The organism is Cupriavidus sp. GW821-FHT07C08, assembly GCF_059419025.1.
The window spans coordinates 226494-280805 of record NZ_JBWKQZ010000007.1 but is presented as its reverse complement, the minus strand read 5'-3'; the positions used below and the strand labels follow the sequence as shown (position 1 = coordinate 280805).

50 protein-coding genes, 1 tRNA gene and 2 pseudogenes (1 of these 53 cut by a window edge) are annotated in these 54312 nt (G+C 62.7%); 22 read left to right on the top strand and 31 right to left on the bottom strand.

Annotated elements, in window-relative coordinates; genetic code table 11:
* Positions 1-600 precede the first annotated feature (600 nt).
* The 3 genes from AC07UK_RS12360 (at position 601) to AC07UK_RS12350 (ending at position 3231) form a co-directional block, all read left to right on the top strand.
* A complete protein-coding gene (locus AC07UK_RS12360; protein ID WP_494686713.1) occupies positions 601-978 on the top strand; it encodes a hypothetical protein in 378 nt (125 codons plus the stop codon).
* A gap of 361 nt (positions 979-1339) precedes the next feature.
* Positions 1340-2155: an NAD-dependent epimerase/dehydratase family protein gene (locus AC07UK_RS12355; RefSeq protein WP_494686714.1), complete on the top strand. Its 816-nt coding sequence runs from the start codon at positions 1340-1342 to the stop codon at positions 2153-2155.
* A gap of 5 nt (positions 2156-2160) precedes the next feature.
* Complete coding sequence (locus tag AC07UK_RS12350; RefSeq protein WP_494686715.1) at positions 2161-3231, top strand: class I SAM-dependent methyltransferase; 1071 nt, start codon at positions 2161-2163, stop codon at positions 3229-3231.
* Here AC07UK_RS12350 and AC07UK_RS12345 read toward each other — a convergent pair.
* The 6 genes and pseudogenes from AC07UK_RS12345 to AC07UK_RS12320 all read right to left on the bottom strand — a co-directional run bounded on the left by AC07UK_RS12345 (position 3145) and on the right by AC07UK_RS12320 (position 6264).
* A complete protein-coding gene (locus AC07UK_RS12345; protein WP_494693873.1) occupies positions 3145-3363 on the bottom strand; it encodes a hypothetical protein in 219 nt (72 codons plus the stop codon). The two genes, AC07UK_RS12350 and AC07UK_RS12345, sit on opposite strands and share 87 nt — an antisense overlap.
* Positions 3314-3460 (bottom strand): annotated as a pseudogene (locus AC07UK_RS12340) (DUF2514 family protein); the annotation flags it as partial. The pseudogene AC07UK_RS12340 and the gene AC07UK_RS12345, both read right to left, overlap by 50 nt.
* 485 nt (positions 3461-3945) lie before the next feature.
* Positions 3946-4248: a hypothetical protein gene (locus AC07UK_RS12335; protein ID WP_494686717.1), complete on the bottom strand. Its 303-nt coding sequence runs from the start codon at positions 4246-4248 to the stop codon at positions 3946-3948.
* A 3-nt stretch (positions 4249-4251) separates the two neighbouring features.
* Positions 4252-4716: a glycoside hydrolase family 24 protein gene (locus tag AC07UK_RS12330; protein ID WP_494686718.1), complete on the bottom strand. Its 465-nt coding sequence runs from the start codon at positions 4714-4716 to the stop codon at positions 4252-4254.
* 119 nt (positions 4717-4835) lie between these two features.
* Complete coding sequence (locus tag AC07UK_RS12325; protein ID WP_494686719.1) at positions 4836-5978, bottom strand: acyltransferase family protein; 1143 nt, start codon at positions 5976-5978, stop codon at positions 4836-4838.
* Positions 5979-6126: 148 nt separating this feature from the next.
* Positions 6127-6264 (bottom strand): hypothetical protein, encoded by a 138-nt coding sequence (locus AC07UK_RS12320; protein ID WP_494686720.1) that lies wholly within the window; start codon positions 6262-6264, stop codon positions 6127-6129.
* A 410-nt stretch (positions 6265-6674) separates the two neighbouring features.
* On the opposite strand from AC07UK_RS12320, the gene AC07UK_RS12315 reads away from it, so the two are divergent.
* Both AC07UK_RS12315 and trmB read left to right on the top strand, forming a co-directional pair.
* Positions 6675-6749, top strand: a tRNA-Gly gene (locus AC07UK_RS12315).
* A 66-nt stretch (positions 6750-6815) separates the two neighbouring features.
* On the top strand, positions 6816-7604 hold the full coding sequence (gene trmB, locus AC07UK_RS12310) for a tRNA (guanosine(46)-N7)-methyltransferase TrmB (RefSeq protein WP_211980112.1): 789 nt from the start codon (positions 6816-6818) through the stop codon (positions 7602-7604).
* A 65-nt stretch (positions 7605-7669) separates the two neighbouring features.
* On the opposite strand, the gene AC07UK_RS12305 is transcribed toward trmB, so the two are convergent.
* The 3 genes from AC07UK_RS12305 to AC07UK_RS12295 all read right to left on the bottom strand — a co-directional run bounded on the left by AC07UK_RS12305 (position 7670) and on the right by AC07UK_RS12295 (position 9537).
* Positions 7670-8551, bottom strand: coding sequence for an undecaprenyl-diphosphate phosphatase (locus AC07UK_RS12305; protein ID WP_436223101.1), 882 nt, complete (start codon positions 8549-8551; stop codon positions 7670-7672).
* A 78-nt stretch (positions 8552-8629) separates the two neighbouring features.
* Positions 8630-9190: a DUF1439 domain-containing protein gene (locus AC07UK_RS12300; protein ID WP_494686721.1), complete on the bottom strand. Its 561-nt coding sequence runs from the start codon at positions 9188-9190 to the stop codon at positions 8630-8632.
* A gap of 41 nt (positions 9191-9231) precedes the next feature.
* Positions 9232-9537, bottom strand: coding sequence for a YkgJ family cysteine cluster protein (locus AC07UK_RS12295; RefSeq protein ID WP_494686722.1), 306 nt, complete (start codon positions 9535-9537; stop codon positions 9232-9234).
* A 269-nt stretch (positions 9538-9806) separates the two neighbouring features.
* Here AC07UK_RS12295 and AC07UK_RS12290 point away from each other — a divergent pair, with 269 nt between their 5' ends.
* The 6 genes from AC07UK_RS12290 (at position 9807) to AC07UK_RS12265 (ending at position 17679) form a co-directional block, all read left to right on the top strand.
* Positions 9807-10622, top strand: coding sequence for a TetR/AcrR family transcriptional regulator (locus AC07UK_RS12290; RefSeq protein ID WP_494686723.1), 816 nt, complete (start codon positions 9807-9809; stop codon positions 10620-10622).
* A 2-nt stretch (positions 10623-10624) separates the two neighbouring features.
* Positions 10625-11734, top strand: a complete 1110-nt coding sequence (locus tag AC07UK_RS12285; RefSeq protein ID WP_494686724.1) for an efflux RND transporter periplasmic adaptor subunit — start codon at positions 10625-10627, stop codon at positions 11732-11734.
* Positions 11735-11745: 11 nt separating this feature from the next.
* Complete coding sequence (locus AC07UK_RS12280) at positions 11746-14982, top strand: efflux RND transporter permease subunit (protein WP_494686725.1); 3237 nt, start codon at positions 11746-11748, stop codon at positions 14980-14982.
* 113 nt (positions 14983-15095) lie between these two features.
* Positions 15096-15749 (top strand): protein-L-isoaspartate O-methyltransferase family protein, encoded by a 654-nt coding sequence (locus tag AC07UK_RS12275; protein ID WP_018311229.1) that lies wholly within the window; start codon positions 15096-15098, stop codon positions 15747-15749.
* 13 nt (positions 15750-15762) lie between these two features.
* On the top strand, positions 15763-16086 hold the full coding sequence (locus AC07UK_RS12270; RefSeq protein ID WP_013957704.1) for a rhodanese-like domain-containing protein: 324 nt from the start codon (positions 15763-15765) through the stop codon (positions 16084-16086).
* Between the two features lie 75 nt (positions 16087-16161).
* Positions 16162-17679: a TolC family outer membrane protein gene (locus AC07UK_RS12265; protein WP_436222411.1), complete on the top strand. Its 1518-nt coding sequence runs from the start codon at positions 16162-16164 to the stop codon at positions 17677-17679.
* A 68-nt stretch (positions 17680-17747) separates the two neighbouring features.
* Here the strand turns inward: AC07UK_RS12265 and AC07UK_RS12260 are convergent, their stop codons facing one another.
* Positions 17748-18572 (bottom strand): META and DUF4377 domain-containing protein, encoded by an 825-nt coding sequence (locus AC07UK_RS12260; RefSeq protein WP_436222412.1) that lies wholly within the window; start codon positions 18570-18572, stop codon positions 17748-17750.
* 355 nt (positions 18573-18927) lie between these two features.
* Here AC07UK_RS12260 and AC07UK_RS12255 point away from each other — a divergent pair, with 355 nt between their 5' ends.
* Together AC07UK_RS12255 and AC07UK_RS12250 are read left to right on the top strand one after the other, a co-directional pair.
* The gene (locus tag AC07UK_RS12255; RefSeq protein ID WP_436222413.1) at positions 18928-20217 is read left to right on the top strand and encodes an O-antigen ligase family protein; all 1290 of its coding nucleotides are present in this window, start codon (positions 18928-18930) and stop codon (positions 20215-20217) included.
* Positions 20214-21305 carry a glycosyltransferase family 4 protein gene (locus AC07UK_RS12250; RefSeq protein ID WP_436222414.1) on the top strand — a complete coding sequence of 364 codons (1092 nt, stop codon included), beginning with the start codon at positions 20214-20216 and terminating at the stop codon, positions 21303-21305. Before AC07UK_RS12255 ends, AC07UK_RS12250 begins: the two co-directional genes overlap by 4 nt.
* Positions 21306-21313: 8 nt before the next feature.
* On the opposite strand, the gene waaA is transcribed toward AC07UK_RS12250, so the two are convergent.
* The 3 genes from waaA to AC07UK_RS12235 are packed head-to-tail and all read right to left on the bottom strand — an operon-like array spanning position 21314 to position 25075.
* Positions 21314-22603, bottom strand: a complete 1290-nt coding sequence (gene waaA / locus AC07UK_RS12245) for a lipid IV(A) 3-deoxy-D-manno-octulosonic acid transferase (protein ID WP_436222415.1) — start codon at positions 22601-22603, stop codon at positions 21314-21316.
* Positions 22603-23709, bottom strand: a complete 1107-nt coding sequence (gene waaC / locus AC07UK_RS12240; RefSeq protein ID WP_436222416.1) for a lipopolysaccharide heptosyltransferase I — start codon at positions 23707-23709, stop codon at positions 22603-22605. Before waaC ends, waaA begins: the two co-directional genes overlap by 1 nt.
* Positions 23690-25075, bottom strand: a complete 1386-nt coding sequence (locus AC07UK_RS12235; protein WP_436222417.1) for a phosphomannomutase/phosphoglucomutase — start codon at positions 25073-25075, stop codon at positions 23690-23692. Before AC07UK_RS12235 ends, waaC begins: the two co-directional genes overlap by 20 nt.
* 412 nt (positions 25076-25487) lie before the next feature.
* Between AC07UK_RS12235 and AC07UK_RS12230 the strand changes: the two genes are divergently transcribed.
* The 3 genes from AC07UK_RS12230 to AC07UK_RS12220 are packed head-to-tail and all read left to right on the top strand — an operon-like array spanning position 25488 to position 29190.
* Positions 25488-26804, top strand: coding sequence for a sugar transferase (locus tag AC07UK_RS12230; RefSeq protein WP_494686726.1), 1317 nt, complete (start codon positions 25488-25490; stop codon positions 26802-26804).
* A gap of 32 nt (positions 26805-26836) precedes the next feature.
* Entirely contained in the window at positions 26837-27970 is a 1134-nt protein-coding gene (locus AC07UK_RS12225; RefSeq protein ID WP_494686727.1) for a glycosyltransferase, read from the top strand.
* The gene (locus AC07UK_RS12220; RefSeq protein ID WP_436222420.1) at positions 27955-29190 is read left to right on the top strand and encodes a lipopolysaccharide biosynthesis protein; all 1236 of its coding nucleotides are present in this window, start codon (positions 27955-27957) and stop codon (positions 29188-29190) included. The genes AC07UK_RS12225 and AC07UK_RS12220 overlap by 16 nt, the downstream gene beginning before the upstream one ends.
* 170 nt (positions 29191-29360) lie before the next feature.
* Here AC07UK_RS12220 and AC07UK_RS12215 read toward each other — a convergent pair whose 3' ends face one another.
* Positions 29361-30425, bottom strand: a complete 1065-nt coding sequence (locus tag AC07UK_RS12215; RefSeq protein ID WP_211980128.1) for an undecaprenyl/decaprenyl-phosphate alpha-N-acetylglucosaminyl 1-phosphate transferase — start codon at positions 30423-30425, stop codon at positions 29361-29363.
* A gap of 197 nt (positions 30426-30622) precedes the next feature.
* Between AC07UK_RS12215 and AC07UK_RS12210 the strand changes: the two genes are divergently transcribed.
* The 6 genes from AC07UK_RS12210 to AC07UK_RS12185 are packed head-to-tail and all read left to right on the top strand — an operon-like array spanning position 30623 to position 37101.
* A complete protein-coding gene (locus tag AC07UK_RS12210; protein WP_436222421.1) occupies positions 30623-31672 on the top strand; it encodes a glycosyltransferase family 4 protein in 1050 nt (349 codons plus the stop codon).
* Positions 31669-32829 (top strand): glycosyltransferase, encoded by a 1161-nt coding sequence (locus AC07UK_RS12205; protein ID WP_436222422.1) that lies wholly within the window; start codon positions 31669-31671, stop codon positions 32827-32829. Before AC07UK_RS12210 ends, AC07UK_RS12205 begins: the two co-directional genes overlap by 4 nt.
* Entirely contained in the window at positions 32826-33650 is an 825-nt protein-coding gene (locus tag AC07UK_RS12200; protein ID WP_436222423.1) for a glycosyltransferase family 2 protein, read from the top strand. The genes AC07UK_RS12205 and AC07UK_RS12200 overlap by 4 nt, the downstream gene beginning before the upstream one ends.
* Entirely contained in the window at positions 33641-34876 is a 1236-nt protein-coding gene (locus AC07UK_RS12195) for an MATE family efflux transporter (protein WP_436222424.1), read from the top strand. Before AC07UK_RS12200 ends, AC07UK_RS12195 begins: the two co-directional genes overlap by 10 nt.
* Positions 34869-36221, top strand: coding sequence for an O-antigen polysaccharide polymerase Wzy (gene wzy / locus AC07UK_RS12190; RefSeq protein WP_494686728.1), 1353 nt, complete (start codon positions 34869-34871; stop codon positions 36219-36221). The genes AC07UK_RS12195 and wzy overlap by 8 nt, the downstream gene beginning before the upstream one ends.
* Positions 36202-37101 carry a glycosyltransferase family 2 protein gene (locus AC07UK_RS12185; protein WP_494686729.1) on the top strand — a complete coding sequence of 300 codons (900 nt, stop codon included), beginning with the start codon at positions 36202-36204 and terminating at the stop codon, positions 37099-37101. Before wzy ends, AC07UK_RS12185 begins: the two co-directional genes overlap by 20 nt.
* A gap of 56 nt (positions 37102-37157) precedes the next feature.
* On the opposite strand, the gene AC07UK_RS12180 is transcribed toward AC07UK_RS12185, so the two are convergent.
* From AC07UK_RS12180 to gmd, 17 genes and pseudogenes are all read right to left on the bottom strand, one after another.
* Positions 37158-38033 (bottom strand): glycosyltransferase family 2 protein, encoded by an 876-nt coding sequence (locus AC07UK_RS12180; RefSeq protein ID WP_494686730.1) that lies wholly within the window; start codon positions 38031-38033, stop codon positions 37158-37160.
* 12 nt (positions 38034-38045) lie between these two features.
* Positions 38046-38975, bottom strand: coding sequence for an NAD-dependent epimerase/dehydratase family protein (locus tag AC07UK_RS12175; protein ID WP_494686731.1), 930 nt, complete (start codon positions 38973-38975; stop codon positions 38046-38048).
* A 60-nt stretch (positions 38976-39035) separates the two neighbouring features.
* Positions 39036-40427 (bottom strand): glycosyltransferase family 4 protein, encoded by a 1392-nt coding sequence (locus AC07UK_RS12170; RefSeq protein ID WP_494686732.1) that lies wholly within the window; start codon positions 40425-40427, stop codon positions 39036-39038.
* 82 nt (positions 40428-40509) lie between these two features.
* Complete coding sequence (locus AC07UK_RS12165) at positions 40510-41502, bottom strand: glycosyltransferase family 2 protein (RefSeq protein WP_494686733.1); 993 nt, start codon at positions 41500-41502, stop codon at positions 40510-40512.
* The gene (locus tag AC07UK_RS12160) at positions 41499-42377 is read right to left on the bottom strand and encodes an alpha-1,2-fucosyltransferase (RefSeq protein ID WP_494686734.1); all 879 of its coding nucleotides are present in this window, start codon (positions 42375-42377) and stop codon (positions 41499-41501) included. Before AC07UK_RS12160 ends, AC07UK_RS12165 begins: the two co-directional genes overlap by 4 nt.
* Before the next feature lie 38 nt (positions 42378-42415).
* The gene (locus AC07UK_RS12155; protein ID WP_494686735.1) at positions 42416-43342 is read right to left on the bottom strand and encodes a class I SAM-dependent methyltransferase; all 927 of its coding nucleotides are present in this window, start codon (positions 43340-43342) and stop codon (positions 42416-42418) included.
* Between the two features lie 141 nt (positions 43343-43483).
* Positions 43484-45616, bottom strand: a complete 2133-nt coding sequence (locus AC07UK_RS12150; protein WP_494686736.1) for a DUF268 domain-containing protein — start codon at positions 45614-45616, stop codon at positions 43484-43486.
* 83 nt (positions 45617-45699) lie between these two features.
* Positions 45700-46518: a cephalosporin hydroxylase family protein gene (locus tag AC07UK_RS12145; protein WP_494686737.1), complete on the bottom strand. Its 819-nt coding sequence runs from the start codon at positions 46516-46518 to the stop codon at positions 45700-45702.
* A gap of 41 nt (positions 46519-46559) precedes the next feature.
* Complete coding sequence (locus AC07UK_RS12140) at positions 46560-47528, bottom strand: methyltransferase domain-containing protein (protein WP_494686779.1); 969 nt, start codon at positions 47526-47528, stop codon at positions 46560-46562.
* 129 nt (positions 47529-47657) lie between these two features.
* Positions 47658-47789: pseudogene (locus AC07UK_RS12135) on the bottom strand (class I SAM-dependent methyltransferase); the annotation flags it as partial.
* Positions 47786-48337 (bottom strand): dTDP-4-dehydrorhamnose 3,5-epimerase, encoded by a 552-nt coding sequence (gene rfbC, locus AC07UK_RS12130; RefSeq protein WP_494686738.1) that lies wholly within the window; start codon positions 48335-48337, stop codon positions 47786-47788. The gene rfbC and the pseudogene AC07UK_RS12135, both read right to left, overlap by 4 nt.
* Entirely contained in the window at positions 48334-49413 is a 1080-nt protein-coding gene (gene rfbG, locus AC07UK_RS12125) for a CDP-glucose 4,6-dehydratase (RefSeq protein ID WP_494686739.1), read from the bottom strand. The genes rfbC and rfbG overlap by 4 nt, the downstream gene beginning before the upstream one ends.
* Positions 49410-50177 carry a glucose-1-phosphate cytidylyltransferase gene (gene rfbF / locus AC07UK_RS12120; protein WP_494686740.1) on the bottom strand — a complete coding sequence of 256 codons (768 nt, stop codon included), beginning with the start codon at positions 50175-50177 and terminating at the stop codon, positions 49410-49412. The genes rfbG and rfbF overlap by 4 nt, the downstream gene beginning before the upstream one ends.
* Complete coding sequence (locus AC07UK_RS12115; protein WP_494686741.1) at positions 50174-51496, bottom strand: ABC transporter ATP-binding protein; 1323 nt, start codon at positions 51494-51496, stop codon at positions 50174-50176. The genes rfbF and AC07UK_RS12115 overlap by 4 nt, the downstream gene beginning before the upstream one ends.
* A gap of 2 nt (positions 51497-51498) precedes the next feature.
* On the bottom strand, positions 51499-52329 hold the full coding sequence (locus AC07UK_RS12110; protein ID WP_494686742.1) for an ABC transporter permease: 831 nt from the start codon (positions 52327-52329) through the stop codon (positions 51499-51501).
* 45 nt (positions 52330-52374) lie between these two features.
* Positions 52375-53313: a GDP-L-fucose synthase gene (fcl, locus tag AC07UK_RS12105; RefSeq protein ID WP_494686743.1), complete on the bottom strand. Its 939-nt coding sequence runs from the start codon at positions 53311-53313 to the stop codon at positions 52375-52377.
* 7 nt (positions 53314-53320) lie between these two features.
* A protein-coding gene (gene gmd / locus AC07UK_RS12100) for a GDP-mannose 4,6-dehydratase (RefSeq protein WP_494686744.1) crosses the window boundary here: on the bottom strand, positions 53321-54312 show its 3' portion. 139 nt of this gene lie beyond the right edge of the window; the window shows 992 of its 1131 coding nt (coding positions 140-1131); the start codon falls outside the window, past its right edge; its stop codon occupies positions 53321-53323.

Genomic DNA, 54312 nt, shown 5'->3' with positions numbered 1-54312 from the left:
CCGACTGCTCAAACGCCTCGCCGATCTCGGGTGTCAAGTGGTTCCCATGGCTCATGCTGTCTAGCGCTTCCTAGTAGCAGCCGAAGCACTTCCGGAAGCCGCCGCCACGTCACCCGCTTGCGCGCCTTCGGCAATCCCGCATAGAATCGCGTGCCCTGCGAGAGTCGCATAATGCCTATTATGCTTAGCTTCCCAAGCTCAGTAAGTTTTTAGGATTTACGCGCGTTTCCGGCAATTTCCTGCTCCGCAATCACCCTCCTCTGACCGCCCGGAAAGCCGCATACCTGCGTGCCTGATTTCCGTTCTGCGGAGCAAAATCCCGCCTCGATTCACCCTGCTTTCGACGTGCCCAGACCTTCGCCGGCGCCACACGCTAGACGTTCAATTCGCTGACTTCGGAGGCAGTCGAGGGCAAGCATCGCAGAGCGGCAGTGTGCCTTTGCGGTATGCTCGCCTTTTCGGTTTGAAATAGCCTCTTAGATACTGATATGACTACCCATGGGAGATGCGGGCGCCACACGGCCTATGGCAGTCTCGTAGGCAGCGCGGATGATTCTAAGAAGGCCGACGAACAGTCGCAGTGAAGGGGAGATCTACAGGATGGGTGTCATCGCCATGGCGGGAGCCGTTTTTTACTTTTGGAGGTTTGCAAGCCGGCGGGCAGCAATCCTGTTGATAGCATTCCTCGCTTTCGGATTCCTAGCATACTGGACCAATCCTGATGGTAGGCGCTGCGATGGCAAGACTTGGTTCTGCGACCTCGTTCCAGAAAGTGCCAAGGTAGTAGCTGCAGCACCTCAAGAGGCTGAGCCATGCCCCGCGGAAGAGCCGATCACCACCCGAATATTCCAGAGCGATGCGGCTAACGCTGAAGTCCATCGTCAGATTCAGGCGGGCGTTTGCCAGCAGAATGCAATCGACCGGGTCGCAAAAGGCTGGAAGGCGCCATACGACCCAGAATACCAGTCACAGCGTTGAGGATGGCGCCACGCTTTTCGGGCACGCTCTGACGCTGGCGCCGGAGGGAGTGGTGGCGAAGCGCGCGGGATCGGTGTACCTGTCCGGCGAGCGATTGCCCGACTGGATGAAGATCAAGCAGCTTGGGGCGGTGCCGCCCCGAGCGATTCAAGCGAAAAGGTGCCGACGCGTGCGGACGCGTCGGCATGTCGCCTTTGGCATAGATGGGCTGCCACTGACTGCCGGCCCATCCAGCGACGGGCGAATGCTATCTGCCCCCCCAATCAGTGTCAAGCGTATCAAGCGCCACCCAGCATAACCACTGCAGGGCGATACAATCACGCATAAACTCGATCGTCATGCCGAGTGAGGGAGATGCCACGTGTCACAAATTATCGTAACCGGCGCCACCGGTTTCATTGGACAGAATTTGATCCCGTTATTGCTCAAGGGCGGTTACGAAGTCGTGGCTCTGGCCCGCGACGAAAACAAGGCTCGCGGGTTGGATTGGTATGGTGGCGTGCGATTCGTTTCGCTCGATTACCACACGAATCCACTAAATTTCGACGTGAAGTCAGGCTCGTCACTGATCCATCTCGCATGGCAGGGCCTGCCTAACTACAAGTCGATGCTCCATATCGAAGAGAACTTGCCGAAGAACTATCGGTTGGTGAAGCAACTGGTCCTGGCCGGCGTGACCAAGGTCTTGGTGACGGGCACATGCTTCGAGTACGGCTTTCAGAGCGGTCCAATTCGCGCAGATGCCTCCCCACGACCGGCCAATCCGTATGCAGTGGCAAAGGACAGCCTGCGGCAGTTCCTAGAACTGCTACAGGCGGAAACGCCATTCACTCTGCAGTGGGCTCGCCTGTTCTATATGTATGGGAAAGGACAGAACCCCAAGTCAATCCTTGCCCAGCTCGACACCGCAATCGCGAACGGCGACAAAGTCTTCAACATGAGTGGCGGAGAGCAATTGCGCGATTACTTGCCCGTAGAGGAAGTGGCGCGGCAAGTCATGGACATCCATACCGGCGACTCTGGAGGCGTCTTCAACGTCTGTAGCGGCGAGCCCATATCGATCCGCAGGCTTGTTGAAGAACGGGTCCGGGCCAAGGACGCATCGATCCAACTGAACCTTGGATACTACCCATACCCAGACTATGAACCGATGGCGTTCTGGGGCGCGAAGGAATAAGCAAGATGTTTCTCGTACCAACGATACCGAATAGCCCGCTCTGCGCCCCCACGGCGCCAGACACGCAAGGCGAAATGCGGCTGCGCCGAAATCGGAACCTCGATTTCATCGAGAACGCTGCATTCGACCCCACTCTAGCCAAGTACGACGACAATTACCAGAACAGCCAGGCATACTCGGAGGCCTTCCAGGCCCATATGTCCGTGGTTCTCCGTACGCTGGAGAGAGCTTTCCCAGCTGGGGCGACTCTTGTGGAGGTCGGATGTGGGAAAGGAGACTTTGTGGAGCTAGCCCAAGCGAGCGGGCACTTCAAAGTCTCGGGGTACGACGCTACCTACGAGGGTACGAATCCGGCGATCGAGAAGCGCTATCTGGACGCTGACGACCGGATCAAAGCCGACCTAGTCGTTCTTCGGCACGTGCTCGAGCACGTCCGTGCTCCGCACAAGTTCCTAGCCATGCTGAAGGAGGTTTTTAGCGAGGCCAAGGTCTACATCGAGGTGCCGAGCTGGGACTGGATTGCCGAGAACAAGGCATTCTTCGACATCACCTACGAGCACGTCAACTACTTCTCTCGCAATTCGCTACGCGCGCTCTTTGACGGCGAAGTCGAGGCGGGACTTTGCTTCAATGATCAGTACCAGTACGTGGTCGCAGACATCAGCAAAGTCGCCCCCTCCTTCGAGGAAGCATACCGCAACGGCGAATGGGTACACCTGGCCTTCGCTGACCTGTTCCCGAGCGTGCCAGCAAAGATTGCGGAGATCGAGAGCCATATGCAGTCGGAATCGAATCTGTATATCTGGGGCGCCGCAACGAAGGGATGCATGTTCCTGGTTCACTGCAGCAACCAACGTCGCTTGGTAGATCGCGTGGGATTTGCCGTCGATGTGAATCCGCAGAAGTGCGGAAAATACCTGCCGGGTTCACACGTCGCAATCCGAGCGCCAGCGGATTTCTTCGCTGCCGCGAGGGACGGGGACGTCCTGCTAGTATCGAATCCGAACTACCAAGCAGAGATCAAGAGGGAAATCGCCAGGCACGGCGTCCAGGGCATCGAAGTCCTGTGCCTGTGAGCCATTAATTGCGACCGCCAGTCTGCGCGTCAGCCCGGCTGAGCACGTCGGTAAGCACATCGAGGGGATCGCCGGCTGCCGAGCTTCCGCCGTGAGCGGCGGTATTGCCGGCGGCGCGGGCGGCTGCGGCAAGCTGGGCAACTCTCACGCGCAGCTGCTCAGCAACGGCACCAGCGGCGCGAGCATCAACCCGCGCCTGATCACGTTCTTTCCCTGCAGCATTGGCGATTCCTCTCTGTCCTGCGTTGTTCTTCGGTGCGCGCGGCTTCTGATACCGCGGCTAAGGCGGTAGCCTGCCCTTCCCTCTCCTTCGCCTGCGCGGCCTGTAGCTGCTCGATCTGGCCGCCCAGGCGCCAACCGTTGACAACCCAGCCGGACGCCACCAGCAAGGCGGCTACGAGCGCCCATCCGATAGCCGCGCCACGGGATGTTGGTCGGCATCGGGATCAAGCCAGCCTCCGCTTCGCGACGTGCCGCAGCTCCAACCGCCAGACGCCCCACAGCACGCCAAGGGCGACAGCGAGGTTCAGGCCGATCTCGGGCTCGCTGGGGCACGCCCCAGGGGCTGACCATGTTGCCAAGCGCGGCGAAGTTGACCGGCAACAGCACGATGGCGCCGCCGGTCCGGTTGGGTACTCTATGCGTAAGCACGGCCCAGATCGAGCCACCCCAGATGATGTCGTTCGCCACCAGGTTGATCGTCATAAGCATGGGTCAACTCCCCAGGGTTTTCCTGCGCACTGCGGCGAAGATCTCCGGGATCTGCTGCATCCCGTTGTTCACGATGGCCAGGCCGAACACCGCCGCCGCGGCAACTGCGAGCATGTGTGTGTAGCTACCGGCCACCAGGCCGAACCGCTCCACGGCACAGCCGCCGACAAGGCAGCCGATACCCAGACTCCCGACAAACGAGAGCAGGCGCTGCCACCAATTCCCCGGAATGAACCTCAAGGCAATCGCCGAACCGAGCGCAGCTGCGCCGCCGACCTTCGCTACTACCACGACTTCTTCGTTCATTTGTCAGACCCCGCTATCAACCCCGCCATGCAGCTGGTACTGCGCCCTGAGGGCTTCGAATCTGTGCTCGCGCTGGCCGTAGCCGGCGCCTGGCAGGCTGGCCCATTCCTTTCGGCACTTAATGATGGCATCGGCAAGCCGGCCGGCCTGGATGTCGGGAAGCGCGCCGCGGCGGGTGATCAGATAGACGGCGACCTTGTCCTGTGCGGCGGGACTGAAATCCGAGGCGCCGCACGCGCGACTGGCCCAGCCCCAGGTGCCCGTTTTGATGCGCCCCGGGATGGCAGCCATGATCTGGTACCTTCCCTCGGCGTCGCTCCATCCCCACTGGGTCTGCACCGGGATGCGCGGGTGCTTGTCATAACCGCGGAAGATTGCCCGACCGACGTTGGCGTTGTAGCCGTCATCGCTCCCCGGAACGATTGACGTGCCCTCGCTGTAGGCCAGCATGTCCAAGAAGGCGGCCATGTTCTAGCCGCCGGGCAGCGCCGCCGGATCCGTTAATGGCATATCGACTCCATAAATGAAAAAGCCCGCCGAGGCGGGCAAAAAGACCGCCTATGCGGCGGCAATATCTGAAGCTTGATTTAAGCTGCCAACGGCGTTTGCGTTGAACCATCCCGCGACTGACTACTTTTCCTGGTGCGCAAGGCCTTCATCACGGGCCGTTCGATGAACCAGTGAATCAAAACGCCGAGCACTACACTGCCCACCACGGCAATAAACACTCCAGGCACACTCTTGCTTGCGCTGAGCCAGCCCCAGCGTTCACCAAGTGGCCGCATCGTCTCGATAAGGATGGTGTGGCACAGGTAGATTGCATATGAAGCGTCTCCCAAAAGGATCGCCACCTTGGAAGTAACGCGAGCACCAGCCGAATGCAGGATCAGGGACAGGAGAATCACGAGCGCAGGCATTACGAAGAGAAGCCATCCAACAGGAACAACCTCATTGACTAGCAATCTCATCTCATGAGAGCCAGCATTGACAATCACGAAGAGGATCGCAAACCCGAATACCAAGACCAGCAGCGGGGCCTTGTAGCGAGTCAGGTCGGACGGAAAAGCACGCCAAACGTAGTACGTAACGATGCCGAATACAAAATTCCACGTGTACTCGTTGGCGTAGAAGTGCAGGACCTGAAATGCACCATCGGTCAACTGATCCAAGCCCTTCACGCCAATGATTACTGCCACTGCAATGACTGGCGCAAGCCTCTTGCCTATCGCGAGTGAGACCGAGAAGACCAGATAGAAAAACATCTCTAGGTTCAGAGTCCAGCCAACTCCGAGGATCGGATGCATATCACCTACGTGATTCTTGTAGGGCAGGAAAAAGAAGCTCTTGAGGACACGGCCGGCCAAATCCCAGTCGTTAAGGCCGTGGCTGGAAAGAAGCCAGAACAAGATCTGCTTCGGCTCATGCAATAACCATTGAGCAACGAGCGGCACCGTATAAGGAAGATTGCCCAAGCCATAACTAAACCACAGCACTGAAAAGAGCGTGATCAGCCAATACAAGGGAACGATGCGAATCAACCGGCGGGCGAAGAACTCCGGGGCACTGGTCTCTGCCTGCGCCAGATACGTCATCAAGAATCCGCTCAGGGCGAAGAAGATCGCGACCCCCTGAAACTCGGTGTGCGTTCCACCCTTAATGACAAAGGCGGTGTGATAAAGCACGACCCCAAGTGCCGCAAGCGCCCTAACCAGTTGGAGGTTCGTTATCATTATTGTTACAGACAGCCGTATCAAGGCGCCGATTCTCCCACAATCGGCACCTTGCGTAACAACTTTGATACTTCGGCAGGTACAAGTGCCTAAGCTGGTACTTCTGGCCACTCTACCGGCGCAACTGTCAGATCCAGCCTGTTCAGCGCTACACGAGCGTGGCAACGCAGTTGGCGCGCAGCTCGCCACCCTGCAGCGCTGAGAGGTTCAACCCGTAGATCGGGATCGCAGTCAGACCATCCGGCGAGTACGTGGGAGGGCCGGTGTTCGCGTTGGTGATCTTCACGCGCTGCACCACACCATCCACCCACGTGCCAGCCGCTAAGGGAGTCGCGTAGGGCGACGCGCTCGAGCTGGCCGAGCAGAACGTCCAGGACGGGCACCTGGAGCCCTTCGCTGGCACTTCCAGAAGGCCAAGGAAGCCGCGGGGAAGGCCCACCCCGACCACGCCGAGCGCCTGGCCAACTTCTGACTGTACGATCTGCGCGCGAAGGCCGCCGAGGACACTAGCGACCAAAAGGGCGACGCCGCGGTGGCCGACCTGCTGGGCCACGCCGACGTGCGTACGACGAAGCGGCATTACTTGAGACGAGGTAAGCGTGTGGCGCCAACGAAGTGAATTGCGGAGCGGATACGCCATTGCGGAGCATGGACAGCGCCAAGAATCGTGCTAGAATCCGCTCCCAATAAGCCATAGCGGGCGTCGTATAATGGCTATTACCTTAGCTTCCCAAGCTAAAGACGTGGGTTCGATTCCCATCGCCCGCTCCACTTCCAGTCGAGACAAGCCGCCTTTGCCACCATTACGGTGATCTGCCCGGCGGCTTTTTTGTTGCCATGCTTCCCCAAGACCCCAGCACCGAACCGACGCCGGCTGACGACGCCGCGCCGGTAGACAGCGCCGGACAAGCGTCCGCCCCCTCCCCTGCCGATCCTGAAGGCGTTGCGCATCCGCGCCGCATCCGTTCGTTCGTGCGCCGCGCGGGACGGACCTCGACCGGGCAGCAGCGTGCCATCGACGAAGTCGGGCCGCGCATGATGGTGCCGTACGCGCCACAGCCACTGGACTGGGAGGCTGTATTTGGCCGCAAGGCGCCGTCGATCCTGGAGATCGGCTTCGGCATGGGCGAGACCACCGCGCATATCGCCGGCCTGCGGCCGCAAGACAACTTCCTGGGCTGCGAGGTGCATGAGCCCGGCGTTGGCGCACTGCTCAAGCTGATCGACGAGCGCGGCCTGGGCAACGTGCGGATCCTCCAGCACGACGCGGTGGAGGTGATCGCGCATATGCTGACCGATGACTGCCTGGACGGCGTGCATATCTACTTCCCGGACCCCTGGCACAAGAAGCGCCACAACAAGCGCCGGCTGGTGCAGCCGCCGCTGGTGAAGGTGCTGGCCGCGCGGCTGAAGCCGGGCGGCTATATCCATTGCGCGACCGACTGGGAAGAGTATGCGCACCAGATGCTGGAAGTGCTGTCGGGCGAGCCGTTGCTGGAGAACACCTCGACCGCTGCGGACGGTTTTGCCGAGCGGCCGGATTACCGGCCCGTGACCAAGTTCGAGCGGCGCGGCGTGCGCCTCGGGCATGGCGTGTGGGACGTGGTCTTCCGCAAGCGCGCCTGAGCGCTGGCGGCCGACCAACAAAAAAAAGCGTGGCCACGCTTTTTTGTTGCCTGCGGCAAACCCGCTCAGGCGTGCCAGGACACCAGGCCGGAGTATGCGGTCACCAGCACCACGATGCCAAAGGCGATGCGGTACCAGGCAAACGGCTTGAAATCATGCGTGGCGACGAAACGCAGCAGCCAGCGCACGCACAGGAAGGCGGACAGGAAGGCAAAGACGAAGCCCACCGCGAAGATGCCGAGGTCGTCGGCGTTGAGCAGCGCGCGCGCCTTGTACAGCTCGTAGACGGTGGCGCCGAAGATCACCGGGATCGCCAGGAAGAACGAGAACTCGGTGGCCACCTGCCGCGACAGCCCGAACAGCATGCCGCCGATGATGGTGGCACCGGAGCGAGAGGTGCCCGGCACCAGCGCGAAGCATTGCGCCAGGCCGACCTTGAGGGCGTCGCGCCAGTTCAGGTCATCGACCGATTCGATACGCGGCGCGCCGGCCTTGGCGGCCTCCAGCAGCGCATTGCCCTGCGGATGCGAGACCGTGCCGCGGCGCGCGTCGCGCCATTCGGCCAGCAGGATGACCACGCCGCCGACGATAAAGGCCAGCGCCACCGAGATCGGGTTGAACAGGTGGGCCTTGATCCATTTGCCGAAGATAAAGGCCAGCACGATCGCCGGCACCGAGGCGATCACCACGTTGGCGGCGAATCGTTGCGCCAGCGGGTCGGCGCGCAGGCCGCGCACCACGTTGCCGATGCGCGCACGGAATTCCCAGCAGACCGCCAGGATCGCGCCGAACTGGATCACGATCTCGAAGATCTTGCCCTTCTCGTCGTTGAAGTCGAGCAGCTGGCCGGCCAGGATCAGGTGGCCGGTGCTGGAGATGGGGAGAAACTCGGTCAGTCCTTCGACGATGCCGAGTATTACGGCTTTCAGGGCAAGTGCGATTTCCATGCGGAACGGAGAAACGTGGTCATGGGCGTTGCCCGGCATGCGCGCCGGACCGCCTGGATTGTTGTTTGAGCGCCCCGGTCAGGGACGGTTGATCTTGACGTTGATGCCGTCAGGCAAAACGGTGATTGTACCGGGTGCCACATTCATGCCGGCAACCCGCAGCTGGTCTTCGCGGAAGGTATAGAGCGGATAGCCCTGCAGCAGCTGCTCGGCCAGTATGCCGCCCAGCGCGTTGAGCTGGCGCGAGAACTGCGCGGGCATGCCCTGCACGTCGAAGCGCTGCACCTCGGGGTCCTGCAGCACCACCGAGCGCGTGGGCTCGTCATAGCGCAGGCCGCTGTCGAGCGCAAAACGCCCTGACAGGGCCCGGCTGAAGAACAGCTTGTTGTCGACCATGGCGTCAAACTGCACGTTGACGCGGTTGCGCGCCGGGTCCAGCGTCAGCTGCGGGTTGGCCAGCTGGATGTCGAACAGCTCCATATAGCGCTTGTTGAACGGAAACTTGCGCTCCAGCGCCGCCTGCAGCTGGCTTTGCGAGAAGGTGTATTCATTGCGGAAGGCGCCGCAGGCGGCCAGGCCCACGGCCAGCGTGGCCGCGGCAGCCGCGGCGAGCCAGCGCCGTCGGGAAGTCCGGATCATATTGCCTCCGATTGCGGGATAGTCAGGTCGCGTACCAGGCGTCATGCGAGCGGACCGGGCCGCCCGGGCCCGGCCTGCGGCGCGGTCAGGATTTCCAGCCGGGTCAGCCAGTGCAGCGCGGCTTCACGCGAATCGCCGCACATCTCGGCCGACGGCTTCAGGCCGCCGCAGAACGCAGGCCGGTCCGGCCTGCCGAACACCGCGCAGCGCATATCCGGCAACAGCTGCGCGCACGGCTCGCCCGCCGGCTTGCCGCCAGGCATGCCGGGCAGCGGCGAGGCGATCGACGGGGCGATGCAGCAGGCGCCGCAGCCCGCGCGGCAGGAAAGGTCTGACCGGCAACTCATGACGATGGTTCAGGATGGACGGCCGCCAGGCGGCCGGCACAAAGGGGACATTGTGCCCGAAGGGCCGCTGCCGTCCTGTAAGAAAAGGAAAACGCGGTAAGTCGCGCCCGGGCCTCGCCGGAAAAAGCGCACAACCCGCCACACGTCGTAATTTTGCCTCAGTGTCGCCTCGGTGTGTTCCCGAGGGTCGCCGGCCTCTGCTTGACCCCCTCATGGCGCTCATCTACATTACTGACCCACAAGTTATTAACTTTCCGACCCGCCCCCCCGTGCCCCGCAGTACCCGCAAGCCACCCGTGAAAACGCCCGCCGATCCGCACAAGGACGCCGACGCCCCGCGCTGGAGCCGGCGCAAGGCTGCCCGCCCGCAAGAGCTGGTGGCCGCGGCGCTCGACCTCTTCGTGGAGCGCGGGTATGCGGCCACGCGACTGGAAGACGTGGCTGCCGCGGCCGGCGTATCCAAGGGTACGGTCTACCTGTACTTCGCCAATAAGGAAGAGCTGTTCAAGTCGGTGGTGCGCGCGAACCTGGTGCCGGCACTGGCGCGCGGCTCCGACCTGGTCGACGCCTACGACGGCAGCACGCCCGAGCTGTTGCGCGAGCTGCTGCGCGGCTGGTGGGGCCTGATCGGCGCCACGCCGGTGGCGGGACTGACCAAGCTGATCATGGCCGAGTCGGCCAATTTCCCGGACATCGCCCGTTTCTATAACCAGGAAGTGATGGTGCCGGGCGATGAGCTGTTCGCCAAGGTGCTGGCGCGCGGCGTGGCACGCGGCGAATTCCGCGCGATGCCGGCCAACCCCACCACGACGCTGGTCTGTGCGCCACTGGTGTTCCTGATGCTGTGGCAGCGCGCGCTGCGTGCCACCGCCGAGAAGGACATCGACCCCGAGGCCTTCCTGGACGGCCTGCTGGACACTCTGCTGTTCGGGCTGACCACCGGCGACGCCCGCAATCGCCCGCTGCCGCCGCAGACCGGCCCCTATATCTGGGAACGCATCCGCGACGACATGCTGGCGCAACGCGCCGCCGCCATGGAAGCCGACACTGAGTCCGATCCCCCCGCGCCGCAACCCGGCCCCTGAACATGAAGCGAAAGACCCTGCTGATCACCGCCGCCTGCATCGCCCTTGCGCTGACCGCCACGGTCGCCGTGCGCAAGGCCGGCAGCGCGCGCCAGCCGCAGGCGCCGGCCCCGACGCTCAACGTGGTGGAATTCCTGCAGACCGACCTGGTCAGCGTTGCGCGCCAGGACCTCCGGGTGTCGCTGCCGCTGTCGGGCGGCCTGCGTGCGCTGAACCAGGCCTCGGTCAAGGCCAAGGTCTCGGGCGAGGTCAAGGCGGTGCTGGTGCGTGAGGGCGAGCCGGTGCGCGCCGGCCAGGTGATCGTGCGCATCGATCCCACCGAGTACGAGGCCAAGGTCGCGCAGGCGCGCGGCCAGATGCTGGCCACGCGCGGGCAGTTCGAAAACTCGCGCCAGAGCTGGGAGCGCAACCGCGAACTGGTTGGCAAGGGCTTTATCTCCAGGACCGCGTTCGACAAGTACCAGGCCGACCTGGACGTCGCCCGCGCCAACCTTGATGCGGCCCAGGGCGGCCTGGCGGTGGCGCAGAAGGCGCTGGCCGACACCGTGGTCAAGGCGCCGCTCGATGGCATGGTGGCCGCGCGCGCGGTGCAGCCGGGCGAGAAGGTCTCGCCGGATACGCGCCTGGTCGACGTGGTCGACCTGCGCGTGCTGGAACTGGAAGCACCGATCCCGATGGCGGACGTGGCGCGCGCCGCGGTCGGCCAGCCGGTGGCGCTGGACGTGGAAGGCGCCGGCCGCTTTACCGGCAAGCTGGTGCGCATCAACCCGGCCGTCAGCCAGGGCACGCGCAGCATCATGGTCTATATCCGCGTCGAGAATGCAGACCAGAAGCTGCGCGCCGGCATGTTCGCGCGCGGCGCGCTGGTGCTGGGCGAGCGTGCCGGCGTAGTGGCGGTGCCGTCCTCCGCGGTGCGCACGGAAGGCGAGCGCGCCTTTGTCTATGCCATCGACAAGGACACGCTGGCCGAGCGCCCGGTGCAGCTTGGCATCCGCGATGAGGCCAGCGGCATGGTGGAAATCGTCTCCGGGCTGGACGCCGGCACCGAGATCGTCCGCAACAACCTTGGCACGCTGCGCAGCGGCAGCCAGGTCAAGCGCGTCAAGGCGTAAGGACCCGCGCCATGTGGTTCACCCGCCTGTCGATCCGCAACCCGGTGCTGGCCACCATGATGATGATGGCCTTCATCGTGGTGGGGCTGTTTTCTTACCAGCGGCTGCCGGTCGACCAGTTCCCCGACATCACCTTCCCGGTGGTGGTGGTGCAGACCGAATACCCGGGCGCCGCGCCGGAGTCGGTGGAGTCCGACGTCACGCGCAAGGTCGAGGAGATCGTCAACACCATCTCCGGCATCGACGAGATCTTCTCGCACTCCTACCAGGGCACTTCGGTCGTCGTCATCAAGTTCGACCTGAGCGTCGACGTCGGTCAGGCCGCGCAGGACGTGCGCGACAAGATCGCACTGATCCGCCCGCAGTTTCGCGACGAGGTGAAAGAGCCGCGCGTGCTGCGCTATGACCCGTCCGACGCACCGATCTTCTATCTTTCGGTCTCCAACGCACCGGGCACCACCCGCAGCCAGCGCGAGCTGACCACCATCGCCGACCAGATCGTGCGCAAGCGGCTGGAGACGGTGCGCGGCGTGGGCGCCATCAATATCGTCGGCGGCACCAAGCGCGAGGTCGAGATCCGCATCCGGCCCGCGCAGCTCGAGGCGCTGGGGATCGGCGTGGACCAGGTGATGAACGCCATCCGCAACGAGAACCAGGAACTGCCCGCGGGCGAGCTGCGTTCCTCGGCCACGGAAACGGTGGTGCAGATCAAGGGCCGCGTGCCCACGCCGGAGGCGTTCCGCCAGCTCATCGTGGCGCGCCGCGCCGGCCAGCCGGTCACGCTGGGCGAGATCGCCGATGTGCGCGACGGCCAGGAAGAGCAGGAAAGCCTGGCGCTGCTGGACGGCAAGCGCGCGCTGTTCCTGTCGGTGGTGAAGGCACAGGGCCAGAACACCGTCGACACCGTCGACGGCCTGGTGCGCATGACCGAAGAAACACGCAAGCTGGTGCCGGCCGGCGTGCAGCTGAACGTGGTCAACGACACCGCGCGCGGCATCCGCAGCAGCGTCAAGGAGGTGCGATCGACGCTGCTGGAAGGCGCCTTCCTGACGGTGGCGATCGTGTTCCTGTTTCTGGGTTCGTGGCGCAGCACCGTGATCACCGGGCTGACGTTGCCGATCGCGCTGATCGGCACCTTCGGCGTGATGTATATGTGCGGCTTCACGCTCAACGTGATCACGCTGATGGCGCTGTCGCTGTGCGTGGGCCTGCTGATCGACGATGCCATCGTGGTGCGCGAAAACATCGTGCGCCACAACCTGATGGGCAAGGACCACCGCACCGCGGCGCTGGACGGCACCAACGAGATCGGGCTGGCGGTGCTGGCCACCACCTTCTCGATCGTGGCGGTGTTCCTGCCGGTGGGCTTCATGGGCGGCATCATCGGGCGCTTCTTCCACCAGTTCGGCATCACCGTGGTCGCGGCGGTGCTGATCTCGATGTTCGTCTCGTTCACGCTGGACCCGATGCTGTCGTCGGTCTGGCACGATCCGGACCTGCACGGCACCGGCAACAAGAAGAGCTGGTACGGGCGCACGGTGGGGCGCTTGCTGGACTGGTTCTCGGCAAAGATGGACAAGCTTGGCAACGGCTATGCCGGCATGCTGGGCTGGGCGCTGAAGCACCGGCTCGCCACCGCCATCATCGCCGCGGTGACCTTCTTCGGCAGCTTTGCGCTGGTGCCGCTGATCGGCACGGAATTCGTGCCCAATGCCGACCTGGGCGAGACCCAGGTGGGCTTCACCACGCCGGTGGGCACCTCGATCGAAGTCACCGAAGCCAAGGTGCGGCAGGTGGAAGCCGCGCTGAAATCCTTCCCCGAAGTGGCCTACACCTACGCCACCATCAACTCGGGCAATGCCTCGGGCCGCAACAATGCGCTGGTGTCGGTGCGCCTGACCGAGCGGCGCTCGCGCCAGCTGTCCACAGCGCAGCTCAACCCGCTTATCCGGCAGCGCCTGGCGGGCATAGCCGGCATCACGCTGACGATGGTGGGCATGCCCGACGGCGCCGGCGGCCAGAAGGCGATCCAGGTATCGATCCAGGGCGATGACCTGGACGAACTGCGGCGCCTGTCCAAGGAAGCCGGCACGCGCATGAAAGCGATCCGCGGCCTGGCCGACCTGGACTCGAGCATGAAGGACGACCGCCCCACCATCGAGGTGCGCATCCGGCGCGAGCTGGCCTCGGACCTGGGCGTGGGCGTGGCGCAGATCGGCAACGCCCTGCGCCCGCTGCTGGCCGGCGACGCCATCAGCTCATGGCGCGCGCCCGATGACGAGAACTACGACGTGCGCGTGCGCCTGCCCAAGGATGCGCGCACCGGCATGGCCGACCTGAGCGCGCTGATGATCGCCAGCAGCCAGACCAACGCCGACGGCTCGCCCAGGATGGTGCCGCTGCGCCAGATCGCCGAGCTGGTGCCGACCACCGGCGCCAACCAGATCAGCCGGCGCGACCTGAACCGCGAGGTCGAGCTGACCGCCAACGTGGCCGGGCGCTCAGCCGGTGAAGTCGCGCGCGACGTCAAGGCCGCGCTGGACGGCATGAGCTGGCCGGCCGGCTACAAGTACCGCTTTGGCGGCTCGACCAAGTCGATGAACGAGTCCTTCGGCTACGCCGTGTCGGCGCTGGCGCTGGCGGTGATCTTCATCTACATGATCCTGGCCTCGCAGTTCGCCAGCTTCTTCCAGCCGATCGCCATCATGACCTCGCTGCCGCTGACGCTGGTCGGCGTGTTCGCGGCGCTGCTGCTGTTCCGCTCGACGCTGAACATGTTCTCGATCATTGGCTTCATCATGCTGATGGGGCTGGTGACCAAGAACGCGATCCTGCTGGTGGACTTCGCCAACCAGGCGCGCCAGGGCCATGTGGACGGCGCCGACGGCCGCCAGCCGCTGTCGCGCGAGGCAGCGCTGGTGGAGGCCGCGCGCGTGCGGCTGCGCCCCATCCTGATGACCACGCTGGCGATGATCTTCGGCATGGTGCCGCTCGCCTTCAGCCTGGGCGAAGGCGCCGAGCAGCGCGCGCCGATGGGCCAGACCGTGATCGGCGGGATCATTACCTCGTCGATCCTGACGCTGGTGGTGGTGCCGGTGATCTATACGTATCTTGATGATTTTGGGGCCTGGCTGCGCCGGCTGTGGCAAGGCAAGGCGGCCAGCGAGCCAGCCGCGCACGCCCAGCCCGTACCCGGCCGGCAAGCGGCGCCGGACCGGCCGGCTCCGGCGGAGGCCAGCGCGGAATGAGCCCGGCGGCGTCTGCAAGGTTAAAATAAAGGGTTTGATAAGACTGTCCGGCCGTGGCACCGCGCGGCCGGCGCACAGACCGACAGCGGTTGGCATTGGTAAGGAATGGCAAGATGGATCTCGAAAAAGCCCGATTCAACATGATCGAACAGCAAATCCGCCCGTGGGACGTGCTGGACCAGGAAATCCTGGACCTGCTGGCGGTGGTCAAGCGGGAGCAGTTCGTCCCGGCCGCGTACGCCTCGCTGGCGTTCGTCGACATGGAGATTCCGCTGCCCGCCGGGCAGAACATGCTGGCCCCGCGCGTGGAAGCCCGCATCCTGCAGGACCTGGCCGTGCGCAAGCATGAGAACGTGCTGGAAATCGGCGCCGGCTCCGGCTACATGGCCGCCCTGCTGGCCAACCGCGCGCGCCACGTGCTGACCGTGGACATCGTGCCCGGGCTGGTCGAGCTGGCCCGCACCAACCTGGCCAACGCCGGCGTCACCAACGTCGACGTGGCCGAAGGCAACGCCGCCGACGGCTGGAGCGCCGCCGCGCCCTACGACGTGATCTGCATCTCGGGCTCGCTGCCGGCGATTCCGCAGTCGATCCTGTCGCAGGTCAAGGTGGGCGGCCGCATCGCCGCCTTCATCGGCGAGCTGCCGGTGATGGAAGCGCGCCTGGTCACGCGCGTGTCCGAGACCGAATACCAGGTCGTCAACCTGTTCGAAACCGCGGTCAAGCCCCTGCAGGGCGCGGCCCGGCCGTCGCAATTCCAGTTCTGAGGACGGAACCACCATGCAGGTCATCAAAGCGGCCGAACTGGCCCAGTGGCTGGCCGATGCCAGCCGCGCCAAACCGGTCCTGCTCGACGTGCGTGAAGGCTGGGAGGTGCAGACCTGCGCCATGCCCGGCATCACCCACATCCCGATGCGGGACATCCCCGCGCGCGCGGCCGAACTGGACGAAGACGCCGACATCGTCTGCATCTGCCACCACGGCGCACGCAGCATGCAGGTGGCGGCCTATCTGGAGCGCCAGGGCTACGCCAGGGTCTACAACCTGACCGGCGGCGTCGACGCCTGGGCCAGCGATGTCGACCCGGCCATGCCGAAGTACTGAAGCGGCAGTCCAGCACAGCAACACCAAGAAGAAACGACTGTAGCCGCGGCCCGTGCCCGGCAACCTGGAGCTTTCATGACGTTTGCGCCCAACGCCCTGCCCGGAGTGATCCGGACACGCCTGGCGATCGCGGTTTCCCTGCTTGCCCCGCTGCTGGCCATGCTGCCCGCGGCACCGGCAAGCGCGGCCGACCTGCTGCAGGTCTATCGCGATGCGCAAGCCAATGACGCGCAGTTTGCCAGCGCGCGCTCGCAGCTGCTGGCCACGCGCGAGCGGCTGCCCCAGGGCCGCGCCGGGCTGCTGCCGCAGGTGGTCGGCACCGCGGGCGTCAACCGCACCAAGCTCGACCAGACCGCCTCCTTGCCGATCGGCGGCTCGCCCAGCGCCTCCGGCACGCGTTTCTTCAACAACAACAACTGGCAGCTGCAACTGAGCCAGCCGCTGTTCCGCTGGGACCGCTGGGAAACCTACAAGCAGGGCGAACTGGCCTCGCTGGCCGGCGAAGTCAGCTTCCAACAGGCCGAGCTCGACCTGATCACGCGCAGCGCGCAGGCCTATTTCGACGTGCTGGCGGCACAGGACAACCTCTACCTGGCACGCGCGCAGAAGAAGGCCATCTCCGAGCAGCTGGAGCAAGCCAAGCGCAATTTTGAAGTCGGCACCGCCACCATCACCGACACCAACGACGCCCAGGCCCGCTACGACCTGGCCACCTCGACCGAGATCGCCTCGCAGAGCGACCTGGAGATCAAGCGCGCCACGCTGCAGCAGATCACTGGCAAGCCGGTCGACGAAGTGCTGGGCCTGCGCCCCGAGGCACCCATCCCCGGCCCGCAGCCGCCCGACGTCAACGCCTGGGCCGCGCAGGCAGAGACCAGCAACCTGCAGGTGAACCTGGCCAGCTACAACCTGGAAACCGCACAGCGCGAGACCAACAAGGCCAAGGCCGGCCACCTGCCCTCGGTCGACCTGGTGGCCTCATACGGCTTCACCAACCAGACCGGCAGCGCCACGCAGGCGATCTCCACCCATTACAACGCCTCGCAGATCGGCGTGCAGCTGACCATGCCGATCTTCGCCGGCGGCCAGATCCAGTCGCGCGTGCGCGAGACCCTGGCCCTGGCCGACAAGGCCGCCAGCGACCTGGAATTCGCGCGCCGCACCGCCGCGCAGACGGCCCGCCAGACCTACTCCGGCGTGTCCAACGGCCTGGCCCAGGTCAAGGCCCTGGAAGCCGCCGAACGCTCGGCCACCAGCGCGGTGGAATCCAACCAGCTCGGCTATGAAGTGGGCGTGCGCATCAATATCGACGTGCTGAACGCCGAAGCGCAACTGTTCTCCACCCGGCGCGACCTGGCCAAGGCGCGCTACGACACCATCATGAACGGCTTGAGGCTGAAGGCCTCCACTGGCGTGCTGCAGGAAGCCGACGTGGTGCAGATCAACACCCTGCTGACCTCGTCGCCGGGCGCGCTGTATAAGCTGCCCGCGCCCGCCCAGGCCGGCGCCAGGGCCCCGGCAACCCCGCGCGCCTCGGTCGAGCGCCGCGGCACGCGGCGCGAAGCCACGCCCGCGGGAGCACCGCGCACCTGATCCTTCGGAGAACGCCGCAACGCAAATGGGCCGCAACTGCGGCCCATTTGCATGAACGGCGTCGCCCCCTACTTCGCCCGCGTACGCGACTCCACCTTCAGCAGCTGCCAGCGGATCGACGACGCATCCGCCGGCGGGTTCGGCACCTGGTACTCACGCACGCGCAGCTTGTAGGCCACGCCCGGCTCAAAGTCCAGCCCCTCGATCGGGCCATACCAGAGCTGCCAGGGCGCCTCCGGCGATTCGCGCCAGCGGTAGCACGTCATCTTGCCCACGCCCGAGCACTCCACGCGCTGCGAATCGATGTAGACCACCTTTTCCACGCCGCCAGCCTCCACACTCGCTCCACGCTTGCCCAAGCCTTCGCGCTCGACAAACTGCAGCAGGTCGCCGCCGGCGGTCTTCCAGATGATCTGCCGGCCCGTGCTGCCCGCCGACGGCTGCGTGCCGACCGTGGCAAACGGCGTCTGCATCGCCTTGAGCAGAGCCGATTCCAGTTCCATGCGCGGCGGCGGGCAAGCCATGCGCGTGCCGGCAATGCGGTCGAAGCGGATGCCGGTATCGGTCTTGCCATAGCTGCCGGTAAAGCGGTTGCAGCCACTGGTGCCGCTGACCGTGCCCTGCGCGGCATCGATGCCCTCATTGAACTCAAATATGATGGGCTGGCCGTTGTCGCCGTGCGGGATATCGCGCAGCGCGCCGTCGGGCTGCTGCCAGCGCACCAGTTCCCAGCGGCTGGGGCCGGAGGGTTGGGTCTGGTTGAGGTTGGTGCCGGCGGAGGGGAGGTCCGGTGCTGTCGCGGTCGTGCAGGCCCCGAGCATGGCTGCCACCAGCAAAGCGGCCGCGCCACGGGCAGGCAGAGCAAAGGGAAGCAGGCAGGTACGGCTGTGCATGAAGAACTCCTGTGATTAGCCGCGCAAGAACGGCCGCATGGCTTGTGCAGTCGGCAGGTATGCCATCGCGAATGCCGAACGGTGCACCTGCCTGCGGACCATTAGTTTAGCAAGCGACCTGCGCACCTCAATAAAGTAGCGAATAAGGCATATACATCCTGTAACGCCCCCACAACGCCAAGCGGCTAGGATGCGGGGATCCAGATATACCACCACGGCCATCCGATATAATCGCCCCGCCTGGCGCAGCAATGTGACCGAAGGGCTCCGCCGCTCAAAAGGCGGTGATAACAATGAAGGATGGAACGGCACACCCCTACCGGGTGCACAAACCCTTCCATCGGAATCCTCCTCCATGCTCTTGATGATGAGATTGCAGAGATCCCAATCTCACGGGATCGAAAAAGCCTTCTACCTGGCCGCCTGCGCTGTCCTGGCGGCGTTCCCCGCGCTGATGTTTGTCAAGCCGACGCTCAGCAACATCTGCTATGGACTCCTGCTCGGCTGGAGCGCCTGCACCCTCGTTGCCGGCGGACGTGCGGGCTTGGTGGAATGTGGCTCGCTGCTGCGCCGATACTGGCTGTTCATGCTGGCCATGGCGGCGCTGCCGCTTGCGGTGCTGCTGCAGCAACTGCTGGCGGGGGCGGAGGAGCCGCATGTTTCCTACCTTTACCTGCGCTTTGCTTTGTTCATCCCGTTGGTTTTTGGGATGGTACGGCTTGGCAGGGGTGGGATGCGGAGTGTGCAGTGGGGTTTCGTGGCTTGCGCACTCCTTTCTGCCGTTTGGATTCACGAGGCGGCAGCTGCCGGCCGCCCAGCTCACGTAGGGTTCTCCAATATCATTCCCCTTAGCAATCTTTCCATGCTGATGGGAATACTCGCCCTGATTTCAATTGGATGGGATCGTCCCAGAGACTATTTGCAATCGGGCACGAAGCTGCTGGCCGGCCTTGCTGGCCTGTACGCCTCATACATGAGCGGCACGCGTGGCGGCTGGATCGCCATCCCCGTGCTGGCGATCATTGCGTTGGCAGCATCACGCAGATTGACTCGCTTACACAAGGCGGCTGCCCTCGCCGGACTGGCTGGTCTCATGGCCCTCACCTGGTTCGGCAGCGCCTGGGTGCAGCAGCGCACGACAGAGGTTGTATCCGAACTGTCTCAATTTGATCACCATGTAACACCGGACACGTCGATCGGGATACGGCTACAGCTGTGGCGAGTATCGCTCCAGATGGTGCAGGCTCACCCCTGGACCGGCGTGGGGCCGGAGAACTTCGAGCAGACCCTGGAAACGCTTGGGGCGCAGCATGTGATCTCCCCGCTCGCTGCCACCATGCCGCATTCACACAATGAACTCCTGCATGCTACGGCCACGCTCGGCATCCCGGGCCTATTGGCAATCCTTGCTCTGTATCTGGTACCGGCCGCCTTCTTCCTGCGCCACCTTGGCAATGCAGACCGGGGCACGCAAGTCGCCAGCGCCATGGGCCTGGCCCTGTGCTGCGGCTTCATGGTGTTCGGCCTGACCGAGGTCATGTTCGCCACGACCCTGGTCAATGCCTTCTACAGCCTGATCATGGCTGTGTGCTTTGCTTACGTGGTTGCGCGCAAGGACGCTTTGCCCGCGCAGGCGGCCAGTTGAGCCAGGACTCACGACGGCACATCTGCTTCCTGACCGGGACATTGAATGCGATGGCCGGCGCGGAACGGATGACCGCAACGATCGCCAATGCGCTGGCCGATCTTGGCCATCATGTCACTATCCTTAGCCTCTGGGACGCTGCCAGCCAGTTTCCGTTGCATCCACGCGTGCGCCATGAAGCGCTGTACGCGCAACGGCCCTCTTTCAAACGCGCCTATTTCGCCACGGTCGCCGGCATCCGCAGGCACTGCACCGCGCATCGCATCGATGTGCTGGTACAGGTCGACACCATGCTCGAACTGTTCGTGCTGCCTGCCACCCTCGGCCTGGGCCTGCACCATATCGCGTGGGAGCATTGCCATTTCGACGAGGATCTCGGCAAGCCGGCGCGCAAGGTGGCACGGCGACTGGCCGCGCAGTTCTGCCGGCAGGTAGTCGTGCTGACAGAGCGGGACCGCCGCCGCTGGCTTGAGGCACTGCGGCCGCGCAGCGAGGTCGTCGGCCTGCCGAATCCGCTGCCGTTTCCGATGCCGGCCGAACCCGCGCCACGCATGCAGAAGACCGTGCTGGCCATGGGCCGTCTGGTCCCGGCGAAAGGCTTTGATATCTTGCTGCGCGCCTGGCAGAAGGTGGCGGAAGCGGAACCGGAATGGCAACTGGTCATCCACGGCGAAGGCGAAGAGCGCCCTGCCCTCACTGCACTGATCGGCCAGCTGCAACTGCAAGACCGGGCCAGCCTGCCGGGTATCTGCCAGGATCCGGCGCAGGCCTACGGGCATGCATCGGTCTTCTGCCTGAGTTCGCGCTATGAGGGATTCGGGCTGGTGCTGATCGAAGCGATGGCCTTTGGCCTGCCAATCGTATCGACCGATTGCGAGACCGGCCCCCGCGAACTGCTCGTTCCAGGACAGGATGCGCTGGTGGTTCCCGCGGATGATGCCGATGCGCTCGCCAAGGCGCTGCTGACGGTGATCCGCCAACCGGAACTGGCGAGCCGCCTTGGCGCCGGTGGCCGCCACAAGGCAAGCCATTTCACGCTGGAGCGGCTTGCCCTGCAGTGGGAGGCCCTGGTCAAGGCACCAGGGTAAGCACCGGATCAGCCCTCCAGCGCCGGGGCCAGCGCAGCGAGGGTGCGCACGGTGGCGCCGCGATGCAGGCCCGCAAAGGTCTGCGCATGCGCGCGCATTTCCGCCAGCCGCGCTGGATCGGCCAGCACGCTTGCCGCGGTGCGCATCAGCGCATTGGCATTGTCGACGCGCAGGCAAGCGCCCGCGGCAATCGCGTCTTCCGTCGCCTGCGCAAAGTTGAAGGTATGCGGGCCAACCAGCACCGGCGTGCCGACCGCGCAGGCCTCGATCAGGTTCTGCCCCCCGAGCGGCAACAGGCTGCCACCGATGAAGGCGAGATCCGACGCAGCAAAGTACATCGCCATCTCGCCCATCGAATCGCCCAGGACGATATCGGCAGTCAGCGGCGACTGGATGCCGTCAAGATCCAGTGCACTCCGGCGCTCGACCGAGAACCCCGCACGCGCCGCCATCGCGGCGACTTCATCGAAGCGCTGCGGGTGACGGGGGATCAGCAGCAGAGCGGGACGCGGGACATTGCCCGCCAGTGATTGCCAACGGGAGAAGGCATCGAGCAACATCGGCTCCTCTCCCTCGCGCGTGCTGGCGGCTGCCAGCACCGCACGCGTGCCAAAGACCTTGCGCAACTGCTCGCCCAGCGCAACGCCTGCCGGCGCCGGCTGCATATCGAACTTCAGGTTGCCGGTGATCTGCACCGCCGGCACGCCCAATGCCTGAAAGCGCTCGGCATCACCCACGGTCTGCGCCAGCACGCCCGCAAAATCCCCGTACATGACCGCCGCCGCGCGCCCAAACCGCGCCGTGCGCCGGAAGCTGCGCGGCGACAGGCGCGCATTGACCAGGAACAGCGGCACTCCGGCCTTGCGCGCGCCGCGCACCAGGTTGGGCCACACCTCCGTCTCCATCAGCATGCCCGCCTGCGGCCGGAAATACCGCATGAAACACCCCACCAGCCACGGCAGGTCATACGGCAGGTAGCATTGCAGGATGCGCGGCTCCTTGCCGAACAGCTGTGCACCGGTCTGGCGGCCGGTCGGCGTCATGTGCGTCAGCAGCAGGCGGTGGTGCGGATAGGCGCCGAGCAGCGCGTCGATCAGCGGCTGCGCCGCGCGGGTCTCGCCCACAGACACGGCGTGGACCCAAAGCCACGGACCTTTCCGTGGCAGGCTGCCGTAAACACCCAGGCGTTCGCCGACGTGCTGCACATAGCCCGGCTCCTTGCGCGCACGCCAGGCCAGGCGCAGCAACGCCAGCGGCAGCACCACCACCCACAACATGCTATAGAGCAAACGCAGCATCAGGCAGCCACTCCGCGCACGCGGCAAGCCGCGTCGTAGACCTCATCGACCGACGGCACCACGCCGTCGTCACCGACATTGGCGATGCGCCCGGACCAGTAGCCCTCAGTCTTCCAGCGCCACGTGGCCGTATAGATCTCCACCGTCGGCCGGCACAACGCCGCGGCGATATGGACCAGGCCCGTATCGACCCCGATCACCACCTCGGCCCGGTTGATCAGCCCGAAACCCTGCATCACTGAGAATCGCGGCAACACCCTCGCCTGCGGCACACCTGCAGCAATCTCTTCGGCAGCCTGGCGTTCCTTGTCATTGCCCCACGGCAGCAACATCACTAGACCCTCATCAGCCAGCCGCCTGCCCACCGCATGCCAGTTCTGCACCGCCCATTTCTTGCGCGCGCCAGCAGTCGCATGGAAGCACACGGCATAGCGTGCAGGCAAGTCGCCCCACAGCGGATCGTCAACATGCAGCGATTGCGCGGCAGGCCCGAAAAACTGCGGCGGCTCCGCCGGCGCAAGCCCGGTCAGCGCAGCGCCCAGCAAGCGCGAGCGCCGCACCGAATGCGTCTGGCGCGGCACGCGCACCGGATCGGTGTATAGCAGCCGCGCCGCCGGCTCATAGCCAGAGCCCTGCGTGGCATTTCCCAGCCCAATAATCGGCGCGCCGGGCGCCCGCGCGGCCACGCGCGCAACCACCGCGGTCTTGAGCAAACCCTGGCTCTCGATCACCGCGTCATAGCGCTCCTGGCGCAACGCGTCACGCACCTCGCCCACCTCGCGCCAAGTGCCGCCCTGCAGGATGCGCTTGCGCCAGCGCCGCAGCGCAAACGGAATTACCCGGCGCACCTCCGGCAACAGCCGGACAAGCTCGACATAGCCCTCTTCCACCACCCAGTCGATCTCGGCACCCGGCCAGCGCGCGCGCAGATCATGCACCAGCGGCATGTTGTGCACCACGTCACCGAGCGACGACACCTTGACCAGCAGGATGCGCGGCCGTTCCGGCAGCGTGAAAGGCACCGCGGCCGGCGTGGACTGCACCACACCGGCCGCGTCCGACGATGCCGCCGGCACCGTCGCGCGCTCAGAACGGGAGCTGAGCATCCGGCTTCTCTGCCAGGATCACGCGCTTGAACTCCGCCTGGATACGCGCCAGTGCGGCGTCGTTGTCCGCCTCGAAACGCATCACCACCACCGGGGTGGTGTTGGACGGGCGCGCCAGGCCGAAGCCATCGGCATATTCCACGCGCACGCCGTCGATGGTGATGACCTCGCGCGCGCCTTCGAACTTCGCGTTCGCCTTGATCCGGTCCAGCAGCGTGAACGGCTCACCCTCGGCACACTTGAGTTGCAGTTCCGGCGTGTTGTTGGCATTCGGCAGCGCATTCAGCACCGCGCTCGGATCCGCGTGGCGCGACAGGATCTCCAACAGGCGCGCGCCCGTGTACAGGCCATCGTCAAAGCCATACCAGCGGTCCTTGAAGAACACGTGGCCGCTCATCTCGCCAGCGATCGGCGCGCCCGTTTCCTTCAGCTTGGCCTTGACCAGAGAATGGCCGGTCTTCCACATCAGCGGCTCGCCGCCATGTTCGCGGATCCAGGGGGCCAGCTTCCCAGTGCACTTCACGTCGTAAATAACCTGGGCACCCGGGTTGCGCGACAGGATCTCTTCAGCGAACAGCATCAGTTGCCTGTCCGGGAAAATCACCTGACCGTCCTTGGTCACCACGCCAAGGCGGTCGCCATCGCCGTCGAAGGCCAGGCCGAGCTCGCAGTCAGTCTCGCGCAGGGCCTTCATCAGATCCTGCAGATTCTCGATATGGGCGGGATCAGGGTGGTGGTTCGGGAAGTTGCCGTCCACGTCGCAGAACAGCTCAGTCACCTCACAGCCCAGGCCACGGAACAGGTCACCCACGAACGCGCCGGCCACGCCGTTGCCGGCATCCAGGGCAACCTTCATCGGACGGGCCAGCTTGACGTCGCTGATGATGCGGTCGAGGTACTTTTGGCGCACATCGACTTGCTTGTAGGTGCCGGCACCGCTGCTGAACTGGCCGGCTTCAATCCGCTGGCGCAGCGCCTGGATCTGCTCGCCATAGATCGCCTTGCCGGCCAGCACCATCTTGAAACCGTTGTAGTCCGGCGGGTTGTGGCTGCCGGTGACCATGATGCCGGAGGTCGGGCGGACGCCGTCGATCTCGATGTTGGTGGCGAAGTAGACCATCGGGGTGGCGACCAGGCCGATGTCGATCACGTCCAGGCCGGCGGCGCGCAGGCCTTCTACCAGGCCGGAGATAAGGTCGGGGCCGGAGAGACGGCCGTCGCGGCCTACGGCGATGGTTTTTTCGCCCAGGTCAACCGCGGCGGAGCCGAAGGAGAGACCGATGAAGCGCGCAGCTTCACGCGTCAGCGTCTTGCCAACAATGCCGCGAATGTCATAGGCCTTGAAAATCGATGAGTCAATTTGCATGAGCGTTACGATGGTTGAATGCGTGTTTACGACAGGACAGCGTCGATACCGCCAATGTGTGCAAAGCAGCATTGTGCCGGATTGTGCAACCGCAGTAACCGTCGAGATTGACGAAGGACACTGGATTGCAACGTCAAGGCGCACACAATGCACTAATGTGCACACCTCGAACCGCCGGATAGGGAGGCAGTTATAATCATGCGCCCCGATTGCAGAATTCCCGCCCTCGGTGGACTTGGGCCCAGGTGCGCAGGGAAGCGCAAGATTGTGCACACTCATCCACCCGGACTAACCATCATACCTTTGCTTAACTAGCCGGTGGCCGGGGAAAAACCGGTTGCAGTTGCAAAATTTTGTAAATCTGTACAGTGACAAACTCGCGTAGAGGGTTGACGTGTGGCTAGATTCACCAATGACGAAAACCAATAGTATTTCCCGCTCGGCACCAGCCGTTCGCGCGCGAGGATCCGAGATCATCCGGCGCGCCAGCCGGATGGTGGCCTGGGCACTGTTAGGCTTGATATTTCTCGGCCTCGGCATGTTTGCAGTTGAAGTACTACGCCAAACTGGAATTGTCACTGGGCTGTTCACGCGCACGCTGGGCTGGTCCGCGGCTGCGTACGTCGGTGCGTTCGTGCTCATGCTCAGGTCGCTGCATTTGCCGCCTGTGGAGGGCAACAGCCTTGTCGGGCTGTCGGTGACATTGGCTTTTGTAGCCCTGCTGCTGTGTTTCGCCGTTATGCGACTGGAGTATTCGCGCGTAGCGTTGTTGCTCACCTATTTTGGCACGCTGGTGTGGACGTGGTTTGGGTACCGCTTGTTTGTCAGGAACTATGTACCCGTGTTTGGATACTCCGATCCCACGACGCTCGCGCAACTCGAACAGATCGTGAACATGCCCGGTGCAGCCCCGCCGAGCCCGCACCGGTTCGAGCATATCCGGTCCCTGGAGGAAGCCACCGGGTGTGACGCATTGATGGTCGATCGGCACGCCATGGCCGATCCGGAACGCACTCGCACGCTGTCGCAGCTGAAGTTAACACATGTCCGCATGTATTCCGTCGAACGAATCGGCGAGATGCTGACTGGGCGGGTGGGACTCGCGCACATCGATGAGAATTTCCTGGACGACTACGCCAAGCACTATTTTTACGGCTTCCTGAAGCGACTCATAGACATTGTTTCCGTGGTGGCAATGGCACCGCTTGCAGTTCCGGTAGGCGCGCTAGTGGCACTTGCCGTCCGCCTTGAGTCAAAGGGCCCGGCGGTATTCCGTCAAGTGCGTGTCGGTCTGTTCGGCCGCCCCTTTGTCATGTTGAAGTTCCGCAGCATGACCACAGAGGAAGATGCTCCTGCGCAGTTCGCGTCGAAGCAAGATCCTCGTGTCACCCGCGTTGGCCGGATCATCCGCAAGTATCGCCTCGACGAAATTCCGCAGCTCTGGAATGTATTGACCGGTGACATGAGCCTGATCGGGCCGCGGCCGGAACAAGTGCCCATGGTCGAGCAGTTCTCGCAGAGCATTCCCTACTATCCCTATCGCCATCTGGTTCGCCCCGGCCTCTCGGGCTGGGCGCAGGTACAGCAGGGGTATGTCGGCACCCACGAAGAGACGGTCACAAAGCTAAGTTACGACCTGTACTACGTGAAACACTGTTCATTTGCCTTGGATCTGCTGATTGCAGTCAAGACACTGCGAACCTTACTTACCGGATACGGCGCGCGTTGAACCCGTCCGAGCCATCCGCTCAGCCGGAGTCTTTGCGTATCCTGCTGGTGGCGACCGGCCTACGCATGGGCGGTGCTGAACAGCAGGTTGCTGCCCTCGCGAAAGAATTCATCGCACGAGGCCACAGCGTCGCGCTGATCAGCCTGACTCCGGATTGCGAAGTCCCCATGCCCGACGCGGTAGAGCGGCTGATGCTCGATTTGCGCAAGACACCTCTGTCGATGGTTTGTGCGCTCTTGAAAGCACGACGCTTCGCACTGGAATGGCGCCCGGACATCGTGAATTCGCATATGTTCCATGCGAATCTGTTTGCGCGGTCACTGTCGCGCATTTGCCGGCTGCCTCCGCTGATCTGCGCGGCACACAGCTTTTCAGAGGGCGGCCGGCTGCGCATGCTCTGTTATCGGCTTACCGATCGCTGGTGTACGCTGACGACGCAGGTCAGCCAGGCCAGTCACGCAGAGATGATCCGGGCAGGAGCCGTCAGGCCTGACCGCGTTCGCGTGATGTACAACGGGATCGATACGGAGAAATTCAAGCCAGACGTGGCACTACGCGAGCGCACACGCGCGCAGCTTGGCATTGATTCCCGCGCACGTTTGATCCTGACCATAGGACGTCTGGCCGTAGAGAAAGCGCAAGATAGGCTGATCGATGCGTTCCAACGGATGAACCGTTCACAAACTACTCGCCTTTTCGTTGCAGGCGATGGGCCGCAGCGTGCAGCGTTGCAGGAGCGGATATCAAAATACGGACTGCACGATGCCGTCTCACTGCTGGGGACAAGGCACGATATTCCCGCCCTGTTAAATGCAGCTGACCTTTTCGTACTCTCTTCGCGCGTCGAGGGCATGCCGCTAGCGATTGGCGAAGCGCTGGCTTGCGGGCGCCCTGTCGTAGCCACTTCGGCGCCCGGCGTCAAGGAACTAATGGGTGACCTTGGCACCATAGTGCCCATTGACGATATCGACGCACTGGCGCTTGCCATGACGCAAGCGTTTGCCGCGGAGGCCGGAACAGATGGCCAACGCGACATGCGCCGCCAACGAATCGTCACGCACTTCGGTATTGCCGCTGCCGCCGATCGCTGGTTATCGCTCTATCGCGAGATGCACTTCGAAGCCTCCGAACACGCACGCTGCACAAGGTCATGCGGCGACGCATAGCTGGCAACGTCGGCTGGATGTTGCTCGATCGCTGCTCGCAAGTTCTGGTGGGCATCGGCATCGTCGCGATACTCGCCCGTACCCTCGGCACCGACGGCTTTGCGGCGTTTCAATACGCCCAGTCCCTAGTACTGATCGGGGCCTCCGTCGCGCTGATTTGCGGTAGCGAAGTCGTGGTTCCGCGGCTTGTGGCCCTTGGCGATCTAGCCGCACAACATCGGCTCCTCAAGCACGTATTCCGCCTGCGCCTTCTGGCCGCTTGCTGCGCCTACCTGCTGGTCTGCGGCTTTCTATGGGTATCCCGGCAAGGGGATGCCAGTTGGCAGCCGGCGTTGATCTTGGGTATCACAATCCTACTGCGCGAACCCTCTGGCGTCGTGATCGCGTGGACGCAGGCCCATACGCGAACCCGGCCAAGTGTGCTGATCAATCTTGCTTCCCTGGCTTTGAAAGCCGGCTCTGTTGCCACGCTTGCCGTGTTGGGAATTCATGCCGTTGGCACCTACGCCGCCGCTTTCGTTCTTGAGGCCCTGATGGCCGCCGTCTTACTCGGCACCTTCTATCGCAAATACATGCCACAGCAGGCTGTCGATTACGATGGCCAACTGACGCGTCAGCTGTTCCGCGATGGATCTCTTTTCTGGATCAGCTTTATGCTGATGATGGCGGCACGCAGGGCTGATCAGCTGATACTCAGGCCGCACGTACCTTCTGAAGAGTTCGCTGCCTATGCGGCCGCAATGCAGATCGTGGACAACTACACCACGTTGGCCACCATTCTCGCAGGTGGCATCGCTCCGCTCTATGTCTATGCACGGGATGCGTCCGCTGGCATTCGCAATGTACTGAAGCTGGCGGCCTTCATCACCATCGTGGGGGCTGCCGGCACCGTGCCCCTTATCCTCCTGGCGCCATGGATCGTGCATCTGTTGTATGGCGCCGCGTTTGCGGAGGCAAGCTCGCTATTGCGCCTGGCCACCCTTGCCTCGCCATTGGTGTTTGCCGATGTTGGCTTTACTATCCTGGCAATTTACCTGCGCAAGCCCCGATGGATCGCCATCAAATGGGGCCTTGCGCTTCTGGCAACAGTTGCTGTCGATCTGACTGCTATTCCCCGATTTGGCGCGAAGGGGGCCATTCTAGGCTACACAGTTGCCAATGTCCTGGCCACGCTGGCAGGCATCTACATGTGGCTCCACGCGCGAAGGGCTCAGCCATGACCTGCGCAGTGCCAATTTGAGCTTAACCAGGCGCATGCCCATCAGCCGCAACTCTTCGAAGGACCCCTGGAGCGCAAAATGTTGCAGACCCTGAGGCTGGCACTGGCGCAGAGACCGTCCACGGCGTTGGAGAGAGAGGGAATTCAGCTTCCATCTGGCTCGCAATGGCACTATCGCGAGCGAAGTCTCCGTATCCATCGGATCACGACCCACGCTCGCTGCATGATCAGCAAGTGAATGCCCGTAAGTAGCAGGAATGCGACGAACAGGATGGACTCCGGCACGCCTTGCTTCCATGCAATCACGCCAATCAGACCGAGGAGAAAGTTGCCGACCAGGAGGAACCAGACTGCCTGCTTGCTATCCAGTCCCGCCCGCAACAGCAAGTGATGCAGGTGGGTGCGATCGGCCGCCAGCGGATTCTTGCCCTGGATTGCCCGACGCAAAACCACCGCCAGCAGATCAATCAAGATCAGCCCGACCACCCATAGCATAACGGCCGGGGGTACGTGGCCCGCCGGGTTGTACTCCTTCTGCGACAGTTCCACCGAGAACCAGCTGATCCCATAACCCAGCAACAAGCTTCCTGCATCGCCCAGGAAAACCAACCGGCGGCGCAGGGGGCTGGGCATGTTGAACAGCAGGAAACCTGCAATGGCGCCACACACCAGAAGGCAGATCCGGTATGCACCCGGATTGCCAATGTCGTTTGCCAGCCACGCGAACCATCCGAACACGATAAAGGAAAGTCCCCCTGCCAGGCCATCCATGCCATCGGTCATGTTGATGGCATTGACCACTGCGAGGACAGCAAGAAGGGTCAGCGGAATGCCCCACGCATGAAGAATGACGTCGCGCTTATTGAGAAGATCGCCCAGCGAGTGTAGATACACCTCGCCCCACGAAGTCATCAGGATTGCCGCTGTGAACTGGAATGCCAGCTTGCTTAGTGGCGGAATGCCATTCAGATCGTCGAAGAGGCCAACCAGCGCAAGCAGCGTCAGGCCAATGTACAGCGGCGTGTACTGATCATAGCCGCGCACGAACATCGCCGTGGACACCCAGACCGCGATGAGGATCGCGATACCGCCGACCAGCGGCGTCGAGCCTTCGTGCCGCTTTCTTCCGCCGGGGTGGTCAAGCAAGCCTCCGCGGGTGGCCAGTGGGCGCAGGATCAGCACAGCGCCTGCACTCAACAAGGCCGCGATTGCAGGGAGCCAGAATAGTTCAAACATGAAAACTCAAGAGAAATCGTAACGCCAAGGTCGGGCCGGCATTCGCGTAGAATGTCGGCTTCCCGCCCGTGTCCACGTTCAGCATTGCAGCGCAGGCGAACGTGCGGCGGCGAGCGGTCATTTGACTTCACATCGTGCCGCCCCGATAGTAGGGCCTGCCCTCCGCGTTGTGCAACCGCACAACCACAGTATTGTTCATGCTCTTGCCTATTTTTCTCGTATCGCGTAATGGGGTAAAGAACACGGGCGGCGTCGAGCGCGTCGTACATCTTCTCCAGAGTGACCTCAAACGGCATGGCGCCGAAGTAACCCTGGTCGACGAAGCCATGGTTTTACCACAGTTTCTGTGTGGCAAGCGCCTTGCGCAGTTTGCCTTTCCAATCGCGGCATCGCTGTGGCTATGGGCCAGAAGATTATCTGGCGGCAAGTTCGTGACCATTTCGAACTCCTCGTACACACCACTCTATCCTGCTGAAGCAGTAATCGTTCACGGTTCCGCGGCTGGTTATATCCGGGCCTTGGCCAAGTCGGGCAACCGGTTTCTGGGGATGCGGCTTCTGGCCCGCCTCGAAGGCCTGACAATGCGCTGCGCGCAGCGCGTGATCTGCGTCTCGGAAGCCGTCCGCGACCTGTGCATTGGCCACCATGGGGTACCCGCAAGAAAATGCCGCGTGGTCCACAACGGCATTGACGCGACCGTGTTCCATGCCGGGCAGAAATTCACAAACGGCCTCGTGCGACTGGGCTTTGCGGGACGCCTGGAATATGGCAAGGGGTTGCCTTATCTGATCGAGATAGCGCGCTGGATCGGCACCCAACCCGACATGCGGCTGGTCATCGCAACGACGAGTGACGTTCCGACTGCCCTGCAGAATCTCCCCGGCGTCACAATAGTTCCCGGCCTGGCACCGGATCAGATGTCGACTTTCTACGACATGATCGACATCATGCTATTGCCCTCCCTCTTCGAAGGGTTCGAGCTTGTCACACTCGAGGCACTGGCTTCCGGCGTCAGTGTACTAGGCACCAGGGTGGGCGCCTGCGATGTATTCCTGCGGCAAGGCCTGCCCTGGGTCAGCGAACTGCCGACAGACACCGGCGATTTCGTCAGGCAAGCTGCGTCGATTTTTGAGCGTCTGCGACGCAATAGCGACCCCGTCCGCATGCACGCATTCATTGAAGAATCCTTCTCCATCGAGCGTTTCTGTAAGCAGATTCGCGCACAACTGCAATTACGAGATTCGTGAACGTTCTGCTGATATCACCCAATGGGCTTCAAGAGCTTTCCGGGGGCGGCCTTTACCTCCGCTCGCTGGCCCAGGCGCTTTGCGCCGCCCAAGGCGTCGACCAGCTGACCGTCATCAGCAAGGACATGGGAAATGGGGAAATATTCGAGTTCCCTGCCCACTGCAAACGCATTTACCTGAAAAAGACCAAACTCCGAGACGTAGCGGCACGCGTGCGGCTGTGCCCCACCTATTTGATGACTTACCGCTCGCTGTTGACGCGCGAAGCACGCGCTGCAGACGTGACGCTGTTCCACAATTCCCGTCTCGGCAGGCTCATGTCCGACATTCGCAAAGAAGTGCCTGGCAAGACCTACGGGATACTGAGCGACAACGTGGAAGCCGAACTAAAGCGCCAGCACAGTGGTGGAAATATGTTACGGCAAGTAAGTAATGCGTTGGATACGTGGCTCATTCGCCACGCAGAGGCCCCATGCCGCTCCGCGGACTTCATGACCTTTATCACTGAGGCCGACCGCACGTTGTTCGACAGCCATTACGGCATGCCCGCGCGCACAAACATATTGCCCATCTCGCTGTCTCGTGGCGAGCCCGACACTCAGCGCCTGGCGGATTCCACCGCCCGTCCGCAGATCCTGTTCACCGCCCATTTCGGCTTTGCACCAAATCAGACGGCTTTGCGACACTTCGCTGAAGTGGCAAAGGCGTTCAACGAAAGCGCCGAAACGCCCCCGCAATTCGTCGTTGCGGGCGCCCGTGCGGCGGAAATGGCCGCACCCTACCGCTTCCTGAAGGTCATCGACAATCCCGATCCCTGCCGGATGGCCAGCGCCTTCGCGTCAGCCGCAGTCTACCTGGCACCGGTAAGTTGGGGCAGCGGCATGAAGACCAAGGTCGCAGAGGCGTTGTCGTATGGCATCCCGGTGATCTGCATGCCAAATGCCGCAGTAGGCTATGAAGCCATGCTTTCCGACGAGCGGTATCGCGAGGCCATTAGCGTTGTTGAAAATGTGCCACAGATGGCACGCACACTTCACAGAATTTTACAAACCCACGATCAGGGGCCCCTCCGAAATGCTGCATCTGCAGCATTCGATGCTTTATACTCGCAGGCGTCGCAGACTCGGCGGCTGGAACTGCTACTCCTTGCAAAATGATTATATCGAGCGCGAAAAGACTGGTCAGCATCATTACTCCCGTGCATAACGATGGGAAGTATATTGGCGCGACCGCCATTTCGATCCTCCAGCAGAGCCTCACCGATTTTGAATGGATTTTGGTCGATGATGGTTCAAATGGCGAAACGGCAGCCGTGCTCGCCCGTCTTGCCGCATCTGACGCGCGCATTCGGATCATTACAAATCCGATGGCATACGGTCCCGCACGTGCGCGCAATATCGGTATCGCGGCCGCATCGGGAGAATATGTTGCATTTCTCGATGCGGATGACATCTGGGATGCGAATAAGCTGGAACAGCAGGTTAGATTTATGCGCCACCATGACCTGGATTTTAGTTATCACGACTATATTCCGTTCGAGGATGGCAGCGGCCGCCCAATATCGAAAATTTGCGGACCGAACCGGTTGACGCTGTTTTCCCATAACGCCCGGCGGGGCGTGGGGTGCCTGGCCGTCATGCTCAAGCGGAAGATAGCCGGCGACGGCGTTTTTCCAGCAATGCCTCCTGGCCTCGTGGCTGAAGACTTTGCCGCCTGGGCTATTCTGATCAAGGGCGGTCTGCGTGGTGAGCGCTTGCCCAAGACGCTGGCTTGGTATCGTGTACGCAAGCGCTCCTTCTCGTCTAACAAGTTCCGCTCGGCGCATTCTGTCTGGTTCATCATGCGCACGATGGAGGGCTTCGGCAAGGTCACGTCGGCGTTCTTCCTTGCGAGCTTCCTGTTCACAGCCATGACCTCACGGGTGGTGGCCCGTGTTTCCAGCCCTTACCAGACACTGGCCGCGCCTCCATGGCATTGAACGCACTGATCTCGGGTCTGGGCGTTCTCCTGAAGTTGCTCTGCGGCCTGGCCGCGAACAAGATCCTGTCCACGCAGTTGGGACCGGCGGCCTTCGGTTCGTGGGGCAATGTTTTCAGCCTTGCCACCCTCTACACCACATTCTCGAACGGCGGCATCGCACAGGGTCTCGTCGCGCGCCTGTCCGCACCATCGCAAGACATGCAGGCGCGTGCACGCTGGCTGACTGGGGGGATGTTGTTCGCGCTCGGCGTGCCTGTGATCATCGCCATTTGGCATGCCGGCTTCCGAGAGCTGGGCATTGTCAGTGGCGCCATGGCCCTGGACCCGTTTGCGGCTTTGATCCTGGGTCTGCTTGCCGGTCTCGCCCTCCAAATTCAGGCTACCGTGCTCGCTCAAGGCCGCGCTCGCCTCAATGCATTGGTGGTAGCGCTCTCCGGCGTCACGGCACTCTTGAGCTATTGGTTCTTCGTCACCCCCGGTTCGGTGCAAAGCGCCGTTCATGCGCTAATCGCCGGCTTTGCCGCGACGCTGGTGATCTGGATCGTGGTGGCGGTCGTCACCCGTACCCGCTGGCACTCCGGCGCCGCGGCGATCGGCGAAGGGTTGACCGCCGCACGTTCCCTAGCGCCCTATGTGGCGATCGCGCTCGCGCCGGCAGTAGTGGGCACCGCGGCTGTCATCGCCGTGCGTCAAGTAGTGTCGACGCAGGTAAGCCCGGAAGCAGCTGGCCTGTGGCAAGGGATGTTCCGCATTTCCGACGCGGTTGTCGCTATGGCTCAAGCAGTGGTCAGCTTCGTCTTGCTGCCTGAGGTGTTCCGCAGTGGCACGCCGCATCGCACGCTGAAGTCCCGCATGCCGGCCTATGGATTGCTTGTCGCAACAGGGCTTGCGATTGGCGTGGCGATTCTGTGGCGTGGCGCCGATCTGGTCGTCAAAGTCCTGTATTCCGAAGAATATGCAGGTATCTCGTCGCTGTTGTGGATCGAGTTGCTCGGCGATGCATTCAAAGCCTTGGCAATGCCGTTCGTGGCGTTCTTTATCTATCAAAGAAATCTCCGCTTTTCCTGGGCACTCGAATTGACGTTTTCAGCCTGCTTCGTGGTAGCCACGTACATACTGACCGGCATGACCGGCCTGACGGGCGCCGCAGTGGCCTATGCGCTGGCGAACTTCGTCCTACTGATTGTCGCTTCCGTTTTATTTCTTGGAGCCCGGGATGCCTAATCTTTCTTTTCTGGCAATACTGGTGCTGGCGATCGCTAACCTGATCAGCGGCGCCTACGGCGTGCTCAGTTGGCAAGCACCAATTACCGCCCTGACATTCCTCCTATGTCTCTACAGGGTCAGCCAGGCGTCTTCCAGCCGGTTCAATCCGGCGCTGCTGCTGTGCATGACGACGAGCCTGTTCCTGTTGAGTCGTTTCCTGATCACCTATTTCTCTGGCTGGGCCGATTACCGCTACGGGGACTGGTTCCTGATGGGGCCGATGGACGAGGAGCTCGTGTCCAAAGCGCTGTCCGGCATTTGCCTGTTCCTGTGCGGGATCACGCTTTCGGCAGGCAAGCTCGGGGAACTGCCGCAGCGGCATGACGAGTATCTGAGCATCTTTGCGTTGCGTGCCGGCCTGCTGCTCCTGCCGTTCACACTCTATCGCCTGTATATCAATATCGACACGTGGAGGAACGGTGACTACCTGGCACTCTACAAGTACGGCGGCCCTGGTGGTATTCCTTATGCACTTGGCGGCTGGCTGATCTTCTGCGTCTTTGCATACCTGGCATCGCGCCCCAGGCTGCGGCTTGCATTTATGGCATATGGAGTCGGGCTATTGCTATGTGTCTTCGACATGCTTAAGGGCGCGCGCGGCATTCCGATGGCCCAGATCATTTGCCTGTCCTGGCTCCTGGTAACGACACAACAAATCAAGGTGTCCTTTTGGAAAGCGGGCTGTGCCGCAATGGGCCTGGCGGTAATGGCAGATATCGTGGGCCGCGTGCGTGTGGGTATGCCCATCGGGACCGCCATTTCGTCTGACCCGTTCGAGGCCCTCCTTGGTTTCTTCTATGGACAGGGCGTCAGCCTGATCTTCGTGGTTTCGACGCTGAAGAACCTGGCATCGTTCGCCCCCGTAATCGATGGTCTGCGCTCTACGTTTGCGCTGTTCGCGGATGGGTACCATCGCATACTCGGTGACCTGCCAGTGGGACAAACGCTGGACTTCGCCCACCACACGGCGAGCTTGGCGCACCGCGTATCTTTCATCGTCGACGCGGAGATGTACTTGAACGGAAAGGGCATGGGAGGCTCGGCGGTAGCCGAATCGATGCTCTATTCTCCGTTGTTCGGCCCGTTGGTTGCCGGACTGTTCACAGGCGGCTGCCTGCGGCTGATATACCAGGCGGCCAGGGCATCGCCACGCGGCCTCTTCGTCTTCGCGGCCACGCTACCCTTCTTCCTGCTGCTGCCGCGCGAGAACCAGCTGTTCTTCGTGGTCCCGTTGATCAAGGCACTGCTGTTCGTCGGAATCGCTTACGTTATCGCCAAACTCCATGTCAGACAGCCAGCCTAAGATTACGGTAGTGGTGCCTACCTACAAGCGCGCCCATCTGCTCCCGGACACCATCCCTTCTTATCTGCAGCCGGAAGTTGCGCAGCTTGTCCTGGTGGATGACTGCTCGCCCGACAACACGCCTGAAGTGGCAAAGCAACTCATGCAGCGCTACCCGCAGATCACCTATCTGCGCAACGATGTCAATGGCAAGCAAACCACTTCAAAGAACCGCGGCAAGGCGTTGGTGCAATCGGAGTTCGTCTACTTTGGCGACGATGATTCGATCCTGAGTCCGGGGGCACTCGGTATCCTGCTCCAAACCGCCACCGAGACATCGAGCGATATCGTCGGGGCCTCGGCGCTATACCTGCGCGACGACAAGGACAGTGAAGCCGCCGTGCTGGCACGCCGCAAGCTGGCCGGCAACGTAGACGATGTCGTCCAGTTGAACCGCCTGCAGTTCGACTTTGCCGCCGTGACCCGCCAGCCGATGGAGGTTCCGGTGTGCCACGCCTCGTTCCTGATTCGTGCTGAGGCTGCCAGGGCCATCGACTTCGACACGGGCTATGTCGGCAACTGCTATCGCGAAGAGACCGACTTCCTCGTACGTTGCCGCGCACGCGGTCTGAGGATTTCCTATGAGTCGCGCGCCGTGCAGATCAATCTGCCGCCTTCGCAGGCCACCGGCGGAGCGCGTGGGCGCGGACGCCTGTCTTACGAAGGCTACGCTCTGTACAACACAGCGCGATTCCTGCTGAAGAACCGCAAGGCGCTGAAACAGGCGGATGCCCGTTGCAATGTCGCACTCATGCTCGGCTGGTACGTTGGGGGTCGGATCAGCGCAGTGCTTTCTCGCGTCAACGGGGCGATCGCCCGCCGAGCTTTCCGGCGGAGCTAGGCCAGGCTCGACGAAGGTAGATGCCCTCTTCCACCGCCGTTGGCGGCGGAAGACAGTCATGGCCGCGACGCGCTAGCCAGGAGTGCCTCGATCTTCTCGGCAACATTCGGCGGCACAGGATCTTCCACTCGCCGAAATGCCAACCCCCGATCCATACCCGGCAGTGCCGCAAGCACGTCCACCGCAATTTTCACACTACTCGAAACAGCAGCCAACAAGGCATTCGTCCATTGTTGGCGCCTCGCGAATGTTTGGAGCTGGACCTGCAAAAGGGCTCGGCGCGCAATAAGCGTAGAGCGAACGCTGTAGTGGCCTTGCCGATATGCCAGCAGCGTTTCGTCCAGGCACGCGAACCGGCTTTCAGTGCAACTTCGCAGCAGTAGCTCCTGGTCCTCTGCCCGCCTGACTTCAGGAATGCGATACCGATGCTTGCGGAACCAGGCCACTCGCCCCATCCATGTTGGGTGAGGCAATGGGAAGCCGCGCCACGGACGCGCACAGATCGCTTCATGCGTTTGTCGGAACGGATGAAAGCCAACGATGGAACCGTCATTCCTGAAGATCGCCACGCGACAGCCAAGCAGGTCGATATCCGCGTGCTGTTCCAGGAAATCGAACTGGCGCCTCAACCGCTCAGGGAAACTCAAGTCGTCGGCATCCATTCGTGCAAGGTACCGACCCCGGGCCAGATCGAGTCCCTGATTGAGTCGTTCAGCCAGACCCAGCTGCCTTCCATCCGAAACGAGACGAACGCGCGAGTCCTTGAGCCCTTGTACAAGCGTTGCCGTGTTGTCGGTGGAGCCATCATCAAGGACGACCAGTTCGAAATCGTCGAAAGTTTGATCGAGAATGGATCGCACCGCCGAGACTATGGTCTTCGCGCCATTACGAACAGGCAGCAGCACGGTGATCGAGATAGCGTGCTCAGGCATTATTTTTCGCTTTCATACTCGGCGGTGCCAACCCATATCGTCGGCAATGGCATCCCACATTGAAGACAGTCCTTCGTTGAAATCCTCCTCAGGCTCCCAGCCCGAGCAGGCCCGGAGCTTGGTGCAGTCAAGCACGTTAGCCGACACATCAAAGCGCCGCTCCGGCTCGAAGCGGATTCGCACGGGTAGATTGCATTTCGCAGCCAGCGGCTCGATGGCGCGCAGCACATCGCGATTATTCCGGCCGATACCGGAGCCAAGGTTGTAGACCTGGCCAGCACCGCCGCTCTGCAGTACCGCCATAATGCCTCGTGCCACGTCCGCCACATGGACGTAGTCGCGCACGGTCCCCGACTCGCCGAATACCGTCACTTCCTCCTGCTTGAGAATGGAACCCATCGCCGTCGCAATAAAGCCTTGACCGGTAAACGGCCGCTGACCAGGACCGTATGCATTGGCGGGTCGCACGATGCTCACCGGGACGCCGTGCACTCGATGAAACATCAGGGCGTACTTCTCCTGCGTGAGTTTCGTGATGCCATAGGGCGAGACCGGGTTGGTGACGCTGGTTTCCACCAGTGGCAGCGTGTCGGCGTGTCCGTAGACCGTGCCGCCCGAGGACACGATCACCATCTTGCGCAATGGCAACTGGCGAGCGGCTTCCAGCAGCCCGACCGTTGGAGGAAGATTGGCGAGGATATCGAACACGGGGTCGGCATAGCTGGTCTGCGGCACGGTGGCATATGCGAGATCAACGATCTCGTCAACGCCCGCCAGCAGCTCGCCCCAGGCAATCTCGCCCTGCCCCACAGAAAGGTATCGGGCCGCGGCCGGCAAGGTAACAGGGCGCTCGGCACGACGGCCAAGCACCAATACCTCCCGCCCGGAAGCGAGTAGCTCGCGAACGAGCCGGGCGCCGATAAATCCGGCTCCGCCAATCACACAACAACGCATGGTCGCTCTACCCTCAATACTTGTCTTCGTTCGACTGAATCATGGCGTTCATCCGCCAGACGGCTCTGAGATTCTTTCCGGCACTTGCACCGCTTCCGTACCGCGCAAGATCGCCTCATAGCGATCGGCAATGCTCGCCCATGTGAACTGCTCCTGCCAGCGAATGCGCGCCACTGCGCCGAGTTCCTCGAGTTGTGCCGCAGACTCCATCAGGCGCTTCATCTCGGCACCGAACTGTGCGGCGTCGGCGCGTGTGTAGCCACGCTCATCCTTTGGCGCCGGACAGATCACACCACCGCCGGTCCAGCGCGCAATTTCCTCAGCGTTACCAACGGGCACAGACAGGAACGGCGTGCCAGCAGCCGCTGTCTCGAACAGCACAAGCGGCGAATATTCAATGTTCGAGGCAAACACGAACAGGTCGGCATTCATGTAGGCCTGCACCAACTCCTGCCGCCCCAGATCGACCTTCAGCACCTGCTTGTTTGATTGCCGGCTGGCCCGCTCCACCCAATACCGGATCGGATCCGCCGCCTTGCGCATGCTTTGCGGCAGCCAGTTGAGGTGACCCGCCGCTTCCAGCTGCGCAGCGGCAAGTGCATACACGCGCGCTCGGACGCCAGTCCAGCCTTCGCGACGGATGACGCCGAACGAGCGCCATGCAAGTCCGGAGACCCGACGGACACGCCGCCCGAGAACACCGAGCGCTCTCTTCGCAGCGATGACAACGGTGGACGATCCGTCGGCACCGCCCATCCCGGTTGACGGTTCGGTAATCACCACGGCCGGTGCCGGCGGCGGATTGCCATTCAGGATCAGCGTGACCTCCCGGCGGCCATTACGCAGCCTGGCAAACGCTTCGGCAATCTCCTTGTGTCCCTTGACACCCGTGATGCTGCCGACAGTCAGGAACACAAAGCTGTCAGGGGGAATGTTGTGCCGGCTGCGAAAGGCTTTGTCCTTCTCCACCGAAAATTCGACCTCGCAAGCTCCGTTCGGCAGGATGCTGCGATGCTCCAGACAATGCTGTCGCGCGAAGTCGATATCGCGATAGCGCTCCGCATAGAAGATCAGATGATCGAACTTCCGAAGGACATCGGGCAAGGCCTCGAAGTATTCGGCATAGGCCGGCTCGTACAGCCCGGAGAACCCGCAGGGAATGAACACCTTGCGCGTGCGAATGCGATCAAGAACCGGCCACAGGGCGTCGAACGTCCACTGCTGGGCGGCCTTGATCATGATGGCATCACCATCGAACGCTGTCACGAAATCGCGGTAACGATCCACTTCGCCATGCATGCCGCGCACCGTGTTGCCGGTCACACCGAACTCTTCGATGTGAACGCCGTTATGCTCGGAGAAGTCCCGTTCAGCCAGGCGCGTCGTAGCAACCGTCACGTGGTGACCGCGTTGCACAAGCCGCTCGGCCAGCTGGCGCATGACTTCCTGGACCCCGCCTACGCTGGGGTAGTAGAACTCGCAGCAGAATAGAATCCGCATTACATCGTCCCCTGATTTCGGGTCAGCGAGGCAGGATGCCAAACCGGCGTCCGAAATCGCGCACCGCGCGTGCGATTGGCCTAGCCCAGTTCATGTTGTGCTTCTGGATCAGGTATTGATGCCGCAAGCTCTGGATGCGAGCTTCCGTTCTCTGCGGCACGTCCGACTGCGGAGATTGCGCCGCAAGCTTCTGTCCGGCATCGCGCACGGCCTGGCACATGCGCTCGATATCAGGCCGCTGAGACAGCCGATGCAGCGCCGAATGCGTCAACGCCGCGACATCCAGCACATCCCGCGACGGTTCTCGCTGACCCAGCACGGCGGTGATATTCTCGGCACAGATCAGCACCAGACGCTCCACGAAGGGGTTCGGGCCCGTACGTGACATGCTCGCCGGCACTTCCCGATATACCAGCAACCGCTCGGCCAGATTGGCCACGCGTCCGTGGCGTGCCATGCGCGACCAGAGCTCGTAGTCCTCGGGGGGCTGCCGTGCCGGGTCAGTGGTATATCCGCCCACCGCCTCGACCGTGGACTTGCGCATCATGATCGAGCTATGCACGAACGGATTATTGAACAGCAGTTCGAAGCTCAGCGCGCCATGATCGGTCGGATGGTCGTGAGCGCGTTCAGTCGCCGTATCGCCGACCCAGATCTGCGCAGCGGTGCCCAGCAGGCCGTGGTCCGGATGCTTTTCCAGGAAATCTACCTGGCGGGCGAAGCGTTCGGGGTGTGACAGATCGTCCTGATCCTGACGCGCAATATAGCGACCGCGCGCCAGACCGATGCCCCGGTTGAGCGTACCGGCTAGGCCCATGTTGTCCTGATGGAACAGCCGGATGCGCGGGTCGCTCAGCGATTCGAGCACGCTGGCCGAGTCGTCCTTCGAGCCATCGTTGATGATGATGAGTTCGTAGTCGGTAAAGGTCTGCGCCAGGATGCTGTCCACAGCCTTCTCAACATCGGAGGCGCCGTTGTAGACCGGCAGCACCACACTGATCTGGGGTGTCGTCATAGTCGGATCCACGAAGCTGGAATCAGGTCGCTCGTATCGTGCGATGCCCCGCTGAACCAATGCTGCGGCGCCACCACGATCTTGTCCGCATGCGGGTTGAGCCAGGCCCCCCACCAGCTGAACGAGCTGTTGGCAATCACGTGATGGCGACAGGCCTTCATCAGCGCCATGTCCCAGACACCACGGTCGGCACCGTTCACATCAACCAGCGTGACCGCATGGTCAAGCTTAAAGTTCTCGCTGGCCCAGGCATGATCATCGGAGAACACAAAGAAGTGCGGCGCCGAAACCCGCGCGGCAACGTAGTCAACCGCTGCACGGTAATAGTCGAGCGAACACACGCCGTGATACTGCGCCGTCTGCGGATTGTTCACATAGTCGCCGCGACGAATGTGCAGCGACACCGCACTGGCGCCCGCTTCGCGAACCTGTGCGGCGATCTTCTCGTTTGCCGCATCGACCGGCTCCCTGAGCATGAACTCCTGCCGCAGCAGATCGGCAATGCCCGCGAAGTAACGCTCACTCTGCCAGTAACCATCCAGGTAGACGGGAGGCGTGGCCTGCTCGATGCGCGCGTCGTAGGTGAACGACGCTTCCTTGAGCTGGTTCGCGGGACGGTCAAGGCCAAGCGCCTTGCTGACACGATTGAGCAACGTCGGCGCCTTCGCCTTCACGCCGGCACGAGCCAGCTCTTCTTCCGTGGCCAGGCGCGCCTGAATCGACAGCTCGGCAAGCTCGTAGCGGCGCAAGTCGTAGTGCGCAAAACCGCTGGCGTCCAGCAGCAGCGGTACGCCGTGACGATGTGCAACGGCACGGCCCGTGGCGTACTGGAACATCTGGTTGCCCAGGCCGCCGATGAGGTTGGCGATGATCATTGGATTCACGTTCTCTATGTCTTGTACGGAATGGCGCCTCAGGAAGCGGCACCGCTCACACGCTTGCGGGCTTCCACGAGGTAGCCAACGGTGAACTGCTCGATGAAGTACCGCTCGTCCATCTCGGCAAGGATGCGCGGCAGCCAGTCCATCATCACGTAGCGACGCTCGCGCGTCATCACGTCGCCCGCGCCCTCCATGGTGCGCGCGGCGCGATGCACCTCCTGGGCAACATGGCGCAGCAGCCCGCCGAGCGGCTTGATCTCGACCACCTCGCACCCGAATTCCGCCAGGTACTTCTCATAGAAGTACGGCGAAAAGCCGCCAAAGAAGTGATACGGCTCCTGATGGATGCCACTGCCCAGCGGTGCCGAAACAAACAGGCGCCCACCTTCGCGGGTCACACGGCAAAGCTCTCGCAGCGCCGAGATCGGGTCCGGCACATGTTCGAGCACCTCGGTACAGATCACCGCGTCGAACATGCCTTCGTCGACGGGAATTCGCGTGATATCGCACACATAGTCGAGCGGCGCGTAGTTCCAAGTCTCCTGCAGCGGGCCCTCGGACGTCCCTTCGTATTGCGCGAAATCTTGGGCGTGATAGTGGGTATGGGCGAACAGCGGCTTATAGCGGCACTGACCCGCGCCGGCGTCCAGTACCTTCGCGCCGGCAGGTACCGAGGCGGCACGCCCGGCAACCCACTCGTCCCGCCAGTACGCGGAGAAATTGATCTGTTCGTCCACGTCGGTCACAACGGCCGGGTTGCGTACCGGATCGCCTACCAGGCGCCGCAACATCCGCAGCGAATCGTCGGAATGATCCTTGACCAGGACGTTCAGGAGGGGAGCGACGTCCTGATGGTCGACGCGTATCGCGCGTTCGAGCGAGCGTGTCAGCAGGTTGGCCAGTGACCTCTGGAACCAGAGCAGCAACCTGCGGCGAATGGCAGCCACCTTGCCGAGCAAGCTGCTCCTGTTACTTGCCGATTGAGTCAAATTCATCATGTTTCTTTCCGACCCCATCCCGATCGATGATGGCCTCTGTTGATTTGGCCCGGCCGCACATCAATGAGGACGGCAGGCCGACGGTGCAATTCAGCCTTCTCGTCAGGCCTTCTTCCTGAACCAGTAGCAGCCACATCCGTACTTCTGAGCATCGACCAGATGCTCGGGTGCGGCATAGATCAGCCCGTTTGGCGCCGTGCCATCGGGAATCAATGCGAACTCGACCAGCTCGAATCCCTCGAAATACTTCACGAAGTCCCGATGACGATAGACGCGGTGAGCATTGAACTGGACCCGTGCCTCGCCTACCGGCACCGCGATCAGCAGGTTGCCGCCCGGCGCCAGCACGCGGCAAAGCTCGCGGATCGCCTTGATGTCGCCATCCGGATCGATCGGATCTCCATAGCGTCCCAGCCCCACATGCTCCAGCACGTGCATGCAGGACGCGGATTCGAGCCTGTTGTTCTCGAACGGCAAGGACAGCAAGTCCGCACCCAGCGAGTTCAGCCCGCTCAGTTGCAGCGGCGCCGGCCGGTAGTCATAGAAGTCCACCGGGATGAACGCCGACACCAGCGCACAGAAATTCAGCGTCGACGAAAAATCGGTATGCCGCTGCGGCCGCGTCTTGGCCAGTACCCGCGCGGCCCACGCCGGATGGTAGATGTAGTGGCGATCGAAGGCCGTCTCCTGCGTCTTGTCATCGAGGCAGAGATAGCGGTCGTCCCAGTCCACCTTGAGGTCACGCGCAGGAGCCTGCTCGCTCAATCGCTTGAACGCCTCGAATTCCGCGCGGGCAGCCTGCTCCCTGGCCTGGCGATCCTCGTGGCTGCGTATCATCGCATTGATCTGGGCGTCGTTCCGCATCCAGCTGCTGATCTCGCCCTCACGCGCAAACCAGCTTTCAATCTTCTCTGCGTTGCTCAGCCACCGGCGATACTTGCGTACGCGCCGCACCAGAGGTCGGCCCAGACGCTTGAGCGGGTTCGCGGGGCGCGATTCGGGCGCTACGCGGTGCGCCGTGTTGGAGTTACCGGTCGCCGGTTCCTCGCCGTCCTCACGACGTCCGATCAACGTCATGGACTCGGGAGTCAGGGCTCCGAGCGGGAAGATGCTGTTTGCGAAGACGGCGGCATCGAAGACGTTGGACGCCAGGTGTTCGTCGATGATCGTGGTGATGCGCTTGCCGTGCGTGTCAATGACAGGTTTCGGTGCGGTCAATCCTGCGTCCACCCGCTCCACAAACTCCGGCACTTCCGGTTGTGGCTGGCCACTGTAATTGGCGGCCTTATGCAGGGCAACCACCAGCAAGTCGTAGTGCGTACGTGACGGCGCACTCTGTATGTCACTCAGCAGCTTCCGAATCAACGAAGCCCAGGAAAAGTCGTACTGCGCGAACTCGGCGGGGAAGCGTTCGCGAGCCACGAGCAAGGCATCGGCTTCCGCGATGGCGATGCTCGGCGCGTGCGAGAGCGCCGCGTGGATTTCGTTCTGCCCCCTGAATGCAGCGGCCAGATCCGATTGCGGCCGATGCATATAGGATGTCCCATTGCTGCTGCCGGAGGCGCCATTGACTGTCAGGCCGAACTTGCATTTGCAGTACTCGGGCACCGCTCCGGCTATCGCGAAACAGGAGTAAATATCCGGGGCAAAGGCCGCAAACCATGAGCCACCCTCCGCTGGAGCCAGTCGTGCCAGTACGGCGGCACTGACGAACGAGGAATACAGGCCGGGCCCTTCGTCATAGCCAACGGTCCGGTCGTGAATACCTGCCAGGAACTCGGCGGAGTCCTGAATCACCAAAGTGGGGTCGATCGAGATGGAGAAATAGTTCCGGTACTCGCCAACGACCACGTCCGGCCACGCATACTCCACCTTGCGCCAGGTCAGGGCCTCGCAATGCTGGTTTTGGATGATGCTTGCCGCCAGCGCAAGCGCGCCGGGCAAGAGGCCATCGTCATCGCCCAGATACGTGACAAAGCCCCCGCGCGAGATCGCCTCGGGCATCACCCGGCCCCAGTTCTCGCCCATGGGCAGGTCCGCATCGGAGGTCAGCTGAACCACCCGCGGGTCGTTCAGCGATGCAACGTAGTCCCCAGTGCCGTCGCTGCAATTGTTGTTCGCCACGATGACGGAAAAGTTCTCGTATTCCTGCTCGAGGCAAGTCCTGATTGCATGCTTCAGCGTCCTCAACCGGTTTCTGGTTGGGATCACAATCGTAAAGTGGGGCTTGGTCATCAACGGTAAAAATGAGCGGCCAGATTCATTGCAAGGGGATCGCCTGCCCAATCAGCAAGCTTGATCCGGACAGGGCCCGCATATCAGCCGGGAATCCGGCGGAGATATCCTTCCGGTGCAACGGTGATCAGCAACTTGTTCTCAATGGCCTGATCGATCTCGAACTTCAGCGGCTTGCCGTCGCTAGCCAGTTGCGGTGCGGCATTCAGCCGACGCAGGTACTCATACACCGCCGTCTTGGGATTATTGCCATGACCCCACGGACGGTTGGCCGAAGATTCTTCCGGCAGGTCTTCCACAACCGTGTCGAACACCACGCAATAGCTGTCGGCACTGGTGAGCGGCGCATAGGCTTCCAGCTCCTGCAGCACATGGTCGTGCGTGTGATTCGAGTCGAGGCAGACCAGAACGCGCTCGTAGCCCTTGGCGATGTCATGCACACGCTGAACAATGGCCGGATCCACGGAAGAACCCTGAATCATGTCGATCCGGTGCGCCATGGGATGCGCTTCGATGGCCTTACGGTTGTGCTCCCGAATATCGATGTCGATACCGACAACGCGTCGGCGCGGTGCCTTCGGGTCGAGGACTTCGCCCTTTTCCACGGCGTCGCAGTAGTCGAGCAGTGCCAGCATCGACGCGCTCATGATCAGCGATCCGCCATGCGCAATGCCCGTCTCGATGATCAGGTCCGGCTTGACGCGCCAGATGATCTCCTGCATCACCACGAGATCCTGCGGATACTGGATCACCGGACGCGACATCCAGGCAAAGTGATACGAGTATTCGTAGCTGTTGGCCAGATCGAACCACTGGCGCGTGAGCCGCTGGAGCGATTCGTCCGCCGCGCCCTTTGCAATCAGCTCTGTATTACGTTGTTGAAACTCTTCAATCGGCCCCATTTCTTACCTCTTCAAATTGATGACGCGTTTTTCGCTGTGATTCAGAACGTCCGGATCGCCGGCACCGCCACGGCAAACTTGCCGCCCCATTCGCGGATGTGGGCCAGCTGGCTGGTCACCTCGTCGGCAATGTTCCAGGGCAGGATCAGCACGATGTCCGGCCGGGTCTGCGCCAGCATGTCGGGTGACACGATGGCGATATGGCTGCCGGGCAGGAACTTGCCCTGCTTGGATGGTGCGGCGTCGCACACGTAGGCCAGCAGGTCGGGCTTGACGCCCGCGTAGTTCAGCAAGGTGTTGCCCTTGGCGGCGGCGCCATAGGCGGCCACCGTCTTGCCCGCGCGCTTCTGCTCGATCAGGAACGTCAGCAGGTCATCCTTGACCGCATTGGCGCGCGCCTGGAATGACTGGTAGACCTCGCCGCCGAACTGGCTCAGGCCGCTGCGGGCCTCGGCCGCCAGGATGCACGCCGGGGCGTCGGTGTCCGGCCGCGGATCGTCGGCGTGGCAGCCGTACACGCGCAGGCTGCCGCCGTGGGTCGGCAGTTCCTCGGCGTCGCACACGCGCAGGCCGGCTGCGCGGAAGATCGATGCGACGGTTGCCAGCGACAGGTACGAGAAGTGCTCGTGGTACACGGTATCGAACTGCACCTGTTCCACCAGCCGCATCAGGTGCGGGAATTCCAGCGTGATGGTGCCGCCCGGCTTCAGCGCGGCCTTCAGGCCGGCGGTGAAGTCGTTGATGTCCGGAACGTGGGCAAAGACGTTGTTGCCGACGATCAGGTCGGCGCGCTTGCCTTCACTCGCGAGCCGGGCGCCCAGGGCCGCGCCGAAGAATTCCTGCAGCACCGGAATGCCAAGCTTCGCGGCGGCTTGCGCCGTGCTGGCCGTCGGCTCGATCCCCAGGCAGGGAATGCCGGCCGCCACGAAGTTGCGCAGCAGGTAGCCATCGTTCGATGCCACTTCGATCACATGGCTGTCGCGGTCGAGCGCCAGCCGCCCGGTGATCATGTCGGCGTAGCGTGCCGCGTGATCGAGCCAACTGCGCGACACCGACGAGAAGTAGGCGTAGTCCCCGCTGAAGAGTTCATCGGCACGCGCGTAGTCTTCCGTTTGCACCAGTCCGCATTGGTCGCAGACGAACAGCTTCAACGGAAAGTAGGTCTCGGGCGCGCGCAACGCCGCCTCGCTCAGGTAGGCATTGCTGGGCGGCGCGAAACCGAGATCCAGGAAGACGTTGGTCAGGGAGCTTCCGCAATGGCGGCACTTCATAACTTGATTCCGGAGAATGCGCTTGTCAAAAGAGGATGCGAGCGGTCTCGCTGCGACAGGTCGGCAACGGGCAGAGGCCAGTCGATGCCGAGCCGCGGATCGTCATGCCGCACTCCACCCTCGGCCTCGGGCGCGTAGTGCGCGGTATGCAGGTACAGCAGTTCGGACTCCGGCGCCAGCGTCTGGAAGCCATGGGCGCAGCCCTCCGGGATCACGAGCATCCGCCCGTTCTCCGGGGACAGTTCCACGGCGTGCCAGCGCAGGAACGTGGGCGAGTCTTCGCGCAGGTCCACGGCCACGTCCCAGACGCGTCCGCGCAGGCAGCGCACGCATTTCATCTCGGCGTGGGGCGGCAACTGGTAGTGCATGCCCCGTACCGCGCCCACCTGCGTGGTGCGCGAATGATTGGCCTGCACGATACGCCGTCCGGCCAGCACGCCGGCCAGCTCGCGGTCGCAGTACAGGCGCTGGAAGGCGCCGCGGTGGTCGGCGATCGCCTGCCCCGTGACGACCATCACGCCCGCGATCGGTGTCGCTTCGATGTTCATGGCTGACACCACACCAGGCCCGTTGCTCGCGCCGCCTGCACATACTGGTCGAGCTGCTGCGCGCTGATGACGGCCCCGTCGGCCAGATAGGCGCGGTACCAGGCGACCGTGGCCGCCAGCGCATCGTCGAAGCCCCACACCGGCTGCCACATGAGCTGCGCGCGCGACTTGGCGCTATCGAGGTACAGCAGCCGCGCCTCATGCACGCTGGCGTTGTTGGCCACGTGCCAGCGCATGGCCGGCCACTGCGCCCCGATGCGGGTCATCACCGCCTGCACGGGGCGATTGCCCTCCTCGGCTGGACCGAAATTCCAGGCTTCGGCCGCTTCCTGCTGGCCTGCCAGCAGCCGCTGGCCCAGCAGCAGGTAGCCGCTCAGCGATTCCAGCACGTGCTGCCACGGCCGCGTGGCAGCCGGCGAACGGATCTCCACGTCGGTGTCGGCCACCACGGCACGCACCACGTCGGGAATCAGCCGGTCTTCCGACCAGTCGCCTCCACCGATCACATTGCCGGCCCGCGCCGAGGCCAGTGCCGGCGCGCCCGGCGTATGGAAGAACGAGGCGCGATAGCTGGCTACCAGCAGTTCCGTGGCGGCCTTCGATGCGCTGTAGGGATCGTGTCCGCCCAGGCGGTCGTTCTCGCGATAGCCCCACACCCACTCGTGGTTCTCGTAGCACTTGTCTGACGTCACTACCAGGACGCCGCGTACCGACGGTGCCTGCCGGCAGCATTCCAGCAGGTTGGCCGTGCCCATGACGTTGGTGGCCCAGGTGTCGACCGGCTCGCGATACGAACGGCGCACCAGCGGCTGCGCGGCCAGGTGGAACACCAGATCGGGCTGCACCTCGCTCACGACGCGCGCCAGCGCGTCCCTGTCGCGAATGTCCACGTGGTGCGAAGCGATGTCGAGGCCGAGCAGGTCCCAGTGGTTCGGGGACGTTTCGGGTGGCAGCGCCACGCCCGTCACGATCGCGCCAAGGCGCGACAGCCAGAGCGCGAGCCAGCTACCCTTGAAGCCCGTGTGCCCCGTCAGCAGGATGCGACGGCCACGATAGGCATCGCCGAATTCGGTCATGCCCACACCTTCCAGAGCGGGTTCGATTCCCACATGTCTTCCAGGTGGTTCTTGTCGCGCAGCGTGTCCATGGCCTGCCAGAAGCCGCTGTGCTGATAGGCCATCAGCTCGCCTTCATTGGCCAGGCGCTGCAGCGGCGTCGATTCCCAGCTGGTGCGGTCGTTCTCGATATAGTCGAAGACCTGCGGCTCGAGCACGAAGAACCCGCCATTGATCCACGCGCCGTCGCCGGCAGGCTTTTCCTGGAAGTTGCTCACGGCCGGGCCGTTCAGGTTCAGCGCTCCGTAGCGTCCGGGCGGCTGGATCGCCGTCACGGTGGCCAGCTTGCCGTGCTGCTTGTGGAACTTGAGTAGGGCGCCGATATCGAGGTCCGTCACACCGTCGCCATAGGTAAAGCAGAATGTGTCGTCGCCCACGTAGTCGCGCACGCGCTTGAGACGGCCACCGGTCAGCGTCTCGGCGCCGGTGTCGATCAGCGTCACGCGCCAGGGTTCCGCGTAGCGCTCGTGCACTTCCATGTGGTTGCGCGCCATGTCGAACGTCACGTTCGACATGTGCAGGAAGTAGTTGGCGAAGTACTCCTTGATGACGTAGCCCTTGTAGCCCAGGCAGATCACGAAGTCGTTGATCCCGTAGTGGGAATAGATCTTCATGATGTGCCACAGAATCGGCTTGCCACCGATCTCGATCATGGGCTTCGGCTTCAGGTGCGATTCCTCGCTGATACGCGTGCCCAGGCCGCCCGCAAGAATGACGACTTTCATGCCGGTGCTCCAATTCGCCATTGCAGGCGCGGGCGGATCACGCCCGGAATGGCCTGCATGTAGCCATTGCGATAGGTGGTGTCGGAGAGGTTGTCGACGACCGCCAGCGTCAAGGCGCCCGGAACGTTGGCGTGAACAACCTGCCCGTGGTTGAAGGAGGAAATCGCGCTCTGCACCGTATAGGTGCCGTTGTTCAACAGGTTGGCGGGGACCACGCAGTCTGCGACGTAGGCTCCGGCGTCCAGCTGGCGCACCTCGCTGCTCGGTGGCGTTACGATGCCGACGTACATTCCATCCGCCGTGCGGATATGGAGATTCGGCACATAGATGTGGCCGGAGGGCTGCAGCACGCGGAATGCAACGCGGATGGTGACCGGCTCGTTGATCGGCACCGCACCGTTGGCGGCGCCATTCTGGCCGACCAGCTCGACGGTCTCGATCTGGACCAGATCGTCGCCAACAGGGGGTTCCAATACGCACTTGCCAAGAAGATTCGGACTGATCTCGTCCATGCCACTCGTGCTCAGCTGCATGTACTCCTCGACCACGTCCTGTGCGGGGCCCATGCGCTTGATCTGCCCCTTCTCGAGGTAGATCGCCGAGCTGCAGAACTGGCTGATCGCTGGGGCGCTGTGACTGACGAACAGCACCGTGCGACCTTCCTCGCTGAACCTGCGCATCTTGTTCAGGCATTTTCGCTGGAAGCGGGCGTCGCCCACTGCAAGCACCTCATCGAGGATCAGCACCTCGGGGTCCAAGTGCGCAGACACCGAAAACGCCAGCCGCACATACATGCCGCTGGAATAATGCTTGACCGGCGTATCGAGGAAACGCTCGACCTCGGAGAACGCCACGATTTCATCGAATTTCTTGCGGATCTCGCTGCGCGGCATGCCCAGGATAGCGCCATTCAGAAAGATATTCTCGCGACCAGTCAGTTCGGGATGGAAACCCGTGCCGACCTCGAGTAGGCTCGACACGCGCCCGCGAATCGTGATGCGCCCGTGCGTCGGCTCGGTAATCCGGCTCAGAATCTTCAGAAGCGTCGATTTGCCCGCACCATTGGCCCCGACGATTCCCACGCGCTCGCCGGTCTTCACCTCGAACGAGATGTTGTTCAGGGCGTAGAAATCCTCGGTGGGCTGCGTCTCGTCCGTCGGCAACGCGACGGCGTTGGTCTTGGACCGACCCAGCATGCGAGCCCCAACGGAACGCACGTTGCGCTCGATCGCCGCGCGCAGCGATTCGTCACGATTGTTGCGCTGGTGGGCGATCGTGTAGCACTTGGACAGGTTCTCGACGTGAATGGCAATGGTCATGGTCAGATCACATCCGCAAAAGTAGCTTCCGTCTTGCGGAAATACCAGATACCGGTCACGACGAGTGCCACGCTCATCACCACCGAAACCGCCAGGCCGGGCCAGAAGATGGTGAACTCACCGCCGAGGATGGCCCAGCGAAAGCCGTCGATCACGCCCACCATCGGATTGAGCGAATACACGAAGCGCCACTTCTCGGGCAGGATTTGGCTGCTGTAGCCTACCGGCGACACATAGACGCCAAGCTGCAGCACGAACGGAATCAAATGCCGGAAATCGCGATAGCGGACGTTAAGCGCCGCGGTCCACAGGCCTAAGCCGAACGAGACCAGGACCGTCAGCAGGATGAACGCCGGCACGAACACGATCTGCCAGTTCGGCACGAAGCGGAACCATGCCATCACCAAGAACAGCAACACGAACGTGATCAGGAAATCGACGATCGATACGGTGATAGAGCCAACCGGAACGATCAGGCGCGGAAAATAGATCTTGGAAAGCAGGTTGGCATTGCCGATCAGGCAGTTGCTGCACTCGCTCAGCGCGCTCGAGAAAAAGAACCACGGCAGCAACCCCGTGAACACCACCAGCGAATACGGCACGTTCCCCGACGCCAGGTTTGCCACCTTGCCGAACACGAAGGTGAACACCAGCATGGTCAGGAATGGCCGGATCAGGACCCAGCTCGTGCCCACCACGGTCTGCTTGTAGCGCACGATGATGTCGCGCCAGACCAGGAACATCAGCAGTTCGCGATGGCGCCAGAAGTCGCGCCAATAGTCCTTGGCGGCACGTCCGCTTTCAAGATAGGTAACGTTGTCTGCCGTACTCATATTGCTCGTTGGTCAGGTGCTGCCATGCAGCCTCTTCCGGATGGGTTATTGCGCCTTGGCGTAGTGCTCGACGAACCACGCGTAAGTTTGCGCCACGCCTTCGCGCAATTCGACTTGCGCCTTCCAGCCAAGCGCGCTCAGCCGGGTGACGTCCATCAGCTTGCGCGGCGTGCCGTCGGGCTTGCTCAGGTCCTGTACGATGCGGCCCTGGTAGCCCGTCACGTCCTTGACGATATCGGCGAGCTCGCGAATCGACACGTCGCTGCCAACACCCACATTGACAAAGCCTTCGTCCGAGTAGTTCTCCATCAGGAACACGGCAGCTGCACCCAGATCGTCCACGTGCATGAACTCGCGACGCGGCGTGCCCGTGCCCCAGACCACCACTTCCTCGTCGCCACGCGCCTTGGCTTCGTGGAACTTGCGCAGCAGCGCCGGCAGCACGTGGGAGTTCTCCAGATCGAAGTTGTCGCCCGGACCATAGAGGTTGGTCGGCATCAGCGATATCGCATCGAAGCCGTACTGGCGGCGGTATGCCTGGCACATCTTGATGCCTGCAATCTTGGCAATTGCGTACCACTCGTTGGTCGGCTCGAGCTCGCCCGTCAGCAGGCAGCTTTCCGGCATCGGCTGCGGTGCGAACTTCGGATAGATGCACGATGAGCCGAGGAACAGCAGCTTGCGCGCGCCGTTCTTCCACGCCGAGTGGATAACATTGGTCTGAATCGCGAGGTTGTCGCGGATGAACTCGGCCGGATAGGTGTTGTTGGCATGGATGCCGCCCACCCTTGCCGCCGCCAGGAACACATACTCGGGACGCTCGATCTCGAAGAATGCCTCCACGGCGGCCTGGTCGGTCAGGTCGAGTTCCGCATGCGTACGTTGCACCAGGTTGTCGTAACCGGCCGCGCGCAGGCGGCGCACGATCGACGAGCCCGCCAGGCCGCGGTGCCCTGCCACATAAATCTTGGCTTGAGGATTCATCGCGCGCTTACTCGTGGTAATTGAAAGCCTTGAAGCCCGCTTCCTTCACGAGGCTGTCGCGGCGTGCCAGGTCGAAGTCGGCTTCCACCATTTCACGGACCAGCTCTGCAAAGGTCGTGCGCGGCGTCCAGCCCAGCTTCTCGCGGGCCTTGGTCGGATCGCCCAGCAGTGTCTCCACTTCGGCGGGACGGAAATAGCGCGGGTCCACGCGGACGATGGTCTGGCCCACGGCAACCTTCAGGCCAGCGGCGGCGGTCTTTTGCGAATCTACGCTGTCGACGATACCGATCTCGTTGACACCCTCGCCTTCGAAGCGCACGGTGATGCCGAGCTCGGCAGCGGCGATGCGCACGAAATCGCGCACCGAATACTGCACACCGGTAGCGATGACGAAATCCTCGGGCTGCTGTTGCTGGAGCATCATCCACTGCATTTCCACGTAGTCGCGGGCGTGGCCCCAGTCGCGCAAGCTGTTCAGGTTACCCAGATACAGGCAGTCCTGCAGGCCCAGTGCGATACGGCTGATGGCGCGCGTGATCTTCCGGGTGACAAAGGTCTCGCCACGCAGCGGCGATTCGTGGTTGAACAGGATGCCGTTGCAGGCATACATGCCATACGACTCGCGGTAGTTCACGGTAATCCAGTAGCCATAGAGCTTGGCCACCGCGTACGGCGAACGCGGGTAGAACGGCGTGGTTTCCTTTTGCGGAATTTCCTGAACCAGGCCGTAGAGCTCTGACGTTGACGCCTGGTAGAAACGCGTCTTCTTTTCCAGGCCCAGGATTCGGATCGCCTCAAGCAGGCGCAGCGTGCCAAGTGCATCGCTGTTAGCCGTGTATTCGGGGCTGTCGAACGAAACCGCCACGTGCGACTGCGCGCCGAGGTTGTAGAGCTCGTCCGGCTGCACCTGCTGGATGATGCGGATCAGGTTCGTGGAGTCGGTCAGGTCACCGTAATGCAGGATGAAATTGCGGTGATCGACGTGCGGATCCTGATACA

Bases quoted from the DNA above. Each gene is read 5' to 3' on its own strand.
- AC07UK_RS12180 (WP_494686730.1), bottom strand. From the start codon at position 38,033: ATGCCTGAGCACGCTATCTCGATCACCGTGCTGCTGCCTGTTCGTAAT.
- AC07UK_RS12280 (WP_494686725.1), top strand. From the start codon at position 11,746: ATGTGGTTCACCCGCCTGTCGATCCGCAACCCGGTGCTGGCCACCATG.
- AC07UK_RS12160 (WP_494686734.1), bottom strand. From the start codon at position 42,377: ATGATCATCGCCAACCTCATCGGCGGCCTGGGCAACCAGATGTTCCAG.
- AC07UK_RS12235 (WP_436222417.1), bottom strand. From the start codon at position 25,075: ATGCAAATTGACTCATCGATTTTCAAGGCCTATGACATTCGCGGCATT.
- AC07UK_RS12150 (WP_494686736.1), bottom strand. From the start codon at position 45,616: ATGACCAAGCCCCACTTTACGATTGTGATCCCAACCAGAAACCGGTTG.
- AC07UK_RS12215 (WP_211980128.1), bottom strand. From the start codon at position 30,425: ATGTTTGAACTATTCTGGCTCCCTGCAATCGCGGCCTTGTTGAGTGCA.
- AC07UK_RS12295 (WP_494686722.1), bottom strand. From the start codon at position 9,537: ATGAGTTGCCGGTCAGACCTTTCCTGCCGCGCGGGCTGCGGCGCCTGC.
- AC07UK_RS12140 (WP_494686779.1), bottom strand. From the start codon at position 47,528: ATGATCACCGGGCGGCTGGCGCTCGACCGCGACAGCCATGTGATCGAA.
- AC07UK_RS12195 (WP_436222424.1), top strand. From the start codon at position 33,641: ATGGCATTGAACGCACTGATCTCGGGTCTGGGCGTTCTCCTGAAGTTG.
- rfbF (WP_494686740.1), bottom strand. From the start codon at position 50,177: ATGAAAGTCGTCATTCTTGCGGGCGGCCTGGGCACGCGTATCAGCGAG.
- AC07UK_RS12350 (WP_494686715.1), top strand. From the start codon at position 2,161: ATGTTTCTCGTACCAACGATACCGAATAGCCCGCTCTGCGCCCCCACG.
- AC07UK_RS12330 (WP_494686718.1), bottom strand. From the start codon at position 4,716: ATGGCCGCCTTCTTGGACATGCTGGCCTACAGCGAGGGCACGTCAATC.
- AC07UK_RS12335 (WP_494686717.1), bottom strand. From the start codon at position 4,248: ATGAACGAAGAAGTCGTGGTAGTAGCGAAGGTCGGCGGCGCAGCTGCG.
- AC07UK_RS12170 (WP_494686732.1), bottom strand. From the start codon at position 40,427: ATGCGCCAGCTGGCCGAGCGGCTTGTGCAACGCGGTCACCACGTGACG.
- AC07UK_RS12285 (WP_494686724.1), top strand. From the start codon at position 10,625: ATGAAGCGAAAGACCCTGCTGATCACCGCCGCCTGCATCGCCCTTGCG.
- wzy (WP_494686728.1), top strand. From the start codon at position 34,869: ATGCCTAATCTTTCTTTTCTGGCAATACTGGTGCTGGCGATCGCTAAC.
- AC07UK_RS12210 (WP_436222421.1), top strand. From the start codon at position 30,623: ATGCTCTTGCCTATTTTTCTCGTATCGCGTAATGGGGTAAAGAACACG.
- AC07UK_RS12305 (WP_436223101.1), bottom strand. From the start codon at position 8,551: ATGGAAATCGCACTTGCCCTGAAAGCCGTAATACTCGGCATCGTCGAA.
- fcl (WP_494686743.1), bottom strand. From the start codon at position 53,313: ATGAATCCTCAAGCCAAGATTTATGTGGCAGGGCACCGCGGCCTGGCG.
- rfbC (WP_494686738.1), bottom strand. From the start codon at position 48,337: ATGAACATCGAAGCGACACCGATCGCGGGCGTGATGGTCGTCACGGGG.
- AC07UK_RS12265 (WP_436222411.1), top strand. From the start codon at position 16,162: ATGACGTTTGCGCCCAACGCCCTGCCCGGAGTGATCCGGACACGCCTG.
- AC07UK_RS12270 (WP_013957704.1), top strand. From the start codon at position 15,763: ATGCAGGTCATCAAAGCGGCCGAACTGGCCCAGTGGCTGGCCGATGCC.
- waaC (WP_436222416.1), bottom strand. From the start codon at position 23,709: ATGCTCAGCTCCCGTTCTGAGCGCGCGACGGTGCCGGCGGCATCGTCG.
- AC07UK_RS12145 (WP_494686737.1), bottom strand. From the start codon at position 46,518: ATGGGGCCGATTGAAGAGTTTCAACAACGTAATACAGAGCTGATTGCA.
- AC07UK_RS12260 (WP_436222412.1), bottom strand. From the start codon at position 18,572: ATGCACAGCCGTACCTGCCTGCTTCCCTTTGCTCTGCCTGCCCGTGGC.
- AC07UK_RS12255 (WP_436222413.1), top strand. From the start codon at position 18,928: ATGCTCTTGATGATGAGATTGCAGAGATCCCAATCTCACGGGATCGAA.
- AC07UK_RS12325 (WP_494686719.1), bottom strand. From the start codon at position 5,978: ATGATAACGAACCTCCAACTGGTTAGGGCGCTTGCGGCACTTGGGGTC.
- trmB (WP_211980112.1), top strand. From the start codon at position 6,816: ATGCTTCCCCAAGACCCCAGCACCGAACCGACGCCGGCTGACGACGCC.
- AC07UK_RS12275 (WP_018311229.1), top strand. From the start codon at position 15,096: ATGGATCTCGAAAAAGCCCGATTCAACATGATCGAACAGCAAATCCGC.
- AC07UK_RS12200 (WP_436222423.1), top strand. From the start codon at position 32,826: ATGATTATATCGAGCGCGAAAAGACTGGTCAGCATCATTACTCCCGTG.
- AC07UK_RS12165 (WP_494686733.1), bottom strand. From the start codon at position 41,502: ATGACGACACCCCAGATCAGTGTGGTGCTGCCGGTCTACAACGGCGCC.
- waaA (WP_436222415.1), bottom strand. From the start codon at position 22,603: ATGCTGCGTTTGCTCTATAGCATGTTGTGGGTGGTGGTGCTGCCGCTG.
- AC07UK_RS12185 (WP_494686729.1), top strand. From the start codon at position 36,202: ATGTCAGACAGCCAGCCTAAGATTACGGTAGTGGTGCCTACCTACAAG.
- AC07UK_RS12115 (WP_494686741.1), bottom strand. From the start codon at position 51,496: ATGACCATTGCCATTCACGTCGAGAACCTGTCCAAGTGCTACACGATC.
- AC07UK_RS12110 (WP_494686742.1), bottom strand. From the start codon at position 52,329: ATGAGTACGGCAGACAACGTTACCTATCTTGAAAGCGGACGTGCCGCC.
- AC07UK_RS12220 (WP_436222420.1), top strand. From the start codon at position 27,955: ATGCGGCGACGCATAGCTGGCAACGTCGGCTGGATGTTGCTCGATCGC.
- rfbG (WP_494686739.1), bottom strand. From the start codon at position 49,413: ATGACCGAATTCGGCGATGCCTATCGTGGCCGTCGCATCCTGCTGACG.
- AC07UK_RS12300 (WP_494686721.1), bottom strand. From the start codon at position 9,190: ATGATCCGGACTTCCCGACGGCGCTGGCTCGCCGCGGCTGCCGCGGCC.
- AC07UK_RS12230 (WP_494686726.1), top strand. From the start codon at position 25,488: ATGACGAAAACCAATAGTATTTCCCGCTCGGCACCAGCCGTTCGCGCG.
- AC07UK_RS12360 (WP_494686713.1), top strand. From the start codon at position 601: ATGGGTGTCATCGCCATGGCGGGAGCCGTTTTTTACTTTTGGAGGTTT.